55 protein-coding genes are annotated in these 52,835 nt (G+C 30.7%); 19 read left to right on the forward strand and 36 right to left on the reverse strand.

Annotated elements, in window-relative coordinates; all coding sequences use genetic code 11:
• Nucleotides 1-25: 25 nt before the first annotated feature.
• From ACWI69_RS04915 to ACWI69_RS04965, 11 genes are all read right to left on the reverse strand, one after another.
• Nucleotides 26-1,069 carry a hypothetical protein gene (locus ACWI69_RS04915; protein WP_448820735.1) on the reverse strand — a complete coding sequence of 348 codons (1,044 nt, stop codon included), beginning with the start codon at nucleotides 1,067-1,069 and terminating at the stop codon, nucleotides 26-28.
• A gap of 10 nt (nucleotides 1,070-1,079) precedes the next feature.
• Nucleotides 1,080-1,730: a hypothetical protein gene (locus tag ACWI69_RS04920; RefSeq protein ID WP_448820736.1), complete on the reverse strand. Its 651-nt coding sequence runs from the start codon at nucleotides 1,728-1,730 to the stop codon at nucleotides 1,080-1,082.
• 64 nt (nucleotides 1,731-1,794) lie between these two features.
• Nucleotides 1,795-2,319, reverse strand: coding sequence for a hypothetical protein (locus ACWI69_RS04925; protein WP_448820737.1), 525 nt, complete (start codon nucleotides 2,317-2,319; stop codon nucleotides 1,795-1,797).
• Nucleotides 2,320-2,377: 58 nt separating this feature from the next.
• Nucleotides 2,378-3,103, reverse strand: coding sequence for a hypothetical protein (locus tag ACWI69_RS04930; RefSeq protein ID WP_448820738.1), 726 nt, complete (start codon nucleotides 3,101-3,103; stop codon nucleotides 2,378-2,380).
• A gap of 31 nt (nucleotides 3,104-3,134) precedes the next feature.
• Nucleotides 3,135-3,833 carry a hypothetical protein gene (locus tag ACWI69_RS04935; RefSeq protein WP_448820739.1) on the reverse strand — a complete coding sequence of 233 codons (699 nt, stop codon included), beginning with the start codon at nucleotides 3,831-3,833 and terminating at the stop codon, nucleotides 3,135-3,137.
• A complete protein-coding gene (locus ACWI69_RS04940; RefSeq protein ID WP_448820740.1) occupies nucleotides 3,820-4,092 on the reverse strand; it encodes a hypothetical protein in 273 nt (90 codons plus the stop codon). Before ACWI69_RS04940 ends, ACWI69_RS04935 begins: the two co-directional genes overlap by 14 nt.
• A 1-nt stretch (nucleotide 4,093) precedes the next feature.
• The gene (locus tag ACWI69_RS04945; protein WP_448820741.1) at nucleotides 4,094-4,255 is read right to left on the reverse strand and encodes a hypothetical protein; all 162 of its coding nucleotides are present in this window, start codon (nucleotides 4,253-4,255) and stop codon (nucleotides 4,094-4,096) included.
• 155 nt (nucleotides 4,256-4,410) lie between these two features.
• Entirely contained in the window at nucleotides 4,411-4,794 is a 384-nt protein-coding gene (locus ACWI69_RS04950) for a PAS domain-containing protein (protein WP_448820742.1), read from the reverse strand.
• An 18-nt stretch (nucleotides 4,795-4,812) separates the two neighbouring features.
• A complete protein-coding gene (locus ACWI69_RS04955) occupies nucleotides 4,813-5,820 on the reverse strand; it encodes a hypothetical protein (protein WP_448820743.1) in 1,008 nt (335 codons plus the stop codon).
• Between the two features lie 649 nt (nucleotides 5,821-6,469).
• Nucleotides 6,470-6,901, reverse strand: a complete 432-nt coding sequence (locus ACWI69_RS04960; protein ID WP_448820744.1) for a hypothetical protein — start codon at nucleotides 6,899-6,901, stop codon at nucleotides 6,470-6,472.
• Nucleotides 6,902-6,915: 14 nt separating this feature from the next.
• Nucleotides 6,916-7,485 carry a hypothetical protein gene (locus tag ACWI69_RS04965; protein WP_448820745.1) on the reverse strand — a complete coding sequence of 190 codons (570 nt, stop codon included), beginning with the start codon at nucleotides 7,483-7,485 and terminating at the stop codon, nucleotides 6,916-6,918.
• A gap of 239 nt (nucleotides 7,486-7,724) precedes the next feature.
• Between ACWI69_RS04965 and ACWI69_RS04970 the strand changes: the two genes are divergently transcribed.
• Nucleotides 7,725-8,480, forward strand: coding sequence for an EAL domain-containing protein (locus ACWI69_RS04970; protein WP_448820746.1), 756 nt, complete (start codon nucleotides 7,725-7,727; stop codon nucleotides 8,478-8,480).
• A gap of 44 nt (nucleotides 8,481-8,524) precedes the next feature.
• On the opposite strand, the gene ACWI69_RS04975 is transcribed toward ACWI69_RS04970, so the two are convergent.
• From ACWI69_RS04975 to ACWI69_RS04985, 3 genes are all read right to left on the reverse strand, one after another.
• Nucleotides 8,525-9,649, reverse strand: a complete 1,125-nt coding sequence (locus ACWI69_RS04975) for an ABC transporter ATP-binding protein (protein ID WP_448820747.1) — start codon at nucleotides 9,647-9,649, stop codon at nucleotides 8,525-8,527.
• A 113-nt stretch (nucleotides 9,650-9,762) separates the two neighbouring features.
• The gene (locus ACWI69_RS04980; RefSeq protein ID WP_448820748.1) at nucleotides 9,763-10,767 is read right to left on the reverse strand and encodes an aldose epimerase family protein; all 1,005 of its coding nucleotides are present in this window, start codon (nucleotides 10,765-10,767) and stop codon (nucleotides 9,763-9,765) included.
• Nucleotides 10,764-11,936 carry an ROK family protein gene (locus ACWI69_RS04985; protein ID WP_448820749.1) on the reverse strand — a complete coding sequence of 391 codons (1,173 nt, stop codon included), beginning with the start codon at nucleotides 11,934-11,936 and terminating at the stop codon, nucleotides 10,764-10,766. The genes ACWI69_RS04980 and ACWI69_RS04985 overlap by 4 nt, the downstream gene beginning before the upstream one ends.
• Nucleotides 11,937-12,120: 184 nt before the next feature.
• On the opposite strand from ACWI69_RS04985, the gene ACWI69_RS04990 reads away from it, so the two are divergent.
• From ACWI69_RS04990 to ACWI69_RS05005, 4 genes are read left to right on the forward strand one after another with little or no spacing between them, the layout of a single operon-like run.
• The gene (locus ACWI69_RS04990; protein WP_448820750.1) at nucleotides 12,121-13,308 is read left to right on the forward strand and encodes a galactokinase; all 1,188 of its coding nucleotides are present in this window, start codon (nucleotides 12,121-12,123) and stop codon (nucleotides 13,306-13,308) included.
• A complete protein-coding gene (gene galT / locus ACWI69_RS04995) occupies nucleotides 13,308-14,795 on the forward strand; it encodes a UDP-glucose--hexose-1-phosphate uridylyltransferase (RefSeq protein ID WP_448820751.1) in 1,488 nt (495 codons plus the stop codon). Before ACWI69_RS04990 ends, galT begins: the two co-directional genes overlap by 1 nt.
• 32 nt (nucleotides 14,796-14,827) lie before the next feature.
• Nucleotides 14,828-15,115 (forward strand): GIY-YIG nuclease family protein, encoded by a 288-nt coding sequence (locus ACWI69_RS05000; protein ID WP_448820752.1) that lies wholly within the window; start codon nucleotides 14,828-14,830, stop codon nucleotides 15,113-15,115.
• A gap of 15 nt (nucleotides 15,116-15,130) precedes the next feature.
• Nucleotides 15,131-15,919 carry a sulfite exporter TauE/SafE family protein gene (locus ACWI69_RS05005; protein ID WP_448820753.1) on the forward strand — a complete coding sequence of 263 codons (789 nt, stop codon included), beginning with the start codon at nucleotides 15,131-15,133 and terminating at the stop codon, nucleotides 15,917-15,919.
• A 51-nt stretch (nucleotides 15,920-15,970) separates the two neighbouring features.
• Here the strand turns inward: ACWI69_RS05005 and ACWI69_RS05010 are convergent, their stop codons facing one another.
• From ACWI69_RS05010 to ACWI69_RS05025, 4 genes are all read right to left on the reverse strand, one after another.
• Nucleotides 15,971-16,195, reverse strand: a complete 225-nt coding sequence (locus ACWI69_RS05010) for a YMGG-like glycine zipper-containing protein (RefSeq protein WP_448820754.1) — start codon at nucleotides 16,193-16,195, stop codon at nucleotides 15,971-15,973.
• A gap of 75 nt (nucleotides 16,196-16,270) precedes the next feature.
• A complete protein-coding gene (locus tag ACWI69_RS05015; RefSeq protein WP_448820755.1) occupies nucleotides 16,271-16,510 on the reverse strand; it encodes a TIGR03905 family TSCPD domain-containing protein in 240 nt (79 codons plus the stop codon).
• A 44-nt stretch (nucleotides 16,511-16,554) separates the two neighbouring features.
• Nucleotides 16,555-16,974 carry an RrF2 family transcriptional regulator gene (locus tag ACWI69_RS05020; RefSeq protein WP_448820756.1) on the reverse strand — a complete coding sequence of 140 codons (420 nt, stop codon included), beginning with the start codon at nucleotides 16,972-16,974 and terminating at the stop codon, nucleotides 16,555-16,557.
• Nucleotides 16,975-17,058: 84 nt separating this feature from the next.
• Complete coding sequence (locus ACWI69_RS05025) at nucleotides 17,059-17,265, reverse strand: hypothetical protein (RefSeq protein WP_448820757.1); 207 nt, start codon at nucleotides 17,263-17,265, stop codon at nucleotides 17,059-17,061.
• Nucleotides 17,266-17,442: 177 nt separating this feature from the next.
• On the opposite strand from ACWI69_RS05025, the gene ACWI69_RS05030 reads away from it, so the two are divergent.
• The 5 genes from ACWI69_RS05030 (at nucleotide 17,443) to ACWI69_RS05050 (ending at nucleotide 26,389) form a co-directional block, all read left to right on the forward strand.
• Nucleotides 17,443-18,135 carry a hypothetical protein gene (locus ACWI69_RS05030; RefSeq protein WP_448820758.1) on the forward strand — a complete coding sequence of 231 codons (693 nt, stop codon included), beginning with the start codon at nucleotides 17,443-17,445 and terminating at the stop codon, nucleotides 18,133-18,135.
• Between the two features lie 53 nt (nucleotides 18,136-18,188).
• A complete protein-coding gene (locus ACWI69_RS05035; protein ID WP_448820759.1) occupies nucleotides 18,189-20,021 on the forward strand; it encodes a hypothetical protein in 1,833 nt (610 codons plus the stop codon).
• Nucleotides 20,022-20,130: 109 nt separating this feature from the next.
• On the forward strand, nucleotides 20,131-23,010 hold the full coding sequence (locus ACWI69_RS05040; RefSeq protein ID WP_448820760.1) for a UvrD-helicase domain-containing protein: 2,880 nt from the start codon (nucleotides 20,131-20,133) through the stop codon (nucleotides 23,008-23,010).
• Nucleotides 22,985-24,916: a [FeFe] hydrogenase, group A gene (locus tag ACWI69_RS05045; RefSeq protein WP_448820761.1), complete on the forward strand. Its 1,932-nt coding sequence runs from the start codon at nucleotides 22,985-22,987 to the stop codon at nucleotides 24,914-24,916. The genes ACWI69_RS05040 and ACWI69_RS05045 overlap by 26 nt, the downstream gene beginning before the upstream one ends.
• Before the next feature lie 27 nt (nucleotides 24,917-24,943).
• Nucleotides 24,944-26,389, forward strand: coding sequence for a DUF4403 family protein (locus tag ACWI69_RS05050; RefSeq protein WP_448820762.1), 1,446 nt, complete (start codon nucleotides 24,944-24,946; stop codon nucleotides 26,387-26,389).
• 43 nt (nucleotides 26,390-26,432) lie between these two features.
• Here ACWI69_RS05050 and ACWI69_RS05055 read toward each other — a convergent pair whose 3' ends face one another.
• From ACWI69_RS05055 to ACWI69_RS05125, 15 genes are all read right to left on the reverse strand, one after another.
• Entirely contained in the window at nucleotides 26,433-27,380 is a 948-nt protein-coding gene (locus tag ACWI69_RS05055) for a Gfo/Idh/MocA family protein (RefSeq protein WP_448820763.1), read from the reverse strand.
• Nucleotides 27,381-27,396: 16 nt separating this feature from the next.
• A complete protein-coding gene (locus ACWI69_RS05060; protein WP_448820764.1) occupies nucleotides 27,397-28,035 on the reverse strand; it encodes a cyclodeaminase/cyclohydrolase family protein in 639 nt (212 codons plus the stop codon).
• Nucleotides 28,036-28,041: 6 nt separating this feature from the next.
• On the reverse strand, nucleotides 28,042-29,298 hold the full coding sequence (gene hutI / locus ACWI69_RS05065; RefSeq protein ID WP_448820765.1) for an imidazolonepropionase: 1,257 nt from the start codon (nucleotides 29,296-29,298) through the stop codon (nucleotides 28,042-28,044).
• Nucleotides 29,299-29,319: 21 nt separating this feature from the next.
• Nucleotides 29,320-30,216: a glutamate formimidoyltransferase gene (ftcD, locus tag ACWI69_RS05070; RefSeq protein ID WP_448820766.1), complete on the reverse strand. Its 897-nt coding sequence runs from the start codon at nucleotides 30,214-30,216 to the stop codon at nucleotides 29,320-29,322.
• A gap of 12 nt (nucleotides 30,217-30,228) precedes the next feature.
• Nucleotides 30,229-31,761, reverse strand: a complete 1,533-nt coding sequence (hutH, locus tag ACWI69_RS05075) for a histidine ammonia-lyase (protein WP_448820767.1) — start codon at nucleotides 31,759-31,761, stop codon at nucleotides 30,229-30,231.
• A gap of 18 nt (nucleotides 31,762-31,779) precedes the next feature.
• Nucleotides 31,780-33,081, reverse strand: coding sequence for a Na+/H+ antiporter family protein (locus ACWI69_RS05080; RefSeq protein ID WP_448820768.1), 1,302 nt, complete (start codon nucleotides 33,079-33,081; stop codon nucleotides 31,780-31,782).
• A 145-nt stretch (nucleotides 33,082-33,226) separates the two neighbouring features.
• Complete coding sequence (gene hydF / locus ACWI69_RS05085) at nucleotides 33,227-34,414, reverse strand: [FeFe] hydrogenase H-cluster maturation GTPase HydF (protein WP_448820769.1); 1,188 nt, start codon at nucleotides 34,412-34,414, stop codon at nucleotides 33,227-33,229.
• Nucleotides 34,415-34,423: 9 nt separating this feature from the next.
• On the reverse strand, nucleotides 34,424-35,815 hold the full coding sequence (gene hydG / locus ACWI69_RS05090; RefSeq protein WP_448820770.1) for a [FeFe] hydrogenase H-cluster radical SAM maturase HydG: 1,392 nt from the start codon (nucleotides 35,813-35,815) through the stop codon (nucleotides 34,424-34,426).
• Nucleotides 35,800-36,846, reverse strand: coding sequence for a [FeFe] hydrogenase H-cluster radical SAM maturase HydE (hydE, locus tag ACWI69_RS05095; protein ID WP_448820771.1), 1,047 nt, complete (start codon nucleotides 36,844-36,846; stop codon nucleotides 35,800-35,802). Before hydE ends, hydG begins: the two co-directional genes overlap by 16 nt.
• A gap of 77 nt (nucleotides 36,847-36,923) precedes the next feature.
• On the reverse strand, nucleotides 36,924-37,904 hold the full coding sequence (asnA, locus tag ACWI69_RS05100) for an aspartate--ammonia ligase (RefSeq protein WP_448820772.1): 981 nt from the start codon (nucleotides 37,902-37,904) through the stop codon (nucleotides 36,924-36,926).
• 313 nt (nucleotides 37,905-38,217) lie between these two features.
• Nucleotides 38,218-38,934, reverse strand: a complete 717-nt coding sequence (locus tag ACWI69_RS05105; protein WP_448820773.1) for an HAD family hydrolase — start codon at nucleotides 38,932-38,934, stop codon at nucleotides 38,218-38,220.
• 24 nt (nucleotides 38,935-38,958) lie between these two features.
• Nucleotides 38,959-39,771: a purine-nucleoside phosphorylase gene (locus ACWI69_RS05110; RefSeq protein WP_448820774.1), complete on the reverse strand. Its 813-nt coding sequence runs from the start codon at nucleotides 39,769-39,771 to the stop codon at nucleotides 38,959-38,961.
• A 63-nt stretch (nucleotides 39,772-39,834) separates the two neighbouring features.
• Entirely contained in the window at nucleotides 39,835-40,791 is a 957-nt protein-coding gene (locus ACWI69_RS05115; protein ID WP_448820775.1) for a nitronate monooxygenase, read from the reverse strand.
• A gap of 200 nt (nucleotides 40,792-40,991) precedes the next feature.
• Nucleotides 40,992-42,152: a CD0519/CD1768 family membrane protein gene (locus ACWI69_RS05120; RefSeq protein WP_448820776.1), complete on the reverse strand. Its 1,161-nt coding sequence runs from the start codon at nucleotides 42,150-42,152 to the stop codon at nucleotides 40,992-40,994.
• 52 nt (nucleotides 42,153-42,204) lie between these two features.
• Nucleotides 42,205-43,026 (reverse strand): MerR family transcriptional regulator, encoded by an 822-nt coding sequence (locus tag ACWI69_RS05125; RefSeq protein WP_448820777.1) that lies wholly within the window; start codon nucleotides 43,024-43,026, stop codon nucleotides 42,205-42,207.
• A 98-nt stretch (nucleotides 43,027-43,124) separates the two neighbouring features.
• Here ACWI69_RS05125 and ACWI69_RS05130 point away from each other — a divergent pair, with 98 nt between their 5' ends.
• The 4 genes from ACWI69_RS05130 (at nucleotide 43,125) to ACWI69_RS05145 (ending at nucleotide 46,279) form a co-directional block, all read left to right on the forward strand.
• Nucleotides 43,125-44,441, forward strand: coding sequence for an MATE family efflux transporter (locus ACWI69_RS05130; protein WP_448820778.1), 1,317 nt, complete (start codon nucleotides 43,125-43,127; stop codon nucleotides 44,439-44,441).
• A 110-nt stretch (nucleotides 44,442-44,551) separates the two neighbouring features.
• Nucleotides 44,552-44,887 (forward strand): alanine racemase, encoded by a 336-nt coding sequence (locus ACWI69_RS05135; protein ID WP_448820779.1) that lies wholly within the window; start codon nucleotides 44,552-44,554, stop codon nucleotides 44,885-44,887.
• A gap of 7 nt (nucleotides 44,888-44,894) precedes the next feature.
• Nucleotides 44,895-45,605, forward strand: a complete 711-nt coding sequence (locus ACWI69_RS05140) for an alanine racemase (RefSeq protein WP_448820789.1) — start codon at nucleotides 44,895-44,897, stop codon at nucleotides 45,603-45,605.
• Between the two features lie 62 nt (nucleotides 45,606-45,667).
• Entirely contained in the window at nucleotides 45,668-46,279 is a 612-nt protein-coding gene (locus tag ACWI69_RS05145; protein ID WP_448820780.1) for a nitroreductase family protein, read from the forward strand.
• Between the two features lie 44 nt (nucleotides 46,280-46,323).
• Here ACWI69_RS05145 and ACWI69_RS05150 read toward each other — a convergent pair whose 3' ends face one another.
• Nucleotides 46,324-46,899, reverse strand: coding sequence for a GNAT family N-acetyltransferase (locus ACWI69_RS05150; protein WP_448820781.1), 576 nt, complete (start codon nucleotides 46,897-46,899; stop codon nucleotides 46,324-46,326).
• Between the two features lie 127 nt (nucleotides 46,900-47,026).
• Between ACWI69_RS05150 and pncA the strand changes: the two genes are divergently transcribed.
• Nucleotides 47,027-47,644: a bifunctional nicotinamidase/pyrazinamidase gene (pncA, locus tag ACWI69_RS05155; protein ID WP_448820782.1), complete on the forward strand. Its 618-nt coding sequence runs from the start codon at nucleotides 47,027-47,029 to the stop codon at nucleotides 47,642-47,644.
• 118 nt (nucleotides 47,645-47,762) lie between these two features.
• Entirely contained in the window at nucleotides 47,763-48,881 is a 1,119-nt protein-coding gene (locus ACWI69_RS05160) for an alanine racemase (protein ID WP_448820783.1), read from the forward strand.
• Between the two features lie 77 nt (nucleotides 48,882-48,958).
• Here the strand turns inward: ACWI69_RS05160 and ACWI69_RS05165 are convergent, their stop codons facing one another.
• Together ACWI69_RS05165 and lgt are read right to left on the reverse strand one after the other, a co-directional pair.
• Nucleotides 48,959-49,369, reverse strand: a complete 411-nt coding sequence (locus ACWI69_RS05165) for an META domain-containing protein (RefSeq protein ID WP_448820784.1) — start codon at nucleotides 49,367-49,369, stop codon at nucleotides 48,959-48,961.
• Nucleotides 49,369-50,241, reverse strand: a complete 873-nt coding sequence (gene lgt, locus ACWI69_RS05170) for a prolipoprotein diacylglyceryl transferase (protein ID WP_448820785.1) — start codon at nucleotides 50,239-50,241, stop codon at nucleotides 49,369-49,371. The genes ACWI69_RS05165 and lgt overlap by 1 nt, the downstream gene beginning before the upstream one ends.
• A gap of 252 nt (nucleotides 50,242-50,493) precedes the next feature.
• Here lgt and ACWI69_RS05175 point away from each other — a divergent pair, with 252 nt between their 5' ends.
• From ACWI69_RS05175 to panF, 3 genes are all read left to right on the forward strand, one after another.
• Entirely contained in the window at nucleotides 50,494-51,705 is a 1,212-nt protein-coding gene (locus tag ACWI69_RS05175) for an FprA family A-type flavoprotein (RefSeq protein WP_448820786.1), read from the forward strand.
• Between the two features lie 60 nt (nucleotides 51,706-51,765).
• The gene (locus ACWI69_RS05180; RefSeq protein ID WP_448820787.1) at nucleotides 51,766-51,999 is read left to right on the forward strand and encodes a YhdT family protein; all 234 of its coding nucleotides are present in this window, start codon (nucleotides 51,766-51,768) and stop codon (nucleotides 51,997-51,999) included.
• Nucleotides 52,000-52,007: 8 nt separating this feature from the next.
• On the forward strand, nucleotides 52,008-52,835 hold an 828-nt coding region (gene panF, locus ACWI69_RS05185), incomplete at its 3' end, for a sodium/pantothenate symporter (RefSeq protein ID WP_448820788.1).

Consider the following 52,835-nt stretch of genomic DNA (forward strand, 5'->3'; position numbering starts at 1 on the left):
ACTCTACATAACCATCTATAGCAGTTTAAATATCAATAGCTGTTCCTAAAAATATTAACTCAACAACACTTCCGATAGGTACTCTTTCTCTTATAACTACCTCTTTTCCAGTTGAAAAGTATCCACGCTCTTTCTCAAATCTCAGTCCAAGCTCTCGTTTTTTTCCAGTGGAATAGCTCCCTGTCGTTAAAGTATGACCTCTCCAAATATCCTTATACACTAGCTCTACAGTTCCAAGTTCCTTCTCTTTTACGTTGTAACTTGTAGTCACATTTCCATATAGTAGACCTCCACTATACTCTAGATTTCCACCCCAATCGTTTTTTATCTTTTTCTCTTCAGCACCTTTAGAGAAATCTTGACTCAAATTAATACGAGCATTTCCTAGAGTAAACAACTCTTTTTCACTTGTATATAAAATCTCTTTACTCTCTTTTTGTTCACTCGCATTATTTATTTTATTTTGTAATATAACCTTTATATCCTCTGGGGTTTCAAACTTTGTACTCATATTTATCGACAATTTTTCATTATTACACTTTATCACTGAATCAAATGTTTCTTCAAAGGCTGATTTTTTTATATATATAACACCATTTTTCTTTATTATGCTATCCTCATAATTTTTCCTCGAAAGAGTTTTTCCAGACTTTGTTTTTTTTTCTATAATCTTTGTATTTAAATCTATCTCTCTTGGAGTTCCATCAATACCTATCTTTACTATTAAAACTCCATTTCTTTTTTTATAATCTTTTATCTCCAATAGATCTATAAAGTCATAGAGGGACAGATACACCTCTTTGTTTTGTATATAAACAGGATAAGTTCTTGAAACTCCTCTTCCATTTATATAAAAATCATAAATTCCTTCTCCATCCTCTTGAATATACTCATCTAATAATAATTCTTGGTTTTCATAATCCTCATCCTCACCAGATTGAACTTCTTTTTTTTCTAAATATTCCACTTCTTTAGTTGCGTGGGGGATGATTTCATTTCTTAACTCTTTAGAAAAAGTTTCTTGAGCAATTAAAATCAATGCAACAATGATAAAGTATTTTTTTTTCAATTTTGCCCCCTTAAATCTCTTTTTCTATTTTCGTATCCCTACTTTCAAGAACTATTTTTTTACCTGTTTTGAACTCTTCCATCAATCCAAGCTCGAATAGATTAAACTTTTTATCTTTTAATACCCTTATCTTTTTAGTTATTAAGATATTTTCATTTTCATCCACTACTCTAAATAGTACATCCACTTTTCTCAAAGATTCGTTTTTAAGCTCTCCAATCAGTACATCTCCCTTTTTTTCCAATGATTTCAAGATAAACTCCTCTTTAAGCTCTCCAACATAACCATAAATATTTAGTATCGTATTTGTCTCATAAGTCATATTTTTTACTTGTTGCTTTTCCAATATATAAAGTTTACCTATATATTCTTGATTCGATAGCTTTTTTTCATTCACATCTATTTTTAAAATTATCTCTTTTTTTTCACCTGGCAACAGTTTAAATATCTCTTTTTTATAAGATATATACTTTCCTAAATCATAATTTTTATCTAACTCCACTGTATATGTAGCTTCTACATTTCCTACATTTCTTAAAGTAAAGACTTTATGTGTTTTATTCAACAGATCTATATCGTAATCTATCGGCGATATACTGATTGCTCCATAAGCTAAAATAGCTTTCAACATAATAAATATCATTAAAAATATTCTTTTCATAGACTCTCTCCTTTTTAATAATCTCTTTAGAAAAGGGACAAAGTTTGTCCCCTAAGTAAAAATATTATTGAACTTGAGTTACAGTTACATTTAAAGTAGCGTTTCCTGCGTAAGTTCCTGTTGCTGTTAAACTATTTAAAGCATTTGGTGCTATTGTTGAAGTGATAGTATTAGCAGTTGCTGCTGCAATTCCAGCTCCAACGACATCATCAGATGTTCTAGCTAGTGCTAATGTTGAATCTAAATGTTCAGCTCCATTTGTTAAAGCTAATAATCCTGCTGGTCCTATTCCATTTAAAGTATAATCTACAGTTGCTTTATTATTTCCTGTTACCATAATATCAGATCCATCTCCTGTTTGAGCTGTAAATGTTTTTGATACAACTGAAGATGTTGTTGTTGTTCCTGCTGCTGATAAAAGAATTTGTGGGTGAGCTAAATCAATTTGAGTTAATTGAGTTGCTCCATCCATTAATACTAAGTTTGATGTTGTTATTACATCTAGTGATACGTTTACTGGTGCTGATACATTTGCATAAGCTGCTGCTCCTACTGTTAAAATTGCTACTGTCATTAATATTTTTTTCATTTTTTCCTCCTAAGAATTTTACTTTATATAAAATAGATTCTCTCTATTTCTATCGATATTATCTATAGGTTACAAAAGCTGTATTTCCGCCATCCTCTTTTATTGATAACTCCAGTGCTTTATGTTCCTTTGTTCCACTAATTCTACTTGTGTCTATCTCAATCTCATCTCCCGGTGTCAACCTTCCAAGTGGCATTATCTTCGTTTGAGTTCCCGTACTATCTCTATATCTATAAAACGCCAATATATTTACTCCAGATGTTCCTACATTCTTTATCTTTCCCGCTACAAAGCTTCCTTTTTCAGTTTTCTTTTCTTTTAAAGTTCCCTCTACTTTGGGAGCAAGATCACCCACATATCCAAATATCTGCATCTCCGTACCTATTGGTAAACTTATCTGTGCATTTATAGCACTTCCCTCTCCTCCAGTTTTTGGTATAGCTACTGGTAACGTTCCCACTCTTGCTGCATACTCTCCAACGGCAGCACTCTTTGGAGCTTTTATAGCTAACTTTACCACTCCTCTTGACCTAGGTGGAATTGTTAAAATTTTTGGATAAAACTCTATCCATCTGTCCATACTTCCAATTATTCCCTTATCTTTCAAATCTCTAGTTTCAGGTTTCTTATATATTTTATATCTTACTGTTTCATTGGTTGGATTTTCAACTTGATACTCTAGGTATCCACCATTACCATCTATTCTTTTATCAAACTTCATTGGAAGTAAACTTGATGCTAAACTGCCCATTCCCAAAATCCCAAATAAAATAGATACACTCATTTTATATAAAAATCTTTTTATCTCAATCGCCTCACTTTATCTCAACTAACCTATTGCTAAATTTTTCATAGATTTCTAAATTTTTTAACTCTATTCTCTCCACTACTTTATTATTTTCTCTGTAATGTTCAATATCTTCATTCAAATCAATCTCTTCTTCATTTTTTAATCTAATACTCTTTATGAATCCCAGTGGATCTTTTTTATCCTTTTTTATTTTTTTATAAAAAATTTCAAAATTCAATTCTCTTCCACTTATATTTTTCAAAACTGTTTTACCATTTTTTTCTAAAACCATCTTTTCATTTCCCAAATATATCTTCAATGGAATCTTTACTTTAGGGTATACCTCAAAGCCTGTACTTTGAACAAAATTTCCTTTACTATCCTTTACTGGAACTCTAAGCTGCTCTATCAGTATTTCACTTGAATGCTCTTCTAAATTAAACTTTTTCCAATTATTTTCTAGTTTTAATTTTATCTTTTTTTCCTCTCCACTACCTACCGTTATCACTTGTGGATAAAAAGATACTATCTCTTTTAACTCTTCATCTTTTATACTAAATTTATATCTCACCGGTTTTGATGTCTTGTTGTAAAGGATTATCTCTTCATTTTTTAGATTTTTTTCTACATCCAAATAAACCCTATATGGATATACATTTATATAGGAATAACCTCTTGTAAAGCACACTACCATCAAAAGTAGAAATAGTTTAAACGTTCGCATTCTTTATTTCCATTTCCAAAATTTTTATATCTCTATCTAACTCCTCTTTTAACTCTTTGTATTCTATTAAAATTTCATCATGGATATCTGAACCAACCTCTTTCAAAGTTTCAATATATGTTATTCTCTCCTCTATCTCATGCCTAAACTCTTCATATTCTCCCAATTGCTCTATTTTTTTCTCATATTCTTCCGAAAATTCACTTTGTCCATAAATTAAAGTTGAAAATAATAATACTCCCAAAATAAGTTTTTTCATTTTACTCTCTCTCCTTCAATTTCTCATCCAAGTACTCTAATTTGGAGTTTAATTTTTTTAAAGAGATTTTGTAATAAGTTTTTCCACCCATTGAATATGTCACTGTTTTAACGTAGCTTAACAATATCAATAATAAAGATAATAGCCATATTTTATTTTTCATCCTTCTCAACTCCTAAAAAATTATTAATCAATATTTAGTGTGCTTATTAACAATATCAACTTTTATATTTTAATGCAGTCCAAATTTGGATTTTTAACATTAAATTTTTCCATAAAAAAATGAGATGCTTATTTTAAAAGTTACCATCCCATTTTTTAGCAATCTTTTATTTTTATCACTGTAAATATTTTTATATTTTTTTGTTTCTCTTCCTTAAAACTGACCTTACTTTTAAAAACTTCAAAAATTCGCCCGTCAAAAATATCTACCTTCTTTAAAATACCATTTTTATAAGCATCTCTATTATTTTGTAGACATATATCTTTTAGTTCCACTGGAAGGTAGCATCCTTCCTCTTTCCCTATTATGTTTTCCTTTGAATCACCCAAAAATTCAGCAAAAGCAATATTTAAATAGTATATCTTCCCCTCTAAATCTGTATATGAAATCATTTCATTTATTTGATCCAATATCTCTTCAAAATTTTTTACTCCATCTTTTTTTAAAACTTTATTTATAATCTTTGAAACTTCTTTCACTACTATTTCACCATTTTTCTACCTTAATATTTTCTTTATCTCAAAATAATCCACTTCCTCTAGAGGAAATGTAGCTTCTATTACAGTTATTTTACCTTTTATCTCTATAAACTCTTCCAAATCAATTTTTTCAAAAATCAATATATTTTTAACACTATTATCTTGTAAATATATTTTTAATGTATATGTCGATACCAAATCATAAATCTCTATCTCTCTTACTTTAAGTTCCTCTTCAACCTCTTCTAAAATAAGTCGTTGAAAAATATCATAAACTATAATATTTTTTTCATTATTTTTTAATTTAAAATCATTTTTAAAATATATATGCCTTTTCAATATCAAAAATATACTTATTCTATCCAAACTATCTATTTTATTATCAAAATAGTTATCTATTAATTTGAAAAGATCTCCGAAAACTTCCTTCTCTTCCATTTTAAATTTTCTATTTATTAAATATATCTCTTTGATTGTGAACTGCTGTTTAAATTCGATTAATTTTAACCGACTCACTAACCCTATAAAACTCTTCTTTGATAAATCAATACTATAACCACTTTTATCTTCTAAATATTTTATAAACTTCTCTGTATCTCCAAACTCTTTTGAATAAGTCTCAAATATATTTTCCACTTTGTTTCTATTACATAGTTCAATTATCTCTTTTATCTCTTCACGAAATACATTGAGAGTAAACTTTTTACCATTTTTTATTACACTTAAATATATTAAAATCTCAATCTGTAATACTATATATGTATGCTCAATCACATTTTTTTTCTTTAGTATCCTTTGAGTTATATTTTGAATTTTTTCGTCAATAATCTCATTAAAGCTATCAAATAAAAAATTATAGATATTTGATAAATATCTTCTTTCCAAAAATATTCTATATAACAATGCGTTAAAAAATATTTTTTTATCTCTTTCTTCTCCCACTAATTTTATACCCTTTGAGTTTAAGCTAAATAACAATAGGTAAAGTCTTGATTTTTCATCTCCACCTTTTCCCTTGCTCCACACCGTACGTGCGACTTTTATCGCATACGGCGTTCCATCATAATTTATGATTAAATTTAATTAATTTCAAAAATTATTGACTTGGGGCTATCCCTCCACCACTTGTTATCATGGTTTCACCAGTACTGTACCCCTGCTCTCACAAGACTAAAGAAATTTCATTGACCTCTCAACTTATATTCATCAACCCTCTAACTAGGATTTTTGTTGTGCCTTGCTTTCCACGTTCCATATTTTCTATCATTAAACCCACTTAGGTCGTTATTTTAAGCCTGTAAGCTGGATATTGCCTGTAACAATATAGTGAATTTCATAACTACGATTTTTACTTTTCACCACTTACCCTACAAATGTAGTTACAACATTTCTATTGTACTCTAGTCTAGACCCTTACATTCATAACTTCGTCAGTGTAAAACACATTCTAACCATATAGATTTGACTCCCGGTCTATCATTATCTCGACCACCTCTGGTTCGCATTTCCTCAGCCTAACTGTTAGGGATAACTCTCAACCGACTTCACCGAGCTTTATACCATTAGATTTAGTTAGAATCTAATCGCATATCGGAGTATCAGAGGAAGCATTTCAGGGCGTTACCCCATCATTCTACTTCTCGAAAATACAGTTCTCTATCTCCTTCACTTAATCTTAAGCTACTTTTAACATGTCATGACTTTTCATCATAAAACGTGTCGCACCATAGTCTAATTTAAACTCTTTTAAGGTATTCCGAACTTTTTTTAAATCTTCAGTTATTGTTCTTCTATTTACTTTTAATCTATAACTTATCTCATTCAAGTTTACAATATCATTCATTAAAAATTCGATTTGGATAATCTTCTCTCTATCATCCTTTTCTATCTCTAAATCGTTTTTTATTTCTCTTCTCCACCCACTATTTTTTCGTATCACTGACTTTAACCCACTTAAATTATCCACACCACAATATTCGTACAGTTCATTGATATACAACCTAATTTTCTTTTCAGATATACCTAGTATCCCTTTTAACTCTTTGACCGTATAATCATCATACTCATAACACTCAAGTATTTTTATATGTATTTTTTTTATTCCCATCGCCCCTCCAAAATTTATCCTTCCAATTCTAGATATTTCTCAGCTTCGTTTCTATTTATTCTAATACCTTTTTTGTACTTAACCACTATGCAATCTTTTTTTAACTCTCCCATTGTTAAAAAAAACTGACTTCTACTCAAGTTAAATCTCTCATGATTCAGAAAACTACTTTGAACATCTCCCTCTTCATTTGAATGTAACAACAAAGTAGCTAGTATATATCCTTTTTTCCCATACTTATGGTGCAGTATATTTATCAGTTGTTTTTTTAGCATCTGCTCCACCAAATTTTTTAACATACCCAACTTATCTTTTTCCAAGCTACTTATAAGGTCCTCACAACTATTCACAAGCAATTTAGTGTTCTCCAAAGCCTCAATCTCTATTGCCAAATCTTTAGTCATATCCCCATATATATTGAATATTTTAAAAAAATTCCCCACCATATCTCCACTCTCAAGATAAACTTCATTATTTACCACCTTTCCATCAGAAAAAATATACCTCACCAATACTTTTCCTTCCAGAATGTTGTAAACCTTATTATCTTCTAAAAACTTGAACTCATTTTTTTCTAATTCCATCTCTTTTTCAGCACATTCCTTTACTATATTTTTATTTGTTATATAATACTAACATGGTGAACTTTTTTTTAAAATTAGAATCTTTTGTAATTTATTTTATCCAAAAATCTCTATATAATAACAGGTGTCAAAGAAATATATCATGGACCTTCATTAATTGCAGTCTTATTTTGGACTATCTTATTTTTAAATACCTGTTATTATTATTTACAATAAGTAACTAGTGAGGTGATTTTTTTATGTATCGCAATCATATTTTAAATAGTTTAACAAATGATGATTTTTCTCAATTAACACACGTTTTTCAACCACAACTGGCTTTAAATTCAAAAAAAGTTACTGGCGTTGAAATTTTAACAAGATGGCAACATACTAATAATACCTATATATCACCTCTAGAGTTTATTAAAGTTGCTGAAGATGAAAATTTGATATGGAAAATAGATTTATTCGCAGTTGAATCTGCTTTAAATTTTATTGATAAAACTAATATAAAAACATCTATAAATTTATCTATTAAAACTTTGGAAAATAAGATGTTTGAAAATATTTTTTCCTCTGTTTTGGAAAAATATAAAAACATTAAAAAAAGTCTTATTGCTATTGAAATTACAGAAACTGTGGAAGCAATTGATATAAAATTGATTCAAAAACACCTCACCTTTCTAAAAAATTTAGGTATACGTATTTTTTTAGATGATTTCAGTATTGATTTCTCAAACTTATTTGCCCTTAGTTCATATCCTATTTCTGGAATAAAGGTTGATAAATCTATCCTAAAACTACTCAATACACCTAATGGTAATAAGATTTTATTTTCTTTTTTTGATTTTTTAAAAAAGTTAGAGTTAGATATTATTTTTGAAGGGGTTGAAAAATCCAGTGAACTATATTTTTTAATGCAAAGTCAAATTCAGAACGTCTATATACAAGGTTTTTACATAAGCGAACCGTTAAATCAAAAAGAATTGATAAACTTTATGAATATCTATTAAAAAAGAGGCCTCTTTATCAGAAGCCTCCTTTTATATTTATACTATTAGATTGTTATATTTTTTTCTGTTTCCACATCAAATAGATGACATTTATCCATTTCAAAATAGAAATTTTCTTGCTGATTAAAACTCGCTCCTGTGGATTTTTCCGCTGGAATTCTTGCTGTATACTGTGCATCCCCTATAAAGAAATAGATAAACTCTTCATTTCCCATCTGTTCCACTATATTTACTTTTCCAACCAATGACGAATCGCTTGGCTTTGCCGTATTTTTATTCCCTACATTCTCTGGTCTTATTCCAAACCAAACTTCTCTCCCCACATAGCTTTTTACCTTTTGAGCTTTCTCTTTTGGTAACTCCAATTTGTTTCCATTAGGCAACTTCACCAATGTTTTTTCTCCTTCTGAAATTAAAGAAACTTTTACTATGTTCATTGCTGGAGATCCTATAAATCCTGCCACAAACTTATTTGCTGGAGCGTTATATAAATTTAATGGTGTGTCCACTTGCATAATTTTTCCATAGTTTAATACACAAATTCTATCTCCCATTGTCATTGCTTCAACTTGGTCATGCGTAACATAGATCATTGTCGCATTTTGTCCCTCTTCTTTCAATTGCTTATGGAGCTGAGTTATTCTTACCCTCATAGAAACTCTTAATTTTGCGTCTAAATTTGACAGTGGTTCATCAAATAAAAATACCTCTGGTTTTCTTACAATAGCTCTCCCTACCGCTACCCTTTGTCTCTGACCTCCAGACATCTCTTTTGGTTTTCTATCTAAAAGATCTGTGATTTCAAGTTTTTCAGCTGCTTCTTTAACCCTTTTATCAATTTCATTCTTAGGAACCTTAGCCATTTTAAGTCCAAATGCCATATTGTCATAAACTGTCATATGTGGATAAAGAGCATAGTTCTGAAAAACCATTGCTATTCCTCTATCTTTTGGAGGTAAGTCATTAACTAGCTTTTCTCCTATATAGATTTCCCCACCTGTAATCTCTTCTAAACCTGCAACCATTCTAAGAGTAGTTGACTTTGCACAACCAGATGGTCCTACAAATACCATAAACTCTCCATCTTTGATGTTAAGGTCGATACCATGAACTGCTTTAAATCCATTAGGATATTGTTTTTCTACTTTTCTTAATATTACTTCTGCCATATTAATTCTTCCTCCTTATTTTTTACTAAATCTGAAGTCATTATATAGCATTTTTTATTTTTTTACAACAGTTTTTGTTTATTTTTAATTCTTTTTTTACAATTATTTTACAATTAGTCATTAAACAAGAAGGTTGTATATGTATAATATTCTAATTTTTCATTATAAATTTTAGCCTTTTCTGGCATAAAATTAAAAATATCTGGATAATCTTGCATTTCAAAACATATTCCATTGTGTTTTTTCTCTAAAAAATTCCCTGTATAAATAACTGCTACGGGTTCACTAGATTTTACCTTTAAACTCCTTCCAGATTTTTCATCTTTTAGTTCAACATCAAAATTATATTTTTTAGATAGCTCAAAAGGATGATCAATACCACCTCCAACAATCTCTATCTGTTTATGTGACAACTCCAGTATATCTTTTAATTTTTCATAACTTTCAAATTTAATAAAATTATTCTCTCTTTCCATTTTTATAGGAAGCGTACTCTCATCTACCCATCCATAGCCTTTTGCATTAATTTTTAAAAATTGTTCCTCTATGTTATATTTACTATCCCCACTCAAATTAAAATATGTATGATTAGTTAGATTTATATAGGTATCTCTATCACTTTTTCCAAAATATTCTATTTTTAATCTGTTTTTTTCTAAAGTATAAACAACTTTAAAGTCTACCTCTCCCGGAAATCCATTTTCTAAATGTAAACTTTTGTATGTTAAAATTAAAATACCCTTTTCCCCTTCCGCTCTTACTTCCCCCTTCCACACTTTAGTATTTAATGCATTTGAACCCCCATGTAAATTATTCCCACCATTATTTTTTTCAAGTTCAAAAACTTCATTTCCTATTTTTAAAATTCCACATCTTGTTCTTCCTGCAACTCTTCCTGTTATACATCCATAAAAATATTCATTTTTTTCATATTCTGCTAAAGTTTTATATCCTAAAACTATATTTTCAAATTTACCATTTTTATCGGTCGTTTTTAAAGATTTTATAATTCCACCCAAAGAAATAATTTCTAAATTTATAAATTCATTTTCTAAATTATATAAAAATACCTGCTCATTATTAACCGTTTTTCCAAACTCTATAACATTTAACTTCACACTTCATCCCTCCACATATTTTTTTTGAACAAATTATGTCTTACAACTGATATTGGATTATATGTGTGCATTTCATCCAACATATTTGAAACTATCAAGTCATATTTTTGCTCTTCTAAAGTAACCCTTTGTAACTCCAATTTTAAGGTATTCAGAAGTAACCTTTCCTTAAATAACTCTCCCACCAGTATTATTTTTTCTGGATTTATCAAAGATATTATCATATCTATACTATGAGCAATTGTAACCATAGCCTCAGTGCTCACTTTTGTACTTAAAAAATCTCTCTCTTTAACTCCCTGTAAAATATCTAAAATACCTATACTTCCTTTTGTAATAAGCGTCTCTTTCAAAGAGCTGTAATTATTCAATTTAACCATGGAGATAAGCCTATTTATAATAGCTTTATTTGAAGCCTCCGCCTCTAGACACCCTCTTTTCCCACAGGAACATCTTCTTAAGCTACTTCTATCCATAACCACATGACCAATCTCTCCAGAAATAAAACCATGTCCTGACAGTAAATTTCCATTTACAAAAATTGAACTCCCAATGCCCTCTGACACATTTAAAACTACATAATTTTCGCTTTCTTTAGCCCCTCCAAAATATTTTTCTGTCAATGCCATAGCTCTAACATCATTTTCTATCAATATTGGTATATTAAATCGCTTTTCAATTATATCTCTTATATCAATTTTTTTTCTCTTATAATGAGGAGAAAAAACAATAACTCCTTTTTCTGAATTTATGAGTCCTGTTATTGCCATGGATATAACTTTTATTCCTTTCTCCTCCTGCAACTCCTTTTGAATAACCTTTTCTAAATAATCAATTAACTCCTTATTTTCTGCTATTTTATAGCTTTTTGTTTTAAATATCTCCCCCGCCACATTACCAACTGAAATTACCACCGATATAGGGGTCAAAGATATTCCTAAAATTTTTCCTACCCAATGTTTATTCAACGATAAATCTATTGCTCGTCGCCCACCAGTTGATTCTCTTTGTGAAACTTCTAAGATTACCCCATATCGAAGTAGTGGTTCAATTGATTTTGTTATAGCAGCTGGAGTTAACTCTAGCTCTTCTGCTATTCTCTTTCGAGATATTTTATCTTTATTTTTTATCATCTCCAATATTCTCAATTGAGATTGTGTAAATTCCATATTTTCCTCCCTAATTCTATATAATTTATAATACCCCCATGCAACTCTTCAAGTCAATGTATTTAACATTAACTTTTTTTACTTTTTTAATTAACTTTGTTTTAAAATTACATTTTTACTTTGTAAGTAATCCATTTTTAAAGTATACTCAAATCAAAACAGTAAAACAAAGGGGAGATTATTTATGGAACTTATCAATAACTTAGTAAAAAACTTTAAAAAAGAGTTTAAAAAAGAAGAGGGAATTTCAACTGAAGTTTTTTTTGCTCCAGGTAGAGTCAATTTAATTGGGGAACATATCGATTACAACGGTGGAAAAGTTTTTCCATGTGCATTAGATTTTGGTACTTATGCTGTTGTCACTAAAAGAGAGGACAAAACTTTTAGAATGTATTCTGAGAATTTTAAAAATTTGGGGATTATCGAGTTTTCTTTAGATTGTTTAGTATATGATAAAAAAGATGACTGGGCTAACTATCCTAAAGGGGTTATAAAGACTTTTTTAAATTCTGGTTTTGATATAGATAGTGGATTTGATGTTCTATTCTTTGGAAATATACCTAATGGCGCTGGTTTGTCATCTTCAGCTTCTATCGAAGTCCTAACCTCAGTAATTCTTAAGACTCTATTTAATTTGAACATTGATATGATTGAAATGGTTAAACTTAGCCAAAAAACAGAGAATGAATTTATTGGTGTCAATTGCGGTATAATGGATCAATTCTCTATTGGAATGGGTAAAAAAGATCATGCTGTTCTTCTGGACTGTAACACACTTGAATACAGCTATGCTCCATTTATTTTAAGTAACACCTCCATTATTATTGCAAACACAAATAAAAGAAGAGGTCTTGGTGAATCTAAGTACAACGAAAGAAGAGATTCTTGTGAAAGTGCTCTGAAAGATTTAAAAGAAAACGGTGTCAACATTGATACTCTTTGTGATATGGATTCAGAAATGTTTGAAAATACAAAACATTTTATAAAATCTGAAGAAGCAATACCCAGAGTAAGACACGCTGTCACTGAAAACGAAAGAGTTCTAAAAGCTATGAAATGCTTAAAAAACGGAAATGTATCAACTTTTGGAAAACTTATGAATAGCTCTCATAAATCTTTAAAAGAGGATTATGAAGTTACTGGTATTGAACTTGATAGTTTAGTTGAAGCTGCTTGGAAGGAAGAGGGAACTATTGGTTCTAGAATGACAGGAGCAGGATTTGGTGGATGTACAGTATCTCTTGTTAAAAATGATTGCATTGAAAAATTTATTGAAAATGTTGGAAAGAAATACAAGGAAAAAACAGGTTTAGAAGCTACATTCTATATTGGAAATCCAGGTGATGGAGCTAAAAAGTTAGGTGATTTCTAATGATTTACTCTTTGATACAAGAACTTTTAAATTATGGGCTACAAAAGAGATTAATCGATTCATCTGAAGAGATTTATTCAAGAAATCTTTTACTTGATGTTCTCTCCTTAAATGATTGGAAATACGAAGATGCTAAAACAGGAAGGGATATCGAAGTTATACTTTTAGATTTTTGCCACTGGGCTACTAAAAATAATTTAATCAATGACTCTCCGGCAGAAATGGAGCTTTTAGATACTAAGCTAATGAATTGTATCACTCCTAGACCAAAAGAAGTTATCAATAAATTTAATGAGGACTTTAAAATTTCATCTGAAAAAGCGACAGCTAATTACTATGAATTCTCAAAAAATACAAACTACATTAGAGAGGCCAGAATAAAACGAAATCTACATTGGTTTTCAAATACACCTTATGGTAACTTAGAGATAACTATCAATTTAGCCAAGCCTGAAAAAGATCCTAAGGATATCGAAAGAGAAAAACTTATGCCCAAATCTTCATATCCAAACTGTCTTTTATGCTTAGAAAATGTTGGGTATAGTGGAAGACTCAATCATCCAGCTAGGCAGACTCATAGAGTTATCCCTATGAATTTGAAATCTGAAAATTGGTATTTCCAATTTTCTCCGTACGTTTATTATAATGAACATTCTATTGTCTTCTGTGGTGAACATAGACCTATGAAGATAAATAAAGATACTTTTGACCGACTCTTAGAATTTATCGAAATTTTTCCACACTATTGTGTGGGTTCTAATGCTGATTTACCAATAGTTGGGGGCTCTATTCTATCTCACGACCATTATCAAGCTGGTAAACACGTATTCCCTATGGAGAAAGCTCCGATAGAAAATACATTTACAATGAAAAACTTCCCTGAAGTCGATTGTGGAACTATTAAATGGCCTGTATCTGTTATTAGAATCTCTTCAAAAGATAAGAAAACTCTGTCAAAAGCAGCCGAATATATTTTTGAAAAATGGAAAAATTATAGTGATGAAAGTGTAAATATCCTAGCTTATACTGGAGATATTCCACATAACACAGTCACACCTATTGCTAGAAAATCTGGAAATAAATATCAAATAGACTTAGCACTGAGAAATAACCGAACTTCATCCGAGCACCCTTTAGGTATATTTCATCCACATTCTGAAGTTCACAACATAAAAAAAGAAAATATTGGGCTTATCGAAGTAATGGGACTTGCCATTTTACCGGGAAGACTTCAAGAGGAGATGACTCTTTTAGAAAAGGAACTAAAAAAACCAGATTGGATAACAACCTTAAAAGAGAACCCTATTCTTAATAAACATTATGAGTGGATTAAAAATATAGTATCTAAAAGAGATGAGACTATAACATCCGATATTTTAAAAGAGGAGATTGGAAAAACTTTCTCCATAGTTTTAGAACACGCAGGTGTCTTTAAAAGGAATACTCTAGGAAAAAAAGCTTTTAAAAAGTTCACTGACACATTATAATATCCTATATAACTATTGTAGCGAGGATATATATGGATAATTTAAACAAAAAGTGGTACGTTTACATTTTGAGATGTGAAAATAACTCTCTATACACAGGTATCACTACGGATGTTATAAAGCGATTTCAGCAACACATAGCTGGAAAAGGAGCAAAATACACAAAAATTTATAAACCAATAAAGATTGAGGCAATCTTTATCAAAGAAAATAGGTCTGAAGCTTCTAAAGAGGAACTTAGAATTAAAAAATTGACTAAGCGAGAAAAAGAGAGATTGTGCAAAAATAGTTTTAGTGATATACTCAAAACAAATAATTAACTAGGGGGCACTTTAATGTTCGAAACCTTTTTTTCAGAGATTTCTTTAATCAATTTTATATTTTTAGCTTCCGCTTGTTTTTGTGCAGCTTTTGTTGACGCTATTGCCGGTGGAGGTGGATTGATTAGTTTACCAGCCTTTTTAGCTGCGGGACTTAATCCACATATGGCACTCGGAACAAATAAACTTGCAGCTTTTTTCTCAAGTAGTGGAAGCGCCTTTAAGTTTGCTCGTTCAGGAATGATAAATTGGGCTTTAATTAAATACCTAATTCCTTTCTCTTTTATTGGAGCTATTCTAGGAGTTAAAGCGGTTATTTTAATTGATTCAAAATATCTCTATCCTATTGCATTTTTTCTACTTGTTTTTGTTCTTATCTATACTTTAAAAAACAAAAATTTGGGTAATCATGACAATTTTCAAGGAGTAAATTCTAAAAACCTAAAACTTGGAATACTTATGGCATTTTCTCTTGGATTTTATGATGGATTTTTCGGTCCAGGAACGGGGTCATTTATAATATTTGGGTTTATTGAAATTTTTAAATTAGATTTTATTAGAGCCAGTGGAAATTCAAAATTTTTAAATTTAGCTAGTAATGTTGCTAGTGTTATCACATTCATGTACTATGGTAAAATTGTATATATGTATGCTCTTACAGTTGGAATCGTAATGCTAATTGGTGCTAGTTTTGGTGCTAAAGTTGCTGTCACAAGAGGAACAAAATTTATACGCCCTGTTTTTCTTATTATAACAACTATTGTTACAGCTAAAATGGCTCTAACTTTTTTACAACAAGTATAAATATACTCAAATAATAAAAACCCTCTTTTTAATCAGAGGGTTTTTTATTTCCTAATTTCCTAAAATATTCCCTTTTTTGTCGTAGTTATCCACTGCTGCCCCACCTAATGCTCCAACACCTGCTCCTATTAAAGCGCCTTTAGAATTTCCCGAAATCGCCGTTCCAACTAACGCCCCAGCTCCAGCTCCTACCAATGCACTTTTTTCTCTAGATGTCATGTTTGAGCAACCTACTAACATTAAACCTAAAATTGAACCTACAAGTAATTTTTTCATTTTAAAGACCTCCTAAATTAAATCAATACAACCATTTATCTCTTTATACTATCTAATTTTAGAATTTCCTTGCTATTAAACTAACTCTCTCAACAATTTAGCCAATTGGTCTGGACAAGATGTTCCTCTCTCTGAGCAATCAATCCCTTCCAGTTTTTGTATTACATTTTCCACTTTCATGCCTTCAACCAACTTTTCAATAGCAACAGTATTTCCGTCGCATCCTCCAAAAAATTGAATTTTTTCAACAATATCTCCATTTAACTCTATACCGATTTTTTTTGCACAAACACCCTTTGTTTTCAAAATTTTCATTTCCCAAAATCTCCCTTTTAAATTCTTCTTAAAAATATGCGAGTTTAATATGAATCGTATCCTGAACAATTTTCAATCTTATCCATAGTTATTTTTTCTAATTCCTCTTTTATTTTCAAATTAACTCCCTCTAATTTACATCTTAATCCACATGAAGCCATTTTAGAAGCTGTACAACTCGTCTTGTCTTCAAAACATCCATTGACTTTAATTCCACCCTCTAAAACCTCTATTATATCGTATACACTTATATCTTTAGGTCTTTTTGCTGCTATATAACCACCTTTTGCACCACGAAATGATTCTACTAAATCAGATGAAGTTAACTTCCCAAGAATTTTAAGTGTAAACCTTATAGAAACACCTGAAATTTCTGAAATCTCCTTTGCATCCATTTTTCTATTTGTTTCACACAATAAAAGTACAATTCTTATCCCGTAATCAACTTCTCTACTTATTAACATTGCTCCTCCATTTTTTTTAATTTCAATACCAATATTGTAGACCATTTTTTAGTATAAATCAATACATATTTTATATAATTTAAACTAGTTAAATAATATAAAAAATAGTATGACTATGAAATCTACTATAAAAATTTTGGTAAGAAGATTTTTCCTATACATTGGATTACTAAATAATCTAATATAATCGTTAATCCCTAAGTAACCTCTATATTTTTCATTCATAAAAAAATATGTAAATGCGTCAAAAGTCAGCACTATTAGGTTATATACCATTAACCTCTGAACCATATCAGCCTCCTTAAACTCTTCGATATAATAATATATTACTTTATGTATCATATAATGTCAAATATTTGAAGATTACTATATTTTAAATTGAATTTTTGATTAAAATGAATTATAATGATATCAGTTAGTATAATATCTATAATATAAATAAAGTATCAATCTATAAGGGGGAGAGCTATGAGTTTTTTATTTAAACTTTTTAACAATAAGGACATCAAGGAACTCGAAAAAATCAATCTAACTTTAAATAAAAAGTTACAAAATCTTCAGAAAGAATTGGAGGAGAAAGAAGTTCTTATTAATAATTACTCTTCTTTGCAATCTAAGCCAAATACTGACTATTCTAAGCAATGGCAACTTATGGAAAAAAATCTTAGAAATCTACAAGAAGAAAATAGAATATTAAAGGAGAACTTCATTAAATTGAGTAGAATTATTCCAAGAGAGCAGTGGAAATACTCTTTTTTAGTTGATTTGCACCATTTTTATTCAGCTAATAAATTTGTAAGTATCAGAGAAAAGCTTTTAGAAGCTGGCATTAAATATTTACAAGAAATTGAGGAAGAGATGTTTTCGACTCTTTTAAAAGATGAGCGTTATGTACAAGAGGGACTTCAAAAATTTTTAGATTATAAGAATGGAATTATTGATTGGGATGTAAAAACTTTCTTGATAAAAGGCGATAAAATAACTAAAATTTATCAAAAATCTAGGAAATTTTTAAACATTTTATCTGAACAAAATATTGAGTTTATGGCTGATTTAGATTCTTTTGATTTTCAATCTCTCACTGAGTTTGGATTTTCTCAAGAGGATATAAACACTTTTAAACAAAAATATGAATCATATAATGCCGAAAGAAAAATATAATAGCTTTTACCTAGTTTCTATATTAGGCGTAGAGTTTTGGGGAGGAAATTTTGATGAGTACATATAAATTATGGTGCAACTACCTTAGAATTGATAGATTTATTTATCCAGATGAAAAAAAATTAAAATTTTTAAATTTTTGTCAGGAAAATAATGTAATTTACCTATCTGAAATAGATGAGGAATTACTAACTCAATACTCCAAAGTACCTGGGGTTGGTCCTGGAAGGATTGCAGATATAAAAAACGATCTATCTGAGATTGTCGAAAGATTTTCAAAACAAAAAACTTTTAAAAAAATTGTTGATTGTCGTCTAGACAAGATAATTTTTAATATCAAACATATCGAAGGGATTACTGTTGGAGAATTTTTAAACTATAACCAAAAAGATATCGATTCTATGCAACTATCTAACAATGAATTGGAAAGAATCTACGAAATATGTACTACCACTCTTCCTTTGGAAGAAACTTTGAAAAAAATTAAAACTACTCTTTCTCGAGATGACATTCAACTTTTAGTTGATAGGCTTGAAAATAATAAAACTTTAGAGGAGATTGGCACTCTAAGAAATATCAGTCGTGAACGAACTCGACAAATTGAAATAAAATTGAAGCAAATTATTGCAAATATATTTAAAAATACAAATCTAAATATCGCATTGAAAATTGAAGCTGACTTCAAAGATGAAATATCTTTAGATGAGATGTATGAACTTTTTGGTGCAGATTATCGTTTTTTAGTTAGTTTTTTAAAAAGAAATGAGATTTTTTCAAGACCTTTCTATATAGATTTCTTGGATTTATTTCTTTTCGATAGAAGAGAGCGTTTCTTTAAAATTTTCTACTCATTAGAATTTACTAATATTTTAACCACAGATAATGTCAAAACAATTAGAAGTAGTTTTAAAAGTTTTAAATGGATTACTCAAGATGAAATTGAAAAAATCATAACAAAATTAGGTTATGAGAAGCATGGCAAATATTATGTTCAAAATAGTGGATATAAAGATATTTTAGAACTTTATTTTGTCAAATTAGTTTCTCACCCCCTAAGAGTAGATGAAAATACAATTAAACTGATTATTGAGGATATTAATTCTCGATTAGACTATAATCTTTATTCCGACGAAATCAAAAATATGAATGATAACACCGCTATTTACTTGGCACGTAGATTGGAAGGTCTACTTTCAAGAATAGACGGTATTATAATGACTGATTCTAGAACTTATATCCATATAAATAAAATAAAATACAATGTCGAAGAGTTTTTGAATCTGAAAGATATTATTCTTTCATTTAATGAAAATTATATTGACAGTATTGCTGTTTATAAAAACCTAGAAACTATACTAAATAGTATTGGAATTTACTCTGATCATGTTTTTTATTCACTATTTAAGTACCATTTTGCTCAGGAACTAAATTTGAGTACAAATGGTAACAGTAGAGTTCTAACAATTGGAGAACAAGGCTTTAACAGAGTGGATGAATTAGAAAAATTTATTGAAACCGAAGGAAAAATTTTAGAAAAAAACTATATTCAAGAAAAGCTTAATTATTCCAACGTTTCTTTAAATAATGCTATCGACAACTCAAATAAGATTATAAGTTTTGATAGATCTTTTATAGGATTAATAAACTTTGTTCAAATGTCAAAGCACGAGATTGAGCTTTTTAAAGAACTCGTTGCCTCTAATGATAATGATGGAAACGTATCTATTCCAGAATTGATAAGTAAGATAAATCTTAATAAAAGTTTCAAAACTTTTATTAAGAAAAATAATATAAATAAGTACTTTATTGCTTCTTTAGTTAGATATTATTTTCCTGAATATAAAGGTGGTTGTAACTTACTGAGTAAAAAAAGTATTACAAAATGATTAGAGTCTGGTTAAATCTAGACTCTTTTTTCTTTTAACTTCTAAACTTCTTGAAAATTTAACTGAAATGATATAATATTTAACTAAGTCAAATTTTTGGAGTATAACTATGAAATTTTTAATTACTGATTACTTTTTTAAAGATATTCCCACTGAAAAAAATGAAAAAGTTCTCAATAAACTCTATTTCTTTTATAAAATAATCAAGAACTATAAAATTTTATCCAGTAAGCTTCCCAAGGGGTTTTGGATAAAAAAAATTGTGGGGAGTAATTCTCTTTATGAGTTTAGAGTTGATAGCGGTGACCGTATCTTTTTTCTTTTCAATAGCTTTTCAAGAGAAGATTCTCAAGGAAACCTTATTTTCCTGATGTACTCTTCACATGATATGGCTGTGAAAAAAGCCAAACGTAAAGAGATCAGTGAAAGTTCTTTGAAAGAGTTTGTAATTTTTGACCAAGAGAACAATATAGTATCTATTGATGAAAATTTCTTTAACTATAATAATTTAATCACCTATGAGATTATTGAGGATTCACATTTTATAGAAAACTTTTATAATAAAAAGTATAAATACTACTATTTAAATGATGAACAATATTCATGCCTTGTGGATTTCCCACCTCACTTTATCGCTGGGAGTGCTGGAAGTGGTAAAAGTACAATAACTTTGAGAAAACTTTTAAATTTGGAGGAAAACTACAAATTTTATAATATATCTAAAATTTTATACCTGACATCCAATAAATATTTAAAAGACAACTCCTTCGAACAATATCTTGAATTTAGAAAAGAGTGCAAAGAGATTGCTAAGTTTTTTACTTTAAAAGAGTTTATATGTCAAAACTTACAAATCTCTTCAAAACAAATTGTTGAATTTAACAAATTTAAAGAATTTTTCATTTTTTCTTATCCCAATAGAAAAAAGTTTAATCTTTCTATTGAAGAGATATATTCCGAAATAAATGGTATCATCAAAGGTCTGATGATCAAAGGAAATGCCGATAATTGGAATAGAGATTTAACCCGACACTCCATCTCTTTAGAAGACTATTTGAATTTGAGTTCTAAGTATTCAACATTAGATAGAGAAAGTCGTATATTTTTTTATGAAGTCTGTAAAAAGTATAATCAATGGCTAAAAAACAATAATCTTTTTGATTTAAATGACCTCTCTTTAAAACTTTTGAAAAAAAATATACAATTTGATTTCATTATAATAGATGAAATTCAAGATTTAACTGAATTACAGATTTTTACCTTAACCTCTCTTGTTAAAAATAAAGAAAATCTATTTTTAGCTGGAGATATTCACCAAATGATAAATGCTACTTTCTTTAATTTTGAAAGAATGAAAAATCTTTTTTATTCTAAATACAACAAAAAAGTCAATATAAAAATTCTTTCTAAAAACTATAGAAGTTGTAAAAAAATTGTAGATTTAGCAAATTATTTCGCAAAACTTAGAAGTTCATACATTGGAAATTTAGGAAATGACGATTACAAAGAGATTTCCATTCAAAAAGATGGGGAAGTCAACCTAACAGGAGTTAATTTTTCTCTACTTGAAAAAGCACAAAATGATGCGAATACTGCTATCGTTGTTCCTGATAATAAAACTAAAGCGGACCTTCTCGAGCAGCTTCAAAATAAACATAGGGTTTTTTCTATTCAAGAGATTAAAGGACTGGAATATAACAATATAATCTGTTATAACTTGTCATCTACATATAAACTCCAATGGGAAAAGATTTTTTCTAAAGCTACTAAACATGACCAAAAATATAGAAAATATTTCAATATTTTTTATGTTGGAATTACAAGAGCACAAGAAAATCTAATCATTATGGAATCCAATATCGAAAATAATAAAGTTCTAAAGGAGCTCCATAACTTCTTAACCCCAAACAACAATATCAATATAATAAAAAATACAGATAATACCCTTAAAGAACGCGAAAGTTGGTTAAAAGAGGGAATTAAGCTTTATAAACTGGAGCAATTAAGTGAAGCACAATATGCCTTTGAAAAAGCTGGAGAGCCAACATGGATTTTGGAGAGAGAGCTTGAAAGTGATATATCCGAACTCAATTTTAAAAATGCAACTACTAAGCTCTCAAACAAAGCATTAAAAAGTAAAGAGGTTTTTTATAGAAAATTAATAATTGATACAGCTATTGAAAATGCTCTGTTCTTTAGTGCTGCCGAATGTAATCGTACTTTTGGAATAGCGTACAAAGATAAAGAGATTAAAGAAGGGATTAAAAAGGGAATCTCGGAAAATAAATACACTCAAAAAGAACTCCAAAAAATCATTCAACTTTATAAAGAAAGAAAAGATTCAAGTTTCGTAGGAGACTTACTTTTAAAAATGAAAAGGTTCAATGAAGCACTAATATTTTATCAAACCTTAAATAATGCTTCTGGTATAAGACTGGCTCGTTGTGGAATTTTAGAAGATCACTTTAAAGAGCTTCCAAACTTTCAAGAAAAAGTTGCAGAGTTAGATGAAATTATTCTAAATAAAAATATAAATAGCTTTGATAAAAAAGATAAATTGACCGCTCTACACAGAGCACTTCTAATAAAATCTGATCCTGTACTCTTTGAAATGATACTGCATTTGGGTGGTAACCTAAATACCTTTATTAAAGGTAAAGAGTTAGTTCCCTTTTACTGTTTATACACTATGAAACTATCTAAAGAGCTTCAATTAAAATTTTTAGATATTTTTATTAAATTCAAATTTAATTTTGATAATAAGTTATTTTTTCCAATGTATTTAAAAAGTATTCCAGTCTTCAAATTTTTAGTATATAGAAAAACTTTTGATTTAACTGCTTACCAAGAGATAATTGATCAATTACTCAATAATTCAGCAGATATTTCTAATAGCCTAGAAAAAAGGAAATTAATTTTATATAAGAATATAATAAAAAACTACAAAAATAAAAGGAGAATTTATGAACAAGAAGCAAAACTTACTTAGAACAACTTTAGGTTCTTTCTTTATCGAAAGCGACCTTATGGGGGGGCTTGTAGGAGAAAACAGACTAATCACAATTTCTGGAAAAGTTAACAACCCTGGTATCTATGAGATTCCTGAAAATGCTACCCTAAGAGATATCCTAGATATTGCAGGCGGAATGAAAAATGGAAAAGATTTTAAAGCGGCTCAATTTGGATTACCTTTCGGTGGATTTGCCACTAAAGAATCACTGAATGAAGTTGTTGACTTCGATTATTTTTTCGATTCAGAGCATCCTAAAGCATTAATTATTTTATCTAACGAAAGTTGTATCGTTCAGTTCGCTAAATATTATATTGAGTTTATTTTAGGAAAATTATCAAAAGGTGAATATAGAGAATATCTTATTGCTAAATTTGAAATAGAGAGATCTTGGAGAGTTTTGGATAGAATTTCTAAAGGTAAAGGAAATATGAGAGATCTTTATCTTTTAAGACAACTCTCTAAAAATATAAAAGAAACTACACAACAAAAACATAATCTAATTGAAGAGGCACTTGATGCTTTCTATCATGAGTTTGAAGAACATATTGAAGAGCATAGATGTTATACTGGAGAGTGTCCTCAACTAGTTAAATTTAGAATCACAAGTAAATGTATTGGGTGTACTGCTTGCGCTCGAGTTTGCCCCGTTCATTGTATCGAAGGAAAAGTAAAAGAAAGACACCGTATTGATATAGAAAAGTGTACTCACTGTGGTCAGTGTGTTGCCGCCTGTCCTGTGAATGCAATCAATGAGGGAGATAATAGTTTAAAGTTCCTTAGAGACCTATCTACACCTGGAAAAATCGTTATCACTCAGATGGCACCAGCTGTTAGAGTTGCTCTAGGTGAGGCTTTCGGATTTGAAGCAGGAGTTAATATTGAAAAGAAAATAAATGGAGCACTTAGAATGCTAGGAGTAGACTATGTTTTTGATACTACTTGGGCAGCGGACCTGACTATAATGGAAGAAGCTACTGAGTTCCAACAAAGATTAGAGGCTTTTTTTAAGGGAGATGACAAAGTTAGACTACCAATACTTACATCTTGTTGCCCTGCTTGGGTTAAATTTATTGAACAAAGCTATCCCGATATGCTTGACGTTCCTTCAACGGTTAAATCTCCTATGCAAATTTTCTCTACAATCGCTAAAGATATTTGGGCTAAAGAAAAAGGATATAAAAGAGATGAAATTACAACTGTTGCTATTATGCCATGTTTAGCTAAAAAATATGAAGCCTCAAGAGAGGAGTTCTCAAGAGGAGATAATTATGATACCGATTACGTTATTACAACAAGAGAGCTGATAAAGATTTTAAAGGAAACTGAAATCGATTTAAATACAGTTGAAGAGGAGGAGTTCGATAATCCGTTAGGAGAGTATTCTGGAGCAGGTATTATTTTTGGTAGAACCGGTGGAGTTATTGAAGCTGCTACTAGGTCTACTATTGAAATGATTACAGGTGAAAGAATTGACAATATTGAGTTTGAAGCTCTAAGAGGTTGGGATGGATTTAGAAGCTGTGACTTAACAATTGGACATATTGAATTAAGAATTGGTATTGCTCACGGGCTTGAAGAAGCTAAGAAAATGCTAGATAAAATTAGAAGTGGAGAAGAGTTCTATCATGCTATTGAAATAATGGCTTGTAAAGGTGGTTGCGTCGGTGGAGGTGGACAGCCTAAAGCTATTAAAAAACAGGAAACTCTTGAGAAAAGAGCACAAGGTCTTAACAGTATCGACGTGGCTTCTGAATACAGAAGATCTCATGAAAATCCACAAGTTCTGGCTATTTATGAAAAGTATTTAGATTATCCTTTAAGCCGAAAAGCTCACGAACTTCTACATACAAAATACTTTCCAAAAATAAAAACACATAGGTAGTGCAATTATAAAATATAGGAGGTTTCAATGAAACATAATAAATATCTTTCACTTTTGGCTCTATCTTTCCTTCTAGGAAATTATGCTTATTCAGATGACATACCTACGTCTAAAATAGATGTAGATATTATGGTGAAAAAAAATCTCATTGAAAATATTATAAATAATCAATTACCATACACAATTGAAGATTCGGGTTCTGGAAGTCAAATTTTTAATGGAAATAAAAATAACTTACTGGGATTTGGTCTTGATATTCTTGGGAGTGTAGATAAAAAATTCTCTCAATTTTCGGAGTCCTTTCTTTGGGCTTATAAAATAAATCGTTCTCCTATTAATTTTTCAGCTCAAGAGCAGGAAGTTAAAGCTACTACTAATATAAATGGAAATTTCAAAGCAAGCTGGAGTAGGGAAAGCCAAAGCACAGAAATTGCACTGAATGGTACTGCTGGAATTTCAAGTATCGTCAGTATATCTCCTAATTGGCAAATAAATGCCAACAGTACACCTTTTTTAAATATATCTAATAATAATTTACCATTAGCTTTAAATATTTATGGTCTAAATCTAAAAACTGATATAAATATAGGAGATAGTCTAGAAAAAAGTATCGTTTCAAAATTAAGAGTAGCTACAAAAGAGCTTGATTCAAAAATTCAAGCTTTTGATTTGAGAGCACTCGTTGAAAAGTATTGGTTACAATTCAAAGAACCTATATTAATTAATCCTGAGTATAAACTTTGGCTGACAGTCAATCCAAAGTCTGGAAGATACTCTAACTTAGTTACTACTGATAATAACTTAGGTATCAAAGTAGGTAGTGATGTAGATTTTCATCTATATTTTGGTGAAAAACCCCCAGCACTGAACCTTACAACGCTCCCTAGTATGAACTTTGGTTTTGTAAATGATTCTTTCAATATTGTTTTACCAATTTCAAGCTCATACAAGAGTTTAAATGAGATTATAAATACAAATATAGCCAATAAAGATATTAACTTAACATCTGCTATATCTTCAAATATAAAAAACATAAATATTTCTTCAAAAGATTCCACTTTACACGCCACTGGTGATTTCACTCTATCTATTTTTGGCTTCTTACACCCAAGTGGAACTATAAAAGCTGATGTTAAACCTATCTTTAATAACGAAACAGGAGTTTTAAGTGGGGATAATTTTAATTACACATTGGAAACTAATAGCCTTATACTTAAAATAGGAAATTATTTTTTCAAAAATAAAATACTCAACCTAATAAAAAATAACTATCTATCTTTTGATCCAGCAAATGAAATGAAATTAGCCCAAAATTATCTACAGACAAAGGTTGAAAATATTGAACTTGAAAAAAATGTAAATTTAAAATCTACTATCAATACCTTTAAAATTGTGGGGTTAAATTTGACTGATGACTCTATATCTGCGATTTTCAATACTACTGGTCAGGCAACCATTGAAATATCGGAGTAAAGTTTCATAAATAAAATAAAAAATAGAGGAGAGTAATTCTCCTCTATTTTTGTGTCAATATTCTTATTACTGCTTTCGATATCTCCTTAGTATTTATCTCTGATTCAAATTTTCTATTTCGTATAAGATTTATAAACTCTTCTAATTCATAAATCATACTATTTTCTTCCTGAGACACACTTATATTTTCAATTTTTCCGTCTCTATAATGTATCTTTACATCTTGAATATTAGAGATACTATCTATTAAAATTGATCCATTTTCTCCTTGAATTTCACTTCCTATATAACTGTTTGTTATCTTTGAATAAACTATTACTCCAGCCATATTTTTATACTCTAAAAGTGCACTTCCAATACCTGAAACTCCACTATCTACAATATAATTTATCACTTTAGTATTCATTGGAATACCAAAAAGTCTCAGTGCAAAATACAATGGATAAACACCTATATCTAAATGTGCTCCCCCTCCAAATTTAGGATTAAAAATATTTGTCACTTCCCCTTTTTTTAAATTATCATACCTTGACGAATATTGACAAAAACTTCCTATAAAGCCTCTTATCTTTCCTATTTTATAAAGATTTTTTTCAATAGATTTAAAGTTTGGTAAAAATGTATTTTTCATAGCTTCCATTAAAGTTACTTTATTTTCATAAGCCACTCTATACATCTCTTCAACTTCATCCTCATCAATTCCCATTGGCTTTTCACAAAGTACGTGCTTCTTGCTTTTTAATAACTCCAAAGTTTGCCCATAGTGCAACGAATTTGGGCTTGCTATATAGACCATATCCACATTTTCTTTTTTACATAACTCTTGAAAATCTACAACTATATCGTCTACTCCATATCGCTTACCAAATTCTAACCCTTTTTTTAAATCTCTTGAATAGATTACCTTGAGCTCACAACCCTCAACTTTTTCTATCGCTTTTGCAAACTCATCTGAAATTTTACTAGTACCCACTATCGCTATTCTTATCATTGTATCTCCTTATGTATTATAAACTACTGTTGACTATATTTAAAATATCCTCTTTTAATTCTTTTGAACCAAGTAATATTTCATTTAATTGATTAATAGTTTCCATCTTAAATCGCTCATCATCTAAACTTTTCAGATTGACTTTAACGTTTAAAATTCCACCCTCTATTCCAGAGTAAAGCAACAGTGCTGATACTCCTAAATCTGTAATTGCATTTTTATTTCCATATTTTAATATAACCTTTAATGCCTTCAAAGTCCTCTCTGAAATTTTACAAATCTCCAAAGGAGCTTCTATTGCCAGTTTTAAATTTTTTTCAATATTTATTTTTCTAGATGCTTTCTCTTCATCACTCTCCTTAGGAAGTTTATACGCCGCCATAACTAAATTATATACTGCAGTATCTCTATCTATTAAATCTTCTAAAATATTTCTATAATCGTTGATTTCTTCAAAAGCACTTTTAAAAATAGTTTTTTCAACCTCTGGTAACTCTTTATACTTCACTTTGTCAAAAGTTAAGTGACCAACCATTCTTCCTAATGTACAACCTAATGCCGAAACGAGAGCTGATACTGACCCTCCCCCGGGTGCAGGACTTTTAGAATCAACTATATTTAAAAAATCTTTAACTGATAAATCTATTAACTTCATCTATCTTTAACCTCCCATCTTTTTATAAACTAGACATCCATTTTTAAAAACTTTTTTTGTATGACTCACACCAAAATGATATAAAATATAATCTATATTTGTCGCATCAAATATTACAAGGTCTGCCTTTTTTCCCTCTTCAATTGAACCAATTCTTTTTTCTCGTCCAATAGATTTTGCTGCATTTATAGTCACTGCTTTAAAAATTTCCTTAGGTCTCATTTTCAATTTTAAAGCTGCAATTTGCATTATAAGTTGCAAATTCTCTGTTGGACATGACCCCGGATTATAATCAGTAGATAGTGCCACTTGGACTCCCTCGTCTATCATTTTTCTTGCCGGAGCATACTCCTTCCCCAAACTAAATGAGGTTCCGGGTAAAAGATTTGCAATTGTTTTACTGTTTTTAAGAGCAACTATTCCATCATCACTTATTGCCATCAAATGATCCGCAGAGTTCATCTCAAATTCAACTGCTAATTCAGCACCCTTTGTATTTACTATCTCATCCGCATGAATTCTTAATTTAAAACCATATTTTTCAGCTTCTGAATACAGTCTTCTACTTTCATCATTTGAAAAAACTCCCTCTTCACAGAAAACATCAAAAAATTCTGCTAAATTTCGTTCTTTGATGATTGGAAGTAAATCAATAATTTTTTCAATATATTCTTCCCTTTTCTCCTTGTATTCCTCTGGCAAAGCATGGGCTCCCATAAATGTTGAGACTATTTCAACCTCTTGTTCATGGTTTAATCTTTCATTGACTCTAAGTTGTTTTAATTCTGTTTCATTATCAAGTCCATATCCACTTTTCGACTCCACTGTTGTAACACCAAAAGATAACATTTTTCTGAGCGATTTTTTTGCCTTATCGAGAAGCTCATCTTCACTGGACTCTCGAGTAGCTTTTACGCTACTCAATATTCCTCCACCTTTTTTTAATATTTCTAAATACGGAACACCTTGAACTTTATCTAAAAATTCATTTTCTCTAGAACCTCCATGTACCAAGTGAGTATGTGAATCTATTAACCCGGGTGTGACTACACATCCCTCTGCATCAATCAACTTTGTTGTAAATTTTATCAATTTTGACGGTACTTCCCCTTGTCCAACTTCCATTATCTCATTTCCAGAAATTGCTACATACCCATTTCCTAAAATCTCAATATTTTCCATCGAACTTTCTCCATCTCTTATAGGTATCTCTTTTCCTGTCACCAATTGCCCAATGTTGTAAATTATTAAATCTGCATTCATAAACTCACCTCATAAAAATTCTTACTTTAGTAACTCATTCTCTATGATTTTATCTACTTTAAAACCATCCAAACCTAAATAATATTCAATTGAATCTGATAATGCTTCCATTGGAACAGCTCCTATTATTTCACTTCCCAACACATTTACTCCATATCTTTTAGCTTCCATCTTTACAGTTTCAAACACTCTATAAATAGGATTTTTCTTATAATCTTTTATATTCATTGTCACTTGAACAATTCCTTTTTCTCTTAATTCTGCCGGTCCTGCTTGGATAAATCTAAATCCACCACTTGAAAATCTTATAGCTTTAGAGATCTCTTTAGCGATATTTATATCCGTCGTATCTAAATTTATATTAAAAGCTATCAAAGGCATTCTTCCTCCTACTGCGGTAACTCCCGCCGTTGGATGTGGAGCCCTCTCTCCAAAATCCGGTTCCCACTCCTCTAACTTTAATTTCTCTTTCATTCCTTCAAATTCACCTTTTCTAATAGATGGAAGTGAAACTCTATTTGGTGCTGTGGCAGATTCTTCATATAAAAATACTGGAACTTTAAATTTCTCCCAAATTTTTTTACCAACAATTTTTGAAAGTTCTACACATTCATCCATTGTCATATCTTTTATCGGTATAAAAGGAATAACATCTGTTGCTCCCATTCTTAAATGTTCTCCTTTTTGCTTATTCATATCTATAAGCTCTGCAGCTATTCCAACTGATTCTATAACTGCTGCTGCCACATCTTCTGGATCTCCTATCACAGTTATAACCGTTCTATTGTAATCAGCATCTGGTTCACATCCCATAAATTTTATATTTTTGTTACCTTTGAAAGGTGCTGCTATTTTTTCTATCTTTTCTAAATCTTTTCCTTCACTATAATTTGGAACACACTGAACCAATCTCTTCATTTCTACCCCCAACTATATCTTCAATTTACCTACATTTTCTTCTACTTTTTCCACTACTCTATTCGTTTTTATCAACTCTTCCACTTTTTCTATATCAATATACATTACTCTATCTTTATCGTAAAAATCAACTATTTCTCTAACTAATGTATGGGCTTCATTTGTTCCCTTACCTAATCTTTTTATATCTCTTAAATCTATTCCTTGACACGCAGTTAAAATCTCCATAGCAACTACTTTTCTTACATTTCCTAAAATTTCATTGGCTTTTCTTGCCGCTATAGTTCCCATAGATACATGATCTTCTTGATTAGCCGAAGATGGTATTGAATCAACGGAAGCAGGATGTGCTAAAACCTTATTTTCTGAAACCAAAGAAGCTGCACTATACTGAACAATCATAAACCCAGAGTTGAGTCCTCCATTTTCAACTAAAAATGCTGGTAGCCCATTATTTAAAGATGGATTGACCAATCTCTCTAATCTTCTTTCAGATATATTCGCCATCTCTGCCAAGGCTATTCCTAAAAAATCAAAAGGTAGTGCCATCGGTTGTCCATGAAAATTTCCACCTGATAAAACTTCATTTGCCATTGGGAAAATTATAGGATTGTCTGTAACAGCATTCATTTCAATTTCAACTTTCTCTTTTACATAATTTAAAGTATCCTTACTTGCTCCATGAACTTGAGAAGTACATCTAAGTGAATAAGGGTCTTGAACTCTCAACTCCCCTTGCTTTGTAATGGATGTACTATTTTTTAGAATCTTATTTATATTTTTGGCTGTATTAATTTGTCCTAGATGCCCCCTAACTTCTTGTATTCTTGGGTCAAAAGCACAGATAATTCCATTTAGTGCCTCCATAGATAAGCTCGCCGCAATATCTAAGTGCTTCATTAAGTTTATTGCATCATACACAGTATGTGCTCCTATAGACGTCATAACTTGTGTTCCATTGATAAGAGCCAATCCCTCTTTAGAAGATAAAGTTTTTATGGGCTTAATCCTTGCTTTTTTTAATGCCTCCTCTCCCTCATAAAGTTCACCCTTATAATATGCTTTCCCCAGTCCTAACATAACTAGAACCATATGAGATAATGGAGCTAAATCTCCAGAGGCTCCCAATGATCCTTTTTCTGGTATATATGGTGTCACACCCTTATTTATCATCTCCACTAATAAATCTAAAACTTTTTGACGTATTCCAGAGTGTCCTTGAACCAAATTATTTACTCTTAAAAGCATTATTCCTCTAACTTGATCAACTGGTAATGGATTTCCCACGCCACACGCATGACTTATTATTAAATTTCGTTGTAAAGTTGCAGTTTCCTCTTTAGAAATTATACTGTCTGAAAATTTTCCAAATCCAGTTGTTATTCCATAAGATATCTTTCCTTCCTCCACATAGTCATCAACTAATTTTCTAGCTATAGAAACTTTTTCTTTAGCTTCTTCTGAAATTTTCACCTCATATCCATTTCTTGTAACATTAATTAAGTCCTCTAAAGTTAGTTTTTTGTTTCCTATTAGTAGTTCCAAATCAATCCTGCCTCCTTTTTAGAATAATACTCCACCGATAACCCCTGCTATTATAAGAGGTATATTATAATGTATAAATGTTGGAACACAAGTATCCCATATATGATCATGCTGTCCATCAGCATCTAATCCAGCTGTCGGTCCCAATGTTGAATCTGATGCAGGAGAGCCAGCATCCCCTAGTGCACCTGCACATGCTATTAAAACAATTGTCCCCATTGGTGATATTCCTAACTCCATGCATAACGGTACATATATTGCTGCTAATATTGGGATTGTACCAAAGGAAGTTCCTATTCCCATAGTTACAAAAAGTCCAACTAATAGCATTACAAGTGATCCCATTAATTTACTTCCACCTACAATTCCACTAACCCCTTGTACTAAAGGTGCTACTGCCCCAGTTTCTCTAACAACATTTCCATATCCTGCTGCAACTAACATAATGAAGGCTATTAATCCCATAATTCCGATTCCGCCACCTATTAAACTATCTATTTCATTCCATTTAATAACTTTTGTAGCCAACATAAATCCTAAAGCAACAATAGCTCCCAAAGGCAAAGAACCAGTATAAAGTTGTATTCCAAAAGCTATAATGGCAGCTACTATAGTGTACCAATGTCTTGGTTCCATTTTCTCTGGGGCCTCTTCAGGTGTTCCACCTATTGCTGATAAATCTTTGTATTCTCTAGGTTTACTATAAGTTACAAACACTGCTATTAAAAGTCCAATTAACATAGCTATTCCCAAAATCCAAGTCACTTTCCAAACTTGGCTTAACTCTACATTCATACCATTACTTACAATTTGATCTCTGATTATTCCATGGAAAATCAGTCCAAAACCAACAGGGAGAACAATATATGGCATTTTTAATCCAAATGTTAAAGAACAAGCCATAGATCTTCTATCCATTTTTAACTTATCCATCAATTTTAATAAAGGTGGAATTAAAATTGGAATAAAAGCGATATGAACAGGTATTACATTTTGAGAAAAACAAGTTACCACAGCTATAATCAGAGCTAGTATCCATTTTTTTCCACTGACTACCTTAGATATCTTTTTCGACAGAAGAGCAGCAACTCCCGTATTATTAATTGCTACTGCTAAAGCACCTAAAAGAATATAACTAAGCGCTGTTTCCGAGTTCCCTCCCATTCCACTTATTAAAGTTTTCATAGTTCCATCAATCCCAATTCCTGAAGTTACCCCTGCTACCAAAGCTGCCACCAATATCGCTAAAATTACATTCAACTTTATCAAACTTAGCACAATCATAGTTGTAACTGATAATATTACCGGATTAAAAATCATACTACCACTCCCCTTTCTCTTAGTTCCTTAAGTGGTACTTATATTACCTCACAGATATTTTGAAGTCAATAGCTTTCTAAAAAAAAACCACAAAACTAACTCTTTTTAAAAATTAGTTTTATGGCTTTATTTTTGTCCATATTTCTTATTTAAAAATCTCCAAAGATTTATCTAAAATTCCTGTCACCTCAGCTATAACTAACCCATAATTTGTTATCGGTACATTCAATGACATAGATTCATCTATTCTACTTTGCATATGTTTTTTATTTATCATACAAGCTCCACAATGAATAACTAAAGCATACTTTGATAGGTCTTCAGGAAAATCTTTTCCTCCTACAAAAGTAAACTCAACCTCTTTTCCTGTAAAGTTCTTTACCAATTTTGGAATTTTCACCCGACCAATATCTTCATGTGAAGTATTATGTGTACACGTTTCAGCAATTAAAATTTTATCTCCATGATTTAAAGATTTTAGTTTTTTTACCCCTCTAACTAAATCATTCAAATCACCTTTTTGTCTGGCAAAAAGTATTGAAAAACTTGTCAATTTAGCTCTATCTTTTAAAATTCTATCGACATTTTTAAACGCTTGTGAATCTGTCACAACTAGGTCAATATCTTTAATATCCTCTAAGGCACTCTCTAACTCAGTATCTCTAACCACATAACTTTTTATTCCATGATCAAGACACTCTCTTATGAGTTGAACTTGAGGTAAAATTAGCCTTCCTTTGGGAGCTTCTGAATCTACAGGTACAACCATTAAAACTTTACCATTATATGGTACTAAATCTCCTAAAAGTTTTGGTTCCTCTTTCTCTTTTTTTATCTCTTTTAAAATACTTTCCTTTAGCATCAAAATAGAATCTCTATTTTTAGTCGAAACAAATATAGATGATGGAAATATTTTTTTTACTGTCTCTTTTTCTTTTTCGGATAAAAGATCCTCTTTATTTATGACAAATAGGAATGGTATATTGTATTTTCTGAATTGAAACTCTTGATCTTTATAGAATGCCATATCAATTTTTGTAGCATCCATAACCAGAATTGCAAAATCAGTTCTTTTTAACTCTTCTAAAGTTTTCTTTATTCTAAGTTTTCCAAGTGGAGTGTTATCTTCCAAACCGGCAGTATCTATAAATAATACCGGTCCAAAAGGTAAAAATTCCATGGCTTTTACTACAGAATCAGTTGTTGTTCCCTCAATTTCTGAAACAATAGATATATTTTGTTCTGTAATAGCGTTTAGAAGGGAGGATTTTCCAGAGTTAGTCTTTCCAAAAATCCCTATATGCAGTCTATTTGAATTTGGGGTATTTTTCATAATTTCCTCCTATAGATACAAATCTCTCTCTCCATTTTTTATTTTTTCTAACTTCTCTAAAGTTAATAGTTTAATATCTTCTCTTTTTATGTTCTTTATCTCTCTTGCTATAACCTTTTCTACTTTCTCTGTCAGTTCTAAATCTCCGTAATCCATAGCATACTCCATTAAAGTCAACAGTGCATTTGGTGAGCAAACATTTTGTATATTTCCGCTTTTAGCTAACTGCATAAATCTATCCCCTGTCCTTCCCATTCTATAGCACGCGGTACAATAGCTTGGTACACAGTCTTGATCTAAAAGTTCCTTTAATACCTCTAGCGGTGTCCTGTGATCAGCCAATTCAAATTGTGTTCGAGTTTTTCCCTCTTCCCTATCCGTGTAGCCTCCAACATCAGCAGAAGAACCCGCACTTATCTGAGAGATTCCATATTTTATCAACTCTCTTCTTAACTCCGCTGTTTCTCTTGTTGAAAGAATCATTCCAGTAAATGGAACAGCTAGTCTTATTATTGCCACAATATTTCTAAATGTATCATCATCTATTTGATGCGGGTACTCATCCAAACTCATTCCCTCAGCTTTTTTTATTCTCGGAACAGATATTGTGTGGAAACCTACTCCATAGTTTGCCTCTAGATATTCATTATGTAGCATCAGTGCAATAATCTCATATTTGTAATCCGCTAATCCAAACAACACTCCTGCTCCAACGTCATCTATTCCACCTTCCATAGCTCGATTAAAAGCAGTTAAATGATATTCATAATCCCCTTTTAAAGATTTTGGATGCACTTTTTCATATGTTGGTTTATGATATGTTTCTTGGAATAAAATATATGTCCCTATTTCAGCTTCTTTTAATTTTTTATAATTTTCAACTGTTGTTGCTGCAATATTTACATTTATTCTCCTTATAGAACCATTTTCAAATTTAGTTGTATAGACTGCATCTATCGCATCTAATACATAATCAATTGGCACATTTACAGGGTCCTCTCCCAACTCCAAAGCAAGTCTTTTATGTCCCATCTTTTCTAATAATCTAACTTCATTTTGAATTTGTTCTCTTGTCAATTTTTTTCTTGGAAATTTATTATCCCTTTTATAACCACAGTATGTGCAGTTATTTACACAGTAATCACTCACATAAAGAGGTGCAAATACAACTATTCTATTTCCATAGATTGATTTTTTTAATTCTCCCGCTATTTCATAGAGCCTTCTCTTTTGGTTTTCATCTTTTATCTGTAGAAGAGAGGCTACCTCTTTATGTGTCAACCCCTCTTTATTTTCAGCCTTATTCAATATTCTATCTATTTCATTAAAATCTGTTGATTTAGATTCTTCTAATAATTTTTCTATGTACTCCTGATTGATAAAATTTATTTTCTTTTCCATCTGACATTATCTCCTCTTGTTAGTATTGGTTGAAATCCAGCCTCTAAAATGCTATTTTCAATTTTTAGTTTTTCTTCTGCCGATTCTTTGCCTAAAAAAACTTTCCCGTTGTATAGAGTATACTTTTTCCTACACTCCATTGGAGAAAGATTTGGCATAATTACATTTGCTCCTGCCTTGAAACCTTTTTCTCTTCCTTTAGGATCTATTGTCCCCAAAGCAGTTGTCGCCGGTAACAATACATCTGGTAAAAGCAATCGTATTATTGCAAGCAAAGTAATTGTATCGTAAGCAGTTCCTCCTTTTTCAGCTTTTAAAGGAGTATCTTCATGCGGAATAAACGGTCCAATTCCTACCATATGAGGTCTTAATTCTTTTAAAAATACTAAATCTTTAGCATAATCTATTAATTTTAATCCAGGTAATCCTATTAGAAAACCGCTTCCTACTTGATATCCTATAGCTTTAAGAGATTCCAAACATTCTTTCCTATTTTTTAAAGACATATTGGGATGAAGCTTTCCATAAAGCTCCTCATTCACTGTTTCATGCCTTAACAGATATCTATCTGCTCCCGCTTCATATAACCTTTTAAAAGACTTAGTTCCTCTCTCTCCTAGTGAAAGAGTAATAGCTATATCTGAATATCTAGTTTTTAGAGTTTTTATTATACTCTCCAAAATTTCATCAGAAAAATAGGCATCCTCTCCTCCTTGGAAAACAAAGGTTCTATATCCAAGTGAATATCCCGTATGACAACATTCTAAAATCTCCTCTTTAGATAACCTGTATCTATTAGCTTTTTTATTAGAAGCTCTAATACCACAATAAAAACAATCACACTTACATATATTTGAAACCTCTATCAAACCTCTAAAAAAAACAGTATTTCCGTAGTGTTCTTTTCTTGTTTCATATGCTTTCTCTATTAAATAATCTCTATCTTCTTCCGTCAAATTAGTTAGTAGTACTTCTAACTCCTCTTGTGATAAATTATTCTCTATAGATAGTTTATCTATTAAATATCTCACTTTTCACCTCCAAAAAGTATATAGTATAATCAATTATATACCCTTTTTGTCTAGAAAAACAAGTTTATTTTTATTTTTTATAATAATGGAATATTTTTAGATTTACACTCATCTATCACCTCTTGTGGCCATAAAGATGCTTGAACCTCTCCTATATGTAATTTATCTAAAAAGAACAGGCATAATCTCGATTGACCAATTCCTCCACCTATCGTATAAGGTAACTCTCCAGCTAAAAGCTTTTTATGAAACTCCAATTTTTTTCTTCCCTCTGCTCCTGCTATTTCTAATTGTTTAGCCAACGACTCTTCCGACACACGAATTCCCATTGACGATAACTCTAATCCTATTTTCAATGGTTCATAGTAAACAATTATATCCCCATTCAAATCCCAATCGTCATAATCTGGAGCTCTTCCATCATGTTTTTCTCCTGATTCTAGAACTTTTCCTATCTCACTTATAAATATTGCTCCATGTTTTTTCGCATATTCATGTTCTCTTTCTTTTGGAGTTAATTCTGGATAAATCTTTTCTAACTCCTGAGAAGTTACAAATGTTATGTCCTCAGGTAGCTTTTTTGAAAGTTGAGGAAAGATTCCTCTAATATAATTCTCTGTATCTTTTAACGAACTGTATATCTTTTTTACAACCTCTTGTAAAGTCTGTGTTGTTCTTTCACTCTTTTCTAAAACTTTTTCCCAGTCCCATTGATCCACGTAGTATGAGTGAATCGGACTTAAATCTTCATCTCTTCTAATTGCATTCATATCTGTATAAAGACCTTTCCCAGAATCAAACCCATACTTGTGAAGAGCCATTCTTTTCCACTTTGCTAAAGAATGAACTATCACAGCTTCCTGTTTACATTTAGTATCAAAAGCTACAGCTCTTTCTATTCCGCTTAAATCATCATTTAATCCACTTTCTGGTGTGACAAATAAAGGTGCAGAAACTCTTGTTAAATCAAGTTTTTTAGCTAAATCTCTTTCAAAAAAATCTTTCACTTTTTTAATTGCAATCTCTGTTTCCATGATGTTTAATTTTGCCTTGTACATAAGTATTACCTCCAACTTTCATAAAATAAAAAAACTCTTAACTTCTCCATCAATGGAAATAGCCAAGAGTTTCAATTTAATAAATATAATGCACCTTAATTTGTAAGATACTTTAAATAAACCTATTTAAATTAAACTTTTTTATTTCGAGTCAATGGAAATTATACAATATAAATCTCAATAAATTATTATTGCTATTATTACAATTATAATTATTATTAAAATTTATAAACATAACTTCCTCCTCCTTTAAAAAAATTATTTTTATTATTGGAGTAATAATAAAACTTTTTTTTTAATTTGTCAAGTTTTTTTATAATATTTCTACATCTGCTGAAACTTTATATATAACATCTTTTCTTTCCACAAAAATTTCAGTTTTATTTTTTAAATTTTCTTCAGTTTTTATTTTTAACAATAATTCTTTCGAGGGGTTTATAGCCCTTGGATGTCCAACAAGGTTTAGCATACTATAATCGCCATTGGTATCACCATATGCATAACTTTCTGATAAATCTATATTATATTTCTCGCAAAAATTATTTATTGCTATCATTTTATTCTTAGAATCCCACATTGGAGAAATCTCTCCTGAAAGCTTTCCATCTTCAAAGTGATATATTGAACCGCAATAATCATCTGCTCCCCATTTTTTAGCCATTCTTGAAACTAAAAAATCTGGGCTTCCAGAGATAAAAATCACTTTATGACCTTGTTTTTTATGCCATTTTATCATATCTCTTGTAAACTTATAAACTCTATTTCCTTTTAATTCTAATACTTGATCTGAAATAAAATCATTGTATTGAAGGGACAATCCTTTTATCGCATCTACATAAGTAGTTGTTATCTCCTCTAAATATCTATCATAGTCTCCCACTCTTTCATCCCATTTTTTAAAAGCATCTTTCACCTTTAATTCATACTCTCTAATATCGAGCAACTCATATTTTATAAGCTTTTTAAAATGCTCTGTCAACAATGAATTCCTATATATTGTTCCATCGATATCAAAAAATGCTGCTTTCACAACTCCACCTCCTACGAGCTCTTACTATAACTCTTTTACTGTTTCAGCAATCCATTTACAAAATCTTTCTCCTGTTTTATTTGCTATCTCCACAACTTCTTCATGCGAGTGCGGTTTAGTCGCTATTCCAGTAGCCATATTAGTTATACATGATATCCCAAGAATTTTCATACCTAAGTAATTAGCCACTATTGATTCTGGAACTGTAGACATCCCTACCGCTGAAGCTCCCATTGTCATCATCATCTTTACTTCTGCTGCTGTTTCATATGCTGGACCTGACGACCCTAGGTATACTCCCTCTTCAAACTCAATATTAAGTCTATTCGCCACTCTCTTAGCTTTTTCAATCAGCTCTTTACTATATGTTTCAGACATATCAGGGAATCTTGGTCCAAATCTTTCATCATTTGACCCAACTAGTGGATTCGTTCCAAAAAAGTTTATATGATCATTTATTATCATCAATGTTCCCGGTTTAAAATCTCTATTAGCTCCTCCGGCTGCATTACTCACTATCATTGTTTCTATTCCAAACTTTTTAAACACGTACTGTGGGTATGTAACCTCTTTCATACTATACCCTTCATAGTAATGAAATCTACCCTTCATTATTAAAACTTCGACATTATTTATTGTACCAAAAACTAACTCTCCCGCATGTCCCGCAACTGTTGAAACAGGGAAATTTGGTATATCTTTATAAGAGATCACAACTTTATTCTCAACATATTCTACTAATCCACCCAGTCCTGATCCTAAAACTATAGCTATTTTAGGTCTATTTGTCACTTGAGAATTTAAAAATTCTACAGTTTCCATCACTTTATTGTACATATATTCCCACTCCTTATTTTTAGATAAAAAGGGTAGATCTCTCCACCCTCACACTTTTCACTTCTAGAAAGTTATTTTTGAAAATCTTTCATCCAATCTTGATTTTTCCTCTTTTAACTCTTCCATTAACTTATCTACAATCTCCTGACAACTTAGAGCTTCTTTAACCAAACCAGCAACTTGTCCTGACATTACACTTCCATTTTCCACATCTCCATCCACAACTGCCAATCTAAGTTTTCCTTTTCCTAACTCTTCAATTTCATCTTTTGAAGCTCCCCTTAGTTCTAGTTCCAGTATTGCTTTAGCAAATTTATTATTTAATACCCTCACAGGGTGTCCTGTATAATTTCCTGTTGTAACTGTCGATCTATCTTTTGCTTTCAACACTAAATTTTTATAATTTTCATGGACATCACACTCGTGTGCCACTATAAATATAGTTCCAGCTTGAATAGCTTCTCCTCCCAAAGCCAAAGCTGCTAAAAATTGCTCTCCACTCGCAATTCCACCGGCAACTATTACAGGAATTGATACCTCTCTAGCTACTTGAGTCGCTAAAGACATTGTTGTGATTTCACCAATGTGCCCTCCTGCTTCTAACCCTTCTGCTACTACCGCATCCGCTCCTATCTTTTCCATTCTCTTTGCCAAAGCTACTGATGCCACCACTGGTATAACTTTTATCCCAGCTGCTTTCAATTTATCCATATATATCCCTGGGTTTCCTGCACCAGTTGTTACAACTTTAACACCTTCTTCTATACAGACATCTATTTGCTCTGCAACACTTTCCATCATTAACATTAAGTTAACTCCAAAAGGTTTATCTGTAATTAGCTTTGCTTTTTTAATCTCCTGTCTTAAAATTTCTGGTGGCATTCCTCCCCCAGCAATTATTCCTAGTCCTCCAGCTTTAGACACATGCCCTGCTAAATTTCCGTTTGATATCCATGCCATTGCTCCTTGAATAATTGGATATTTAATTCCTAATAATTCGCAAATTCTATTTTTTTGCATCCTCTTTCCTCCCAAAATTAAGAGTTTACCTCTTTGGTTCTAAACTATAACCAATTTCCTCTAAGAGTTTAACAACTCTTTAAGACACTATTTTTTAGTTGCCTTCACTATCTTCTCATAGCTTACTGGAAAAATTGGATTTCCTAGATGTACTATTATATCAGCTTTTTGCTTTTTTATCAAATTATAACTCTCATCCTCTAAATGAAAATCGTATAAAGAATATTGGCAACTATTCCAGCCACTATTCCACCAATTGTATGGCTAAATATCGCTTTTCCCGTCAACTTTCTATATCCTAAACTATCCATCATTGCCACATGAGTACTCAAATATCCACTCCAAGTCATCCCCATAGCCGTGAAAACAGCAATTTCTCTAGAAGTTATCGCTCCATCATTAATAAATGTTGGAACTAATCCCAAAGCTGCCCCTACTGCCCCTAAAGATGTTATTGGAAACGCCAATGCCTTTGAACTTGTAAAACCAAAAAGTGGTTTTAGTATAAATTGTAACTTTTCTCCAATATATGGCAACAATGCAATTCCTTGATAAGCTTCCCCCGTATAACCTTGAGCACCCGGTCCGTTTGTCAACAGTAAAACTGTTGTACAAATTATTAAAACTCCAGGAATTATCTCTATACCCATTTGTACTCCATTTTTTCCACCTTCCAGCAAAGCTTCTAACAATCTTTCCAATACATTCCCATCTCTTATATCTCTATACTCAAAAAAATCTGTGTCCATTGAGCCCTCTTCTAAAGGTTCTTTTTTTTCATTGAATATTTTTTTTGTAAAATTAATCATTAAATTTACACTGACAATACTTCCTATAAAAGCTCCTAAATTTCCTAAAATAACTGGGAATACCAAATTTTCATTCATACTTCCACTTTGAGCTATCATAAATGTGGAAACTATAAAACCCATTCCAAAAGATGTTCCTAAATTTGTCAATGCTGGTAATTGATACTTCTTAAAATATTTAGTAAATCCTTTATCTGCAGATAGACTCAAAATAGCTGGATTATCCGAAATATATGTGGTTAAAATTCCTAAAGCAGCAGCACCAGGCAATCTATATAGAGGCTTCATCAATGGAGACAACAATTTATTCAATATCGCTATAACTCCAAATTCCGATAAAATTCCTGCAAATGCCCCTGCAATGACTGATACTCCCATTATAAAAAATACTGTATTCAATAGTAAATCATGAGCTGTTTTTATAATGGTATTGATCATATTGATTCCACCCATTCGACTAGATGCCAAATAAATTAATGTGGAAAGTATTAGAATACACACTACTCCCTCTAAACCCATAGCTTTTTTTCTTCTTGCTTTTTTTATATCCATCCTTTTTCTCCTCTTCACATTCTCGCTATTTTATAGAATAGCTTAATTTTTACTATTTTTCAATTTTTTTTATGGGAATATATATGTCTATTATCCCACCAAATCCATTTTCAAAAGGAACTACAACCTCATTTCCAATTTCAATAGAGTCTCCCACAATTTCAAAACTATTATCTTTTATAAAACGATACAGATTTTCATAAGTCAACTTTATCATATCAAATGTTGCCTTATGTCTTAACATAACACAATCTTTACTCTCTAAAATCTCTTCACCATCAATAAAATAATTGTCTGGTATTAAAATTCCAATCCTGTTCAATGGCAATTCAGATCCCTCATATAGACTATCTTTTTTCACTTCTGATATATAGATTATTTCCTCTAAACCATTTTTATTACCTAATCTTTGTAATTTATCGTATGTCTCCGCTATCTCCTTTTGATCTAAAGAATTTTTTATTTTTATAAAATATACTTTCATCTCTTTTAAATTAGTTACCTCGACTTTTTCCTCTAAACTACTTAACATCTCTTTTAAACACACTATTTTTTCACTTATTTTATTCTTACTTTTTCTCAATTCATCAATTTTTTTATCTATATCATATATTTTCTCCTCTAAAAACTCTATATTTTTAGATGGATTTTTCACCTTAATATAATTTTTTATCTCCTCCAACGAAAATCCTGCATCTTTTAAAGTTATAATAAAAAATAAATCCCATATTTGAGAGTTTGAATAGTATCTATATCCATTAACTCCATCAATGTATTCTGGAACTAATATCCCTTTTTTATGATAAAAAATGAGAGTTTGCTTTGAAATATTAGCTATTTTTGCTAATTCTGAAATTTTATATCTATTTTTCATATTTTCTCCTTGACAATATAGTTAGCTATATAGTTTATAATAACACATATAACTATTTATTTGTAGAATATTATTTTTATTTCATAGAGGAGAGAAAAATGTCACAAAATATCACTTTAGAAAATGGTTGTGTAAAAAAATTATTTTTTAAATTTGCTTTACCTAGCATCCTAGGAATGTTAATTGTTTCCCTTCAAATCATGGTGGACGGTCTATTTTTAAGTAAGGGAGTTGGAGCACAGGGGTTAGCTGCCGTCAATCTTTCTATGCCACTTATCAATTTATTGCTGAGTATTGCTCTTATGATTTGTATCGGTGGAGGCGTCTTAGTTGGAATAGCTTCTGGAAACGGAAATGAAACTCGAGCTAAAGGACTTACAAGTTTAACTTTGGTTTTACTTCTAACAACACTTTTAACAATATCCATCTTTTTGCTATTAAATTTTGAAACAACTATAATACTCTTAGGTGTCAACAAAGAAACTTATAACCTTGTCAATAAATACTTGGCAATACTTATACCAGGTTCTATATTTTTTAGTATGCCTATTTTTACTGAGACTTTTGTTAGAATAGCTGGCAAACCTAATCAAGTCTTTATAAGTGGTTCTGTTTGCTTTATTGCCAACGTCTTTTTAGATTATATCTTTGTATTAAAATTGGGGATGGGAATGGAAGGAGCAGCCATAGCATCTTGCTTTGCAAATATGTTTGGAGCTTTAACTCTTTTTCACCATATACGTTTTGGAAGAATAATAGGTACATTAAAAGATATCAAAGAAATTTTTTACAATGGTAGTTCCGAGATGTTAACGGTTATCTCAAGCGCTATCACTATATATATTTTCAATATTATTATAATGAAAAATATCGGAGTCTTGGGAGTCTCTGCTTTAACTATTGTGTTTTATATCAATTCTATTGTCAATATATCTTTATATGGACTTTCCCAAGCTTTACAACCCATAATTTCATATAATTTAGGAGCCAATCGAATTGATAAAATTAATGATGTACTTAAAGTTGCTTTAAAATCTGGAGCTATAATTGGTATAACGACCTTTATCAGTATGCACCTATTCGGAGATAAAATAATATATCTTTTCTCCAATGGAAATAAAGAGTTGGCTGATTTGACCAATAAAGCTATATTTTTCTTCACATTTGCGTATCTATTATCATTCATTAACATTATATCTAGTAGCTTTCATACGTCCATTGAAAAACCTTTTGAATTAGCCTTTATCTCTTGTGGAAGATCAATTATATTTGTATTAATTCCTCTTTTTATATTACCTTTATTTATTGGAGATATAGGTATCTGGTTGGCTATTCCCATTGCCGAACTCATTTGTCTCACTATCAGTATCCCACTGATGAAAAACTCATTAAAAAAACTTCCTCTTTCTATTTAGGAGGAAGTTTTTTATTTTATCCCAATAAAAATTCACAATATTTCTTTGATATTTGGAAAGTTATATGGTAATAATAATAGCAATATAAACTTAATGTGGGAGGTGCTGTTATGGGGAGAGATAGTTTTAAAATACAACTCATTCAAGAAAATATAATTCATAATTTTAATTATATTAGAGAGCATACACAAAAAGAGATTATTGCAGTTGTTAAAGCAAATGCTTACGGTCACGGTCTAAAAGAAGTTGTCAAAATTTTAGTTGGATGTGGGTGTAACTATTTTGCTGTTGCTAGAGAATCTGAGGCACTAGAAATTCTTTCACTTAATATTCCTAGTATTAATATCTTAATTTTTGAAACAATTGAAGATTTTTCACTTTTAAAAAAATATAAAAATTTAGAGATGGTTATAAATAGTATAGATGAACTTTTAGAACTTAATTAAAGAGAAAATAAATTTTTCTCAACTTCACTTAAAATTTGATTTTGGTTTTGCTCGAAATGGCTTTATTCAAAACGAGATTGAAACTATAAAAAATATTGTAATAAAAAATAATCTTCATTTTAAAGGAGCTATGACACACTTTTTTAATTCTGATTTTAATGAAACCATAGAAATTCAGAATAGGTTTATCGAATCTATCAAATATATTGGAGATAACTATTTTGATATCATTCACTCTCAAAATAGTGCTGCGACACTTTTAGGATTAGGTGATGGTTCCACACATGTCAGATGTGGAATATGCCTTCTAGGAATGCTAGACCCCGGAATTACAGACTCTAATATCAAACGATCTTGGTCACTTTTAGGACCAATATACGATATCAAAAATTTTTCAGATTTAGACTTCATAGGGTATGAACGTATTAAAAATATGTTTGTTAATAACTACTCAAAAGTGGGAAAAATTAAAATTGGGTACGGTGATGGTTTTTCTAAAAAAAATACAAACATTTTATGTCACATAAATAATAAAGAGTATCCCATAGTTCATATCAGTATGGATACCTCCTTTGTTCTTATAGATGATTCTGTCAATCTAGGAGATATTGTTGAAATCTATAAAAATTTTGATAGCTGTAGCTCTTTTTTAAATATGAATCACTATGAATATACAACTCTTATAAACTCTAGAATACCTAGATTTATTCTAAAATAATAAAAGATTTTCTCTTCGATATTAGTATATAAAGTTAAGTATCTTTGTGGAGGTGTTTTAATATGAATTTTAAAGATGTTATTTCAAAAAGAAGAAGTGTTAATTTTTTTGATCCAAATAAAGACCTTGACTTAAAACTTTTTGAAGATATTATGAATGAGGCTGTTCTTGCTCCATCTGCATTTAATTTACAACCTTGGGAGATTATCGCTGTCCACTCTCCTGAAGCTAAAGAAAAGCTTTTTACAGCTTGTAATCAGCCTAAAATAAAGGAAGCTTCTATGACTTTAATATTAGTTGGGGATACTTTTGGATACGGTCGAGATAATCCTATGTGGAATATAAAAATTGACCTAGGTCTAAAAGAGGAAAAAGTAGGTCAGCTTATCAATATGTGTGAAACTGTCCTGTATCCCACTGAAGTTAAAAGAAATGCCATGGCTGTCAGAGATGTTTCACTCTTAGCAATGGCTATAATGTTATGTGCAAAAAACCGTGGAGTTGACACTCATCCTATGATTGGATTCGATGAAGATAAAGTGAAAGAACTCTTTGATATTGATGAAGATAAAACAGTGGTTATGCTTCTTTCAATCGGATATTTTGATGAAACTAAAACTCTGAATCCTAGAGAAAGAAGACTTAATTTTAGCGAAATTTGCACAGTTTTGTAAAATAAAAACAAGCAAGAATTTTTGTCTTGCTTGTTTTTTGTTAATTAGTTTATTCCAAACTCCTTAGGATATTCAACTGTTCCACTTACGTTGCTTAAAGCCTCTGGATATAACTCAATTGCCATAAAATTTTCGTCTGGTACTTCTATTGGGCATTTTATACCCCATTTTGATGCTGGCTCGTAACCAAACTTTTTATAATAATCTGCATGTCCCAAAACTATAATCCCCTTATAACCCAATTCCTTAGCTATTTTATGACCTTTCTCTATCAAACTCTTCCCTATACCCTTTTTCTGAAATCTTGGTAATACTGCTAGCGGTGCCAAAGCTAATAGCGTCTCATTTCCAACTTTAATCTTAGTAAATAAAATATACCCTACAATCATTCCTTTAAATTTCGCTGTCAATGATAAATCCTTTATAAAAGCATCACTTTTTAGTAACTCTCTCACTAGTTTATGTTCATTATGATCTGAAAACTTCTCTTTTAAAAAAGCCTTCTGTACCACTTCACAAACAAAATCTTCCTCTGTCATTTTTTTATATTTTTTTCTTTGAAAAATATAAACTGCTAAACTACCTAGAATAAAAAATGAAATTCCTAATACTACGTTCATATTCCCCTCCTTAAATTTTATACTTTATATAATAACAAATACAAAATATTTTTCCAAGTTGTTTTTAATTTACATTTTTTTCTTTAACTGTTATACTGTGAGAAACAAATTTTTAGGGAGGCTTACTTTGAAAGCTTTAATTGTTGTCGATATTCAAAATGATTTTTGTGAAGGCGGATCTCTAGCTGTTGAAAATGCTCATAAAATTATACCCGTTGCCAATAAAGTAATTGATTTTTTTAACAAAAATCACAGTCTTGTTGTAGCTACAAAGGATTGGCATCCTGCTAATCATAAAAGTTTTGCCAAAAATTCTAGCGGAACTATTGGTGAAGTTGGTATTTTAAATAATCTTCCTCAAGTTTGGTGGCCGGAACATTGTATTGAAAATACCTATGGTTCCAATTTTCACCCAGATCTTAAAAAAATTGAAAATATTATCTATAAAGGAACTGATTCTGAAATAGACTCCTACAGTGGTTTTTTCGATAATGGAAAATTAAAAAACACTGAATTACTAACACTTCTAAAAAATAACCATATTTCTGAAGTCTTTATTCTAGGTTTAGCTACAGACTACTGCGTCAAACACACTGTTTTAGATGCTCTTGAACTGGGTTTTAAAGTCAATGTTATCGAAGATGGCTGCAAGGGGGTCAACCTACTCCCTAACGATTCAGAAAATGCTATAAGAGAGATGAAGGAAAAGGGTGCAAATATAATAAAAAGTGACGATTTAATTTAATCGTCATTTTTTATATTCTGTTTATAAATTAAAACTTTATTTTTAAATAAAAATAAAGTTTGACTTATAATGAAAACTATTGTATATTTTAATAGAAATTAAATTGGAGGTTTAAAAAATGAGTACAAAAAATATATCAACACTTACTACACCTAGTTTTTTAGTTAATCTAGATGCACTAGAAAATAATATAAAAAGATATCAAATCTTAGCTGACGAAAACTTTGTCAAATTATTTCCTATGCTAAAAACTCACAAAAGTAGCGAAATCACTAAAATGCAAATTGAAGCTGGAGCTACTGGTGTTTTAGTTGGAACTCTTGATGAAGCCGAAGCTGTTATAGAAAAAAGTGGTGTAACTAAAGTTATGCTTGCCTACCCAGTTATCGGAGATAAAAATCTAGATAGAGTAATTGCTCTTAGCCAGCAATGTGAACTATTTGTTGCCTTTGACAATGAAATTCCCGCAATTGAACTTTCAAAAAAACTAAATAAAGCTACTGTTAACTATCAAATAATCATAAATAGTGGATTGAATAGATTTGGTGTTTCACCTGAAGAAAGTGTTAATTTATACAATACATTAAAGAGATATCCCAACCTTATCTTTAAAGGAATTTCCACACATACTGGACAAGTCTATGGCTTTTCAAAAGATTACATTGACGAAATTACAAAGCAGGAGATTTCCACAATGACTCTAGCTAAAAATCTTCTGACTAAGAATGGTGCTAACGTTGAGTTCGTTGCAACTGGAACTACACCAACCTTTACAAATGCTATAAAATCTGATGAAATAACAGTCTCTAGGCCCGGAAATTACGTATTCTTTGATGCTATTCAGATAGCCTTGGGAGTTGCTGAAGAAAAAGATTGTGCTTTAACTGTTTTAGCTACTGTCATCTCTCATCCATCTGAAGATTTATTTATTCTTGACTGTGGTAGCAAATGTCTAGGACTTGATCAAGGTGCCCATGGAAACTCTTTAACAAAAGGTTTTGGAATCGTTAAAAATCATCCCGAACTCACTATTATTGGACTATCCGAAGAAGTTGCAAAAATAAAAAAAGAGGGTCCTACGACCCTAAAAATTGGTGATAAAATTGAAATTATCCCAAACCACTCATGTTCAGCTGCCAATATGACAAGTTACTTAATTGGTCATAGAGGTGGAACAATTGAAAAAATTATTGAGGTTGATATCAGAGGTAACTCCAAAAAAGTTTTCATTGATTAATACCTATCAATCTAATAAATAGCTTTAACAATAGTGGACTTGTAGATACGACTTTTAAAATTGTTTAATCTACTCCACTATTTTAATTTTTTATCGACCTTTTTATTTTCCTTATATTGTAAAGTAGAACCATCCTTTAGATTAAAAATCAGTATATCATTGTTTAAATTGAATGTTTGAACTGCATCTAATTTTTCTAAATACTCTGATTCCATTTTCATGACTTTATCTGAACCTGCCATTAAAGTCGTCCCTAATTTCTCTAATTTTATTTTGTTTCCTTTTTTCTCATATCTTCCAAAATAATTATTTAATCCCGAGAAACCATAAAAGTTGTGTTCATCAAATCCTATCAATACGTTTGGAATGGAGTTTTCTTGAATTAAAATATACTCTTTCCCCACCAATCTTTTGTTATTTGTTGTTAAATTTGAACATCCTCCGAATAAAATTGAAATCATTAATAGCATTCCTAAGATTTTTTTCATTATTTATCACTCCCTGATTTTTTATTAATAATTATTATAATTATTGCTGCTGCGAACAACATTATAAAGCTTACAACATGCGGGGCTCTAAACCCATACAACATTAAATCCTCCGCTCTAAAGAAGCTCACAATTATACGGTTGATACTATATATTACCACATATGCCCACCAAATTGTCCCTGTGGCATAATTTCTTTTCCTCATAAAAAAATATAAAAAGAAAAAACCTATAAAATTAAGTCCCGCCTCATAGAGCATTGCTGGGTGAAGAGCTAAATTGGGAAATTCCTCTCCTGCTGGTGATGATGCTGGAAATACCAATCCCCATGGGACTAACTCTCTATACTGAGCTTTTTCAGATAAACTCATCAAATTATAACTACTGTACCATTGAGAAAAGCTCGGTTTCAAATTAAATATCACTTTTAATGGCGTAAATGTTGGAACTCCATGAACTTCACCATTAGCTAAGTTTCCAAACCTTCCTATCCCCTGCCCTAAAAGTAACACTGGAGCAATCATATCACCTAAAAGAAATGGATTTAACTTTTTTCTATGAGCATAGATTAAAGTTCCTATAAACCCACCTATTATTCCTCCATGTATAGCCATCCCACCTTTCCATACCGCTATTATATCTTGGGGATGAGAAAAATAGTAAGTATAGTTAAACAGCACATAATATAATCTCCCACCTAAAAGACCTGATAACATAGCTACAAAGGCATAATCTTCAATAACATTTTTAGAAATACCCTTTTTATCAGCCTCTTTTTTCAAAAGCTCTACTCCTACAAAAAATGCTATTGCATAACATAATCCATAATAGCTCAACTTAAAACTACCTATTTGTAAAAATATTGGATTCATATAAAATCTCCCTATCTGTAATTTATATATCTAGCTTTGATTTGATTATATCACCACTTCGAATTTTCGTAAAACTTTTTTTATTATTTTCTACAATATTTACTAAACCACTGTCCTTTTTATATTTTTTTTGTATAGTTTTTGTTAACCTATATTTAATTAATGTTTATTTTTACAATTATAGTTGAATTTTTAATAATTTTAGATTAGAATATAAGCAGTTATATAGACTAAAATATCAAGGAGGAAAATATGCATTATCATGCGCCTATTACAGAAAAAGTTTTCTGGATTGGAACTAACGATAGAAAAACTGAAAGATTTGAAAATTATTTGCCATTACCGCAAGGTGTTGCTTATAACTCATACTTAATAAACGATGAAAAAACTTGTATCATCGATACAGTTGACTTCTCAACTGCTGGATTATTTATTGAAAAAATAAATGGAATTTTGAAAGGGAAGACTCTTAATTATATTGTAGTTAATCACATGGAGCCTGACCATTCTGGCTCTCTAGGGGAAGTTATGGCTCACTTTCCTGAAGCAAAAATTATTGGTAACGTAATTACATTAAAAATGATTAAAGCTTTTATACAAGACTTTGATGAATCTAAATTTATCTGTATAAAAGAGGGAGATCAATTAAATCTGGGACATCACACTTTAACTTTCGCTATGGTGCCTATGGTTCACTGGCCTGAATCAATGGTTACATATGATATGACTGATAAAATTTTATTCTCTAATGATGCTTTCGGAAGTTTTGGAACTTTAGATGGTGGAATTTTTGATGATGAAATCAATTTCTCTTTCTACGAAGATGAGATGAGAAGATATTATTCTAACATAGTTGGAAAATATGGACCTCAAGTTTTAAATGCAATCAATAAATTAGGTGGACTGGAAATAAAATACATTTGTCCTTCACATGGAATATTATGGAGAAAAGATATCTCTGTTGTTATCAACCACTTTACTAACTGGGCGAGCTTTACTCCTGAAGAAGAGGGTGTTGTTATCGTTTATGGTACACTGTATGGAACAACTGCAAAAATGGCAAATGTTATTGCTAGAGAGCTTGCTTGGAATGGAATTAAAAATATTAAAATATATGATGCTTCAAAAACTGATCACTCTTATATTATTAGCGATATTTGGAAATACAAAGGGCTTATTATTGGATCTGCAGCTCACAACAACGACGTCTATCCTGTTTTACAAGGACTTTTACATAAATTGAAGAATTACGGATTAAAAAATAGATATTTTGGAATTTTTGGAAACATGCTATGGAGTGGTGGTGGAGTGAGAGGAATACAAGCATTTGCCGATGCGCTTCCTGGTTTAGATGTTATTGCTGAAGCTGTTGAAGCTAAAGGAGAACCAACTCCAGAAGATCAAAGAAAATTAGAGAATATTGCTAAAGCTATGGCTGAAAAGTTAAAAAGTGAAAGACAATAATATCTAAAACTCTAAAGAGAGCATAATCTGCTCTCTTTTTTTACGTAAAGGAGGTTTTTTATGAAAAGCAATATTAAACAAATTAACAAAGAAGCAATTATTACTTGTTTACTATATCTTTTTTATTTTTGCTGGTGGTATTATTTTGCATATATCTATAAATCAAATGTTAATGAATTTATTTTTGGCTTACCTAGTTGGTTTTTTTATTCATGTGTTTTAGGATTAGTCATCATAAACATATTAGTTTTTATAGCAGTCAAATGTTTTTTTAAAGATATTGATTTAGATTAGGAGGTATTATGCTTATACTTTTACCAATTATTTTATACCTTTTTTTAATGTTAGGTGTAGCTTGGAAAGTTAATAAAATTAAAAATAGTGGTAGTGTCAACTTTATGGAGGAATATTTTATTGGTAGTCGAAACATGGGTGGTTTTGTTCTCGCCATGACAATTATTGCTACTTATATAGGTGCGAGTTCATTTATAGGTGGACCTGGTGTTGCATATAAATTAGGACTTGGCTGGGTTTTACTTGCATGTATTCAAACTCCTACCGCCTTTTTAACTTTGGGAATTTTAGGAAAACGTCTAGCTATAATCTCACGAAGAATAGGTGGACTGACTATTACCGATTTACTCAGAGCAAGATACAAAAATGATATTGTCGTTATTTTAGGTTCTGTCATCATGTTAATTTTCTTTATTGGAACTGTTGTTGCAAACTTTGTAGGTGGAGCTAGATTATTTGAAAGTGTAACTGGGCTTCCATATATTGTTGGCTTGATTATTTTTTCCTTTGTTATAATCACATATACAACTATCGGTGGATTTAGAGCTGTTGCTTTAACAGATGCTATCCAAGGTGGAGTTATGCTGATCGCTTCTGGAATTCTATTCTTTACTCTTTTGAAAGCAGGTGGAGGAATGGAAAATATAATGAGGACAATTGAAAAAATAAATCCAGCTCTTTTAACACCTGATTCTGGCGGTTCTATTGCTAAGCCATTTATTCTTTCTTTTTGGATGCTAGTTGGAGTAGCCATTCTTGGACTTCCAGCCACCTCCGTCAGATGTATGGGATTTAAAGATAGTAAATCAATGCATAATGCAATGATTATTGGAACC

It is taken from the genome of Cetobacterium sp., assembly GCF_977044495.1.

Excerpts from the sequence above, each read along its gene's own strand:
- lgt (WP_448820785.1), bottom strand. The coding sequence starts at position 50,241 with ATGAATCCAATATTTTTACAAATAGGTAGTTTTAAGTTGAGCTATTAT.
- ACWI69_RS05160 (WP_448820783.1), top strand. The coding sequence starts at position 47,763 with ATGAGTACAAAAAATATATCAACACTTACTACACCTAGTTTTTTAGTT.
- ACWI69_RS04940 (WP_448820740.1), bottom strand. The coding sequence starts at position 4,092 with ATGAAAAAACTTATTTTGGGAGTATTATTATTTTCAACTTTAATTTAT.
- ACWI69_RS05110 (WP_448820774.1), bottom strand. The coding sequence starts at position 39,771 with ATGTACAATAAAGTGATGGAAACTGTAGAATTTTTAAATTCTCAAGTG.
- ACWI69_RS05015 (WP_448820755.1), bottom strand. The coding sequence starts at position 16,510 with ATGAAAATTTTGAAAACAAAGGGTGTTTGTGCAAAAAAAATCGGTATA.
- ACWI69_RS05145 (WP_448820780.1), top strand. The coding sequence starts at position 45,668 with ATGAATTTTAAAGATGTTATTTCAAAAAGAAGAAGTGTTAATTTTTTT.
- ACWI69_RS05000 (WP_448820752.1), top strand. The coding sequence starts at position 14,828 with ATGGATAATTTAAACAAAAAGTGGTACGTTTACATTTTGAGATGTGAA.
- hydF (WP_448820769.1), bottom strand. The coding sequence starts at position 34,414 with ATGAAAAATACCCCAAATTCAAATAGACTGCATATAGGGATTTTTGGA.
- ACWI69_RS05010 (WP_448820754.1), bottom strand. The coding sequence starts at position 16,195 with ATGAAAAAATTACTTGTAGGTTCAATTTTAGGTTTAATGTTAGTAGGT.
- ACWI69_RS05040 (WP_448820760.1), top strand. The coding sequence starts at position 20,131 with ATGAAATTTTTAATTACTGATTACTTTTTTAAAGATATTCCCACTGAA.
- hydG (WP_448820770.1), bottom strand. The coding sequence starts at position 35,815 with ATGGAAAAGAAAATAAATTTTATCAATCAGGAGTACATAGAAAAATTA.
- ACWI69_RS05135 (WP_448820779.1), top strand. The coding sequence starts at position 44,552 with ATGGGGAGAGATAGTTTTAAAATACAACTCATTCAAGAAAATATAATT.
- ACWI69_RS04965 (WP_448820745.1), bottom strand. The coding sequence starts at position 7,485 with ATGGAATTAGAAAAAAATGAGTTCAAGTTTTTAGAAGATAATAAGGTT.
- ACWI69_RS04985 (WP_448820749.1), bottom strand. The coding sequence starts at position 11,936 with ATGGAATTTACACAATCTCAATTGAGAATATTGGAGATGATAAAAAAT.
- ACWI69_RS04925 (WP_448820737.1), bottom strand. The coding sequence starts at position 2,319 with ATGAAAAAAATATTAATGACAGTAGCAATTTTAACAGTAGGAGCAGCA.
- ACWI69_RS04945 (WP_448820741.1), bottom strand. The coding sequence starts at position 4,255 with ATGAAAAATAAAATATGGCTATTATCTTTATTATTGATATTGTTAAGC.
- ACWI69_RS05150 (WP_448820781.1), bottom strand. The coding sequence starts at position 46,899 with ATGAACGTAGTATTAGGAATTTCATTTTTTATTCTAGGTAGTTTAGCA.
- ACWI69_RS05175 (WP_448820786.1), top strand. The coding sequence starts at position 50,494 with ATGCATTATCATGCGCCTATTACAGAAAAAGTTTTCTGGATTGGAACT.
- hutI (WP_448820765.1), bottom strand. The coding sequence starts at position 29,298 with ATGAATGCAGATTTAATAATTTACAACATTGGGCAATTGGTGACAGGA.
- galT (WP_448820751.1), top strand. The coding sequence starts at position 13,308 with ATGATTTACTCTTTGATACAAGAACTTTTAAATTATGGGCTACAAAAG.
- ACWI69_RS05125 (WP_448820777.1), bottom strand. The coding sequence starts at position 43,026 with ATGAAAAATAGATATAAAATTTCAGAATTAGCAAAAATAGCTAATATT.
- ACWI69_RS04935 (WP_448820739.1), bottom strand. The coding sequence starts at position 3,833 with ATGCGAACGTTTAAACTATTTCTACTTTTGATGGTAGTGTGCTTTACA.
- ACWI69_RS05025 (WP_448820757.1), bottom strand. The coding sequence starts at position 17,265 with ATGGTTCAGAGGTTAATGGTATATAACCTAATAGTGCTGACTTTTGAC.
- ACWI69_RS04920 (WP_448820736.1), bottom strand. The coding sequence starts at position 1,730 with ATGAAAAGAATATTTTTAATGATATTTATTATGTTGAAAGCTATTTTA.
- ACWI69_RS05020 (WP_448820756.1), bottom strand. The coding sequence starts at position 16,974 with ATGTTAATAAGTAGAGAAGTTGATTACGGGATAAGAATTGTACTTTTA.
- ACWI69_RS05045 (WP_448820761.1), top strand. The coding sequence starts at position 22,985 with ATGAACAAGAAGCAAAACTTACTTAGAACAACTTTAGGTTCTTTCTTT.
- ftcD (WP_448820766.1), bottom strand. The coding sequence starts at position 30,216 with ATGAAGAGATTGGTTCAGTGTGTTCCAAATTATAGTGAAGGAAAAGAT.
- ACWI69_RS05050 (WP_448820762.1), top strand. The coding sequence starts at position 24,944 with ATGAAACATAATAAATATCTTTCACTTTTGGCTCTATCTTTCCTTCTA.
- ACWI69_RS05005 (WP_448820753.1), top strand. The coding sequence starts at position 15,131 with ATGTTCGAAACCTTTTTTTCAGAGATTTCTTTAATCAATTTTATATTT.
- ACWI69_RS04975 (WP_448820747.1), bottom strand. The coding sequence starts at position 9,649 with ATGGCAGAAGTAATATTAAGAAAAGTAGAAAAACAATATCCTAATGGA.
- ACWI69_RS05165 (WP_448820784.1), bottom strand. The coding sequence starts at position 49,369 with ATGAAAAAAATCTTAGGAATGCTATTAATGATTTCAATTTTATTCGGA.
- ACWI69_RS04960 (WP_448820744.1), bottom strand. The coding sequence starts at position 6,901 with ATGGGAATAAAAAAAATACATATAAAAATACTTGAGTGTTATGAGTAT.
- ACWI69_RS05180 (WP_448820787.1), top strand. The coding sequence starts at position 51,766 with ATGAAAAGCAATATTAAACAAATTAACAAAGAAGCAATTATTACTTGT.
- ACWI69_RS05120 (WP_448820776.1), bottom strand. The coding sequence starts at position 42,152 with ATGGATATAAAAAAAGCAAGAAGAAAAAAAGCTATGGGTTTAGAGGGA.
- ACWI69_RS04990 (WP_448820750.1), top strand. The coding sequence starts at position 12,121 with ATGGAACTTATCAATAACTTAGTAAAAAACTTTAAAAAAGAGTTTAAA.
- ACWI69_RS04930 (WP_448820738.1), bottom strand. The coding sequence starts at position 3,103 with ATGAGTGTATCTATTTTATTTGGGATTTTGGGAATGGGCAGTTTAGCA.
- ACWI69_RS05130 (WP_448820778.1), top strand. The coding sequence starts at position 43,125 with ATGTCACAAAATATCACTTTAGAAAATGGTTGTGTAAAAAAATTATTT.
- ACWI69_RS04970 (WP_448820746.1), top strand. The coding sequence starts at position 7,725 with ATGTATCGCAATCATATTTTAAATAGTTTAACAAATGATGATTTTTCT.
- ACWI69_RS05030 (WP_448820758.1), top strand. The coding sequence starts at position 17,443 with ATGAGTTTTTTATTTAAACTTTTTAACAATAAGGACATCAAGGAACTC.
- ACWI69_RS05035 (WP_448820759.1), top strand. The coding sequence starts at position 18,189 with ATGAGTACATATAAATTATGGTGCAACTACCTTAGAATTGATAGATTT.
- ACWI69_RS05055 (WP_448820763.1), bottom strand. The coding sequence starts at position 27,380 with ATGATAAGAATAGCGATAGTGGGTACTAGTAAAATTTCAGATGAGTTT.
- ACWI69_RS05115 (WP_448820775.1), bottom strand. The coding sequence starts at position 40,791 with ATGCAAAAAAATAGAATTTGCGAATTATTAGGAATTAAATATCCAATT.
- ACWI69_RS05060 (WP_448820764.1), bottom strand. The coding sequence starts at position 28,035 with ATGAAGTTAATAGATTTATCAGTTAAAGATTTTTTAAATATAGTTGAT.
- ACWI69_RS05080 (WP_448820768.1), bottom strand. The coding sequence starts at position 33,081 with ATGATTTTTAATCCGGTAATATTATCAGTTACAACTATGATTGTGCTA.
- asnA (WP_448820772.1), bottom strand. The coding sequence starts at position 37,904 with ATGTACAAGGCAAAATTAAACATCATGGAAACAGAGATTGCAATTAAA.